40 protein-coding genes and 15 pseudogenes are annotated in these 48,341 nt (G+C 68.0%); 25 read left to right on the forward strand and 30 right to left on the reverse strand.

Going from position 1 to position 48,341, the window contains the following annotated elements; all coding sequences use genetic code 11:
* Positions 1–138: 138 nt before the first annotated feature.
* From ACFZCP_RS44200 to ACFZCP_RS44215, 4 genes and pseudogenes are all read right to left on the reverse strand, one after another.
* Complete coding sequence (locus tag ACFZCP_RS44200; protein ID WP_391442463.1) at positions 139–1,053, reverse strand: IS982 family transposase; 915 nt, start codon at positions 1,051–1,053, stop codon at positions 139–141.
* A gap of 54 nt (positions 1,054–1,107) precedes the next feature.
* Positions 1,108–1,656, reverse strand: a complete 549-nt coding sequence (locus ACFZCP_RS44205) for a GNAT family N-acetyltransferase (protein WP_391442466.1) — start codon at positions 1,654–1,656, stop codon at positions 1,108–1,110.
* Between the two features lie 28 nt (positions 1,657–1,684).
* Positions 1,685–2,923 (reverse strand): annotated as a pseudogene (locus ACFZCP_RS44210) (IS701 family transposase).
* A 342-nt stretch (positions 2,924–3,265) separates the two neighbouring features.
* Complete coding sequence (locus ACFZCP_RS44215; protein ID WP_391442468.1) at positions 3,266–4,153, reverse strand: helix-turn-helix domain-containing protein; 888 nt, start codon at positions 4,151–4,153, stop codon at positions 3,266–3,268.
* A 125-nt stretch (positions 4,154–4,278) separates the two neighbouring features.
* On the opposite strand from ACFZCP_RS44215, the gene ACFZCP_RS44220 reads away from it, so the two are divergent.
* Positions 4,279–5,664: an MFS transporter gene (locus ACFZCP_RS44220; protein WP_391442471.1), complete on the forward strand. Its 1,386-nt coding sequence runs from the start codon at positions 4,279–4,281 to the stop codon at positions 5,662–5,664.
* 975 nt (positions 5,665–6,639) lie between these two features.
* Here ACFZCP_RS44220 and ACFZCP_RS44225 read toward each other — a convergent pair.
* Both ACFZCP_RS44225 and ACFZCP_RS44230 read right to left on the reverse strand, forming a co-directional pair.
* Positions 6,640–6,963: a hypothetical protein gene (locus ACFZCP_RS44225; protein ID WP_391442557.1), complete on the reverse strand. Its 324-nt coding sequence runs from the start codon at positions 6,961–6,963 to the stop codon at positions 6,640–6,642.
* A gap of 178 nt (positions 6,964–7,141) precedes the next feature.
* A pseudogene (locus ACFZCP_RS44230) lies at positions 7,142–7,288 on the reverse strand (hypothetical protein); the annotation flags it as partial.
* A 419-nt stretch (positions 7,289–7,707) separates the two neighbouring features.
* On the opposite strand from ACFZCP_RS44230, the pseudogene ACFZCP_RS44235 reads away from it, so the two are divergent.
* Together ACFZCP_RS44235 and ACFZCP_RS44240 are read left to right on the forward strand one after the other, a co-directional pair.
* A pseudogene (locus ACFZCP_RS44235) lies at positions 7,708–7,812 on the forward strand (IS5/IS1182 family transposase); the annotation flags it as partial.
* A gap of 265 nt (positions 7,813–8,077) precedes the next feature.
* Positions 8,078–8,977: a zinc-binding dehydrogenase gene (locus ACFZCP_RS44240; protein ID WP_391442474.1), complete on the forward strand. Its 900-nt coding sequence runs from the start codon at positions 8,078–8,080 to the stop codon at positions 8,975–8,977.
* 318 nt (positions 8,978–9,295) lie between these two features.
* Here ACFZCP_RS44240 and ACFZCP_RS44245 read toward each other — a convergent pair whose 3' ends face one another.
* Both ACFZCP_RS44245 and ACFZCP_RS44250 read right to left on the reverse strand, forming a co-directional pair.
* Entirely contained in the window at positions 9,296–9,526 is a 231-nt protein-coding gene (locus ACFZCP_RS44245; protein ID WP_391442477.1) for a hypothetical protein, read from the reverse strand.
* Between the two features lie 560 nt (positions 9,527–10,086).
* Positions 10,087–10,236: a hypothetical protein gene (locus tag ACFZCP_RS44250; protein ID WP_391442479.1), complete on the reverse strand. Its 150-nt coding sequence runs from the start codon at positions 10,234–10,236 to the stop codon at positions 10,087–10,089.
* A 50-nt stretch (positions 10,237–10,286) separates the two neighbouring features.
* On the opposite strand from ACFZCP_RS44250, the gene ACFZCP_RS44255 reads away from it, so the two are divergent.
* Entirely contained in the window at positions 10,287–10,796 is a 510-nt protein-coding gene (locus ACFZCP_RS44255; protein ID WP_391442482.1) for a hypothetical protein, read from the forward strand.
* Between the two features lie 31 nt (positions 10,797–10,827).
* On the opposite strand, the gene ACFZCP_RS44260 is transcribed toward ACFZCP_RS44255, so the two are convergent.
* Complete coding sequence (locus ACFZCP_RS44260; protein ID WP_391442485.1) at positions 10,828–11,334, reverse strand: suppressor of fused domain protein; 507 nt, start codon at positions 11,332–11,334, stop codon at positions 10,828–10,830.
* Positions 11,335–12,071: 737 nt separating this feature from the next.
* Here ACFZCP_RS44260 and ACFZCP_RS44265 point away from each other — a divergent pair.
* The 3 genes from ACFZCP_RS44265 (at position 12,072) to ACFZCP_RS44275 (ending at position 14,392) form a co-directional block, all read left to right on the forward strand.
* A complete protein-coding gene (locus ACFZCP_RS44265; protein ID WP_391442487.1) occupies positions 12,072–12,908 on the forward strand; it encodes a patatin-like phospholipase family protein in 837 nt (278 codons plus the stop codon).
* Positions 12,909–13,282: 374 nt separating this feature from the next.
* Complete coding sequence (locus tag ACFZCP_RS44270; RefSeq protein WP_391442490.1) at positions 13,283–14,014, forward strand: IclR family transcriptional regulator C-terminal domain-containing protein; 732 nt, start codon at positions 13,283–13,285, stop codon at positions 14,012–14,014.
* A 48-nt stretch (positions 14,015–14,062) separates the two neighbouring features.
* The gene (locus ACFZCP_RS44275) at positions 14,063–14,392 is read left to right on the forward strand and encodes an antibiotic biosynthesis monooxygenase (RefSeq protein ID WP_391442493.1); all 330 of its coding nucleotides are present in this window, start codon (positions 14,063–14,065) and stop codon (positions 14,390–14,392) included.
* 915 nt (positions 14,393–15,307) lie between these two features.
* Here ACFZCP_RS44275 and ACFZCP_RS44280 read toward each other — a convergent pair.
* The 3 genes and pseudogenes from ACFZCP_RS44280 to ACFZCP_RS44290 all read right to left on the reverse strand — a co-directional run.
* Positions 15,308–15,777, reverse strand: a pseudogene (locus ACFZCP_RS44280) (transposase); the annotation flags it as partial.
* A 90-nt stretch (positions 15,778–15,867) separates the two neighbouring features.
* A complete protein-coding gene (locus ACFZCP_RS44285; RefSeq protein ID WP_391442495.1) occupies positions 15,868–16,848 on the reverse strand; it encodes a zinc-binding dehydrogenase in 981 nt (326 codons plus the stop codon).
* 84 nt (positions 16,849–16,932) lie between these two features.
* Complete coding sequence (locus ACFZCP_RS44290; protein WP_391442497.1) at positions 16,933–17,517, reverse strand: TetR family transcriptional regulator C-terminal domain-containing protein; 585 nt, start codon at positions 17,515–17,517, stop codon at positions 16,933–16,935.
* A gap of 186 nt (positions 17,518–17,703) precedes the next feature.
* Here ACFZCP_RS44290 and ACFZCP_RS44295 point away from each other — a divergent pair.
* Together ACFZCP_RS44295 and ACFZCP_RS44300 are read left to right on the forward strand one after the other, a co-directional pair.
* Positions 17,704–18,102: pseudogene (locus ACFZCP_RS44295) on the forward strand (transposase family protein); the annotation flags it as partial.
* 241 nt (positions 18,103–18,343) lie between these two features.
* Positions 18,344–19,480, forward strand: a complete 1,137-nt coding sequence (locus ACFZCP_RS44300) for an ISL3 family transposase (RefSeq protein ID WP_391442499.1) — start codon at positions 18,344–18,346, stop codon at positions 19,478–19,480.
* Here the strand turns inward: ACFZCP_RS44300 and ACFZCP_RS44305 are convergent.
* Complete coding sequence (locus ACFZCP_RS44305; RefSeq protein WP_391442502.1) at positions 19,467–20,138, reverse strand: DUF998 domain-containing protein; 672 nt, start codon at positions 20,136–20,138, stop codon at positions 19,467–19,469. The genes ACFZCP_RS44300 and ACFZCP_RS44305 overlap by 14 nt on opposite strands.
* A gap of 436 nt (positions 20,139–20,574) precedes the next feature.
* Positions 20,575–21,165, reverse strand: a complete 591-nt coding sequence (locus tag ACFZCP_RS44310; protein WP_391442504.1) for a TetR family transcriptional regulator — start codon at positions 21,163–21,165, stop codon at positions 20,575–20,577.
* Between the two features lie 128 nt (positions 21,166–21,293).
* Here ACFZCP_RS44310 and ACFZCP_RS44315 point away from each other — a divergent pair, with 128 nt between their 5' ends.
* From ACFZCP_RS44315 to ACFZCP_RS44325, 3 genes are all read left to right on the forward strand, one after another.
* On the forward strand, positions 21,294–22,250 hold the full coding sequence (locus tag ACFZCP_RS44315; RefSeq protein ID WP_391442553.1) for an oxidoreductase: 957 nt from the start codon (positions 21,294–21,296) through the stop codon (positions 22,248–22,250).
* Between the two features lie 70 nt (positions 22,251–22,320).
* A complete protein-coding gene (locus tag ACFZCP_RS44320; RefSeq protein WP_116153518.1) occupies positions 22,321–22,740 on the forward strand; it encodes a hypothetical protein in 420 nt (139 codons plus the stop codon).
* A 186-nt stretch (positions 22,741–22,926) separates the two neighbouring features.
* On the forward strand, positions 22,927–23,445 hold the full coding sequence (locus tag ACFZCP_RS44325) for a hypothetical protein (protein ID WP_391442507.1): 519 nt from the start codon (positions 22,927–22,929) through the stop codon (positions 23,443–23,445).
* A gap of 35 nt (positions 23,446–23,480) precedes the next feature.
* On the opposite strand, the gene ACFZCP_RS44330 is transcribed toward ACFZCP_RS44325, so the two are convergent.
* Complete coding sequence (locus ACFZCP_RS44330; RefSeq protein ID WP_391442510.1) at positions 23,481–24,365, reverse strand: IS5 family transposase; 885 nt, start codon at positions 24,363–24,365, stop codon at positions 23,481–23,483.
* 433 nt (positions 24,366–24,798) lie between these two features.
* Here ACFZCP_RS44330 and ACFZCP_RS44335 point away from each other — a divergent pair, with 433 nt between their 5' ends.
* Together ACFZCP_RS44335 and ACFZCP_RS44340 are read left to right on the forward strand one after the other, a co-directional pair.
* Complete coding sequence (locus ACFZCP_RS44335) at positions 24,799–25,002, forward strand: hypothetical protein (protein ID WP_030677427.1); 204 nt, start codon at positions 24,799–24,801, stop codon at positions 25,000–25,002.
* A gap of 64 nt (positions 25,003–25,066) precedes the next feature.
* A protein-coding gene (locus ACFZCP_RS44340) for an IS5 family transposase (protein ID WP_391442555.1) occupies positions 25,067–25,875 on the forward strand; the annotation gives its coding sequence in 2 pieces (ribosomal slippage) (positions 25,067–25,406 and positions 25,406–25,875; 810 coding nt in all).
* A 21-nt stretch (positions 25,876–25,896) separates the two neighbouring features.
* Here the strand turns inward: ACFZCP_RS44340 and ACFZCP_RS44345 are convergent.
* From ACFZCP_RS44345 to ACFZCP_RS44355, 3 pseudogenes are all read right to left on the reverse strand, one after another.
* Positions 25,897–26,022 (reverse strand): annotated as a pseudogene (locus ACFZCP_RS44345) (IS5/IS1182 family transposase); the annotation flags it as partial.
* 2 nt (positions 26,023–26,024) lie between these two features.
* Positions 26,025–26,659 (reverse strand): annotated as a pseudogene (locus tag ACFZCP_RS44350) (IS701 family transposase); the annotation flags it as partial.
* A gap of 65 nt (positions 26,660–26,724) precedes the next feature.
* Positions 26,725–28,180: pseudogene (locus tag ACFZCP_RS44355) on the reverse strand (NF041680 family putative transposase).
* A 506-nt stretch (positions 28,181–28,686) separates the two neighbouring features.
* Here ACFZCP_RS44355 and ACFZCP_RS44360 point away from each other — a divergent pair.
* Positions 28,687–29,798, forward strand: a pseudogene (locus ACFZCP_RS44360) (IS30 family transposase).
* A gap of 78 nt (positions 29,799–29,876) precedes the next feature.
* Here the strand turns inward: ACFZCP_RS44360 and ACFZCP_RS44365 are convergent.
* Positions 29,877–30,179, reverse strand: coding sequence for a hypothetical protein (locus ACFZCP_RS44365; protein ID WP_391442513.1), 303 nt, complete (start codon positions 30,177–30,179; stop codon positions 29,877–29,879).
* A gap of 672 nt (positions 30,180–30,851) precedes the next feature.
* Between ACFZCP_RS44365 and ACFZCP_RS44370 the strand changes: the two genes are divergently transcribed.
* A complete protein-coding gene (locus ACFZCP_RS44370) occupies positions 30,852–31,367 on the forward strand; it encodes a hypothetical protein (protein WP_391442516.1) in 516 nt (171 codons plus the stop codon).
* A gap of 3 nt (positions 31,368–31,370) precedes the next feature.
* Here the strand turns inward: ACFZCP_RS44370 and ACFZCP_RS44375 are convergent.
* The 3 genes from ACFZCP_RS44375 to ACFZCP_RS44385 form a co-directional block, all read right to left on the reverse strand.
* A protein-coding gene (locus ACFZCP_RS44375) for an IS5 family transposase (protein WP_391442519.1) occupies positions 31,371–32,245 on the reverse strand; the annotation gives its coding sequence in 2 pieces (ribosomal slippage) (positions 31,371–31,898 and positions 31,901–32,245; 873 coding nt in all).
* A gap of 53 nt (positions 32,246–32,298) precedes the next feature.
* Positions 32,299–32,538 carry a hypothetical protein gene (locus tag ACFZCP_RS44380; protein ID WP_391442521.1) on the reverse strand — a complete coding sequence of 80 codons (240 nt, stop codon included), beginning with the start codon at positions 32,536–32,538 and terminating at the stop codon, positions 32,299–32,301.
* A 630-nt stretch (positions 32,539–33,168) separates the two neighbouring features.
* Positions 33,169–33,765 carry a TetR/AcrR family transcriptional regulator C-terminal ligand-binding domain-containing protein gene (locus ACFZCP_RS44385; RefSeq protein ID WP_391442525.1) on the reverse strand — a complete coding sequence of 199 codons (597 nt, stop codon included), beginning with the start codon at positions 33,763–33,765 and terminating at the stop codon, positions 33,169–33,171.
* Positions 33,766–33,899: 134 nt separating this feature from the next.
* On the opposite strand from ACFZCP_RS44385, the gene ACFZCP_RS44390 reads away from it, so the two are divergent.
* Both ACFZCP_RS44390 and ACFZCP_RS44395 read left to right on the forward strand, forming a co-directional pair.
* A complete protein-coding gene (locus tag ACFZCP_RS44390; RefSeq protein WP_391442528.1) occupies positions 33,900–35,132 on the forward strand; it encodes an alpha/beta fold hydrolase in 1,233 nt (410 codons plus the stop codon).
* 114 nt (positions 35,133–35,246) lie between these two features.
* A complete protein-coding gene (locus ACFZCP_RS44395; RefSeq protein WP_391442531.1) occupies positions 35,247–35,639 on the forward strand; it encodes a nuclear transport factor 2 family protein in 393 nt (130 codons plus the stop codon).
* Between the two features lie 172 nt (positions 35,640–35,811).
* Here ACFZCP_RS44395 and ACFZCP_RS44400 read toward each other — a convergent pair.
* The 3 pseudogenes from ACFZCP_RS44400 to ACFZCP_RS44410 all read right to left on the reverse strand — a co-directional run.
* Positions 35,812–35,968, reverse strand: a pseudogene (locus ACFZCP_RS44400) (transposase family protein); the annotation flags it as partial.
* Positions 35,941–36,212 (reverse strand): annotated as a pseudogene (locus ACFZCP_RS44405) (hypothetical protein); the annotation flags it as partial. The pseudogenes ACFZCP_RS44400 and ACFZCP_RS44405, both read right to left, overlap by 28 nt.
* Before the next feature lie 242 nt (positions 36,213–36,454).
* A pseudogene (locus ACFZCP_RS44410) lies at positions 36,455–38,469 on the reverse strand (SpoIIE family protein phosphatase).
* 291 nt (positions 38,470–38,760) lie between these two features.
* On the opposite strand from ACFZCP_RS44410, the gene ACFZCP_RS44415 reads away from it, so the two are divergent.
* Positions 38,761–38,904 carry a hypothetical protein gene (locus tag ACFZCP_RS44415; RefSeq protein ID WP_391442533.1) on the forward strand — a complete coding sequence of 48 codons (144 nt, stop codon included), beginning with the start codon at positions 38,761–38,763 and terminating at the stop codon, positions 38,902–38,904.
* Between the two features lie 280 nt (positions 38,905–39,184).
* Here ACFZCP_RS44415 and ACFZCP_RS44420 read toward each other — a convergent pair whose 3' ends face one another.
* Together ACFZCP_RS44420 and ACFZCP_RS44425 are read right to left on the reverse strand one after the other, a co-directional pair.
* A complete protein-coding gene (locus ACFZCP_RS44420; RefSeq protein WP_391442535.1) occupies positions 39,185–40,801 on the reverse strand; it encodes a cation acetate symporter in 1,617 nt (538 codons plus the stop codon).
* Positions 40,798–41,199: a DUF485 domain-containing protein gene (locus ACFZCP_RS44425; protein ID WP_391442537.1), complete on the reverse strand. Its 402-nt coding sequence runs from the start codon at positions 41,197–41,199 to the stop codon at positions 40,798–40,800. Before ACFZCP_RS44425 ends, ACFZCP_RS44420 begins: the two co-directional genes overlap by 4 nt.
* Before the next feature lie 432 nt (positions 41,200–41,631).
* On the opposite strand from ACFZCP_RS44425, the gene ACFZCP_RS44430 reads away from it, so the two are divergent.
* From ACFZCP_RS44430 to ACFZCP_RS44440, 3 genes are all read left to right on the forward strand, one after another.
* A complete protein-coding gene (locus tag ACFZCP_RS44430) occupies positions 41,632–42,639 on the forward strand; it encodes a zinc-binding dehydrogenase (RefSeq protein WP_391442540.1) in 1,008 nt (335 codons plus the stop codon).
* Positions 42,636–43,439, forward strand: a complete 804-nt coding sequence (locus tag ACFZCP_RS44435; protein ID WP_391442542.1) for an SDR family NAD(P)-dependent oxidoreductase — start codon at positions 42,636–42,638, stop codon at positions 43,437–43,439. The genes ACFZCP_RS44430 and ACFZCP_RS44435 overlap by 4 nt, the downstream gene beginning before the upstream one ends.
* A gap of 107 nt (positions 43,440–43,546) precedes the next feature.
* Complete coding sequence (locus ACFZCP_RS44440) at positions 43,547–43,687, forward strand: hydrophobic protein (RefSeq protein ID WP_391442545.1); 141 nt, start codon at positions 43,547–43,549, stop codon at positions 43,685–43,687.
* Positions 43,688–44,067: 380 nt separating this feature from the next.
* Here the strand turns inward: ACFZCP_RS44440 and ACFZCP_RS44445 are convergent.
* Positions 44,068–44,310: pseudogene (locus tag ACFZCP_RS44445) on the reverse strand (transposase); the annotation flags it as partial.
* Positions 44,311–44,583: 273 nt separating this feature from the next.
* Positions 44,584–45,081, reverse strand: coding sequence for a hypothetical protein (locus ACFZCP_RS44450; RefSeq protein WP_391442547.1), 498 nt, complete (start codon positions 45,079–45,081; stop codon positions 44,584–44,586).
* A gap of 180 nt (positions 45,082–45,261) precedes the next feature.
* On the opposite strand from ACFZCP_RS44450, the pseudogene ACFZCP_RS44455 reads away from it, so the two are divergent.
* From ACFZCP_RS44455 to ACFZCP_RS44465, 3 genes and pseudogenes are all read left to right on the forward strand, one after another.
* Positions 45,262–45,333: pseudogene (locus tag ACFZCP_RS44455) on the forward strand (hypothetical protein); the annotation flags it as partial.
* A gap of 158 nt (positions 45,334–45,491) precedes the next feature.
* The gene (locus ACFZCP_RS44460; RefSeq protein WP_391442550.1) at positions 45,492–46,121 is read left to right on the forward strand and encodes a winged helix-turn-helix transcriptional regulator; all 630 of its coding nucleotides are present in this window, start codon (positions 45,492–45,494) and stop codon (positions 46,119–46,121) included.
* 207 nt (positions 46,122–46,328) lie between these two features.
* The gene (locus ACFZCP_RS44465; RefSeq protein WP_391442552.1) at positions 46,329–46,724 is read left to right on the forward strand and encodes a hypothetical protein; all 396 of its coding nucleotides are present in this window, start codon (positions 46,329–46,331) and stop codon (positions 46,722–46,724) included.
* A 535-nt stretch (positions 46,725–47,259) separates the two neighbouring features.
* Here ACFZCP_RS44465 and ACFZCP_RS44470 read toward each other — a convergent pair.
* A pseudogene (locus ACFZCP_RS44470) lies at positions 47,260–48,203 on the reverse strand (type IV secretion protein Rhs); the annotation flags it as partial.
* Positions 48,204–48,341 lie beyond the last annotated feature (138 nt).

A 48,341-nucleotide genomic window follows, 5' to 3' on the forward strand; every position in this document is an offset into this window, starting at 1 on the left:
CAAGCAGACCCACCCACTTCGGCTCATCCACCGTCACCACAGCACCCACATCAAGATCATCACACGTCTGAACAGGGCTTACGGGACACCGTTTAGTGTGATGCGCCGGAAGTTCCTAGATGATCAATTCCAGGGGGTTCAGTGGTCGTAGGCGGTGAGCGCGCGCATGGTCGGCTGGCCAGTGCGGTCGTTGTGCCAGATGGCGGCCGTGAGTGCAAGGAAGCGTTGCAGGACTCGGACGGCTACACCGTTGGGGGTGCGGCCTCGGTGCCGTTCGAGGTCGAGCTGGCCCTTGAAGGTCTCGTTGACCGACTCGATGACCTGCCGCAGTGGTTTGAACAGCTGTGATCCGGCCCGCTGGGGCTCGCCCTTGCGGGCCGGTCGCAGGAGGCGGATGTCCAGGTCGGCGAGCCGCTGTTCGAACTCGCGGCCGAAGTAGTTCTTGTCTCCGATCAGTGTCTGTCCTGGGTGTTCGGCGGCGAGGCGGGGTTCGACAGTGAGCAGGTCGAGCAGAGTCTCGCGCTCGTCTGCCTTGGCCCCGGTGAGCGCGAACGCGATCGGCAGGCCGTGAAGGGTGCAGACCAGGTGCAGCCGCAGTCCCCAGAAGTAGCGCGAGTGGCTGGCGCAGTAGCTGTATTGGGCCCATCCGGCCAGATCGGAGCGTTTGACGGTCTCTCGGGAGCGTCCGCATTCGACGGGCGTGGAGTCCGCCACCCACACGTCATCGCTCCACAGGGTAGTGTCGCGGGCCAGTGCCCGGGTGACCCGGCGGATCAGATCGGCTGCCTTGCGCAGCCGCTTGTTGTAGCCGGGCTGCTGGGGCAGGTACGGAAAGAGGTGGCGGAGGTGGGCGCCGGCATGACGCAGCCAGCGGGCCTCGGAGGTGAAACCGAGCATCGCCTGCATCATCGCCAGCGTTACCAGCTCGGCGTCGCTGAGCTGCGGAACGATGCCCACAGCCGGACGCTGCGGGGCGAATTGCGGCGAGTCCGTCAGCAGGTCGTCGGTCTTCACATAGAGTGCGGTCGCGAGGGTGTCCAGGTCGTTCGTCACAGACTGACCTTGGATGCCCTCGCGTCGTCCGCACAGTCACTGCAAGAACTTCGCTCAGCTGGGCGCGACGGGCTGTTCGAGGAGCTCGGCCGACGTGTCGAATCCGCAGCGCCGGTACAGCGCCGTACTGCGCTCGGACGGCCACACGATCAACGTATCCAGGCCCTGAGCGCGCGCATAGTCGGTCGCCTCGTCGAGCAGGGCCTTGCCCAGGCCGCGATTGCGCTGTTCAGGGACGACGTAGAAGTTCGTCACGTAGCCGAGGGTGTCGGAGCCCGGGTAGGGACTCGGGACCTTCTCCACGAGACACACGAACACGTGACCACAGGGTCGGCCGCCCGCTTCCGCGACCCAGACACGCCAAGGCCCAACCATCCGGGAACGCAGCCACTGCTCGCATTCAGCGGCGAACTCCTCCTCGTCCTGCGGGACGTCGTCTTCGCCGTCCTCCACCTTGAACCGCCAGCGCAAGGCCGCCAACGCAGGCACGTCGTCGACCTCGGCCCGACGAATAACAACATCACTCATGGCCACACTCTCGCAGGCCGATCCGCCGGAGCGAAACCTCCTACGATCGCCCAGCGACCCCTTGGAATTGATCATCTAGTACTCCAGCCGTAGATCGTGATCTTCATGGTTGTTGGGCGGTCCGCCGACGGTAGTGGCAGGCGCGGGCCCGGGCCTGGTGGCGTCGTCGCCACTCGGACCAGTGGAGCCTGTGCATGACTGAGTGGACGGTCTGGGCGACGAGCGTGGTGAACAGGTGCTGGATCTCGTTGCAGGTCATCGGGATCAGACCGTCCGGAGCCTGTTCCTGTGCACGTTCATCGGCGGTTGCCGCGGCAAGGAAGGCGTGGGCGAGCATCGCGAGGGTGACCCAGCGGTGCCAGGACGTCCAGCGCCTGACCTGGTGTTCGTCGAGTCCGGCCAGGCCTTTCCCGGACTGGAAGGTCTCCTCGACCGTCCACCTGCGTCCCGCCATTTTCACGAGGGTGGATAGCGGCACGCGGGCCGCCGAGTAGCAGCGGTAGAACGCGAGTTCGCCGGTGCGCCGGTTGCGGCGGACGAGTAGGTGGCGGTGGCCGGACCGGTCGTCGGCGATGTCGGCCAAGGCCCAGTCGTAGAAGCGGTGCCCTTTGGCTCCGGCGCCGGCGGAGAGCTTCTGCCAGGCCCGCTTCGGCAGCTTCTTGACCAGGACGTCGGCGCGGAACTTGCCTGCGCGGGTGGTGATCTGGTGGTCGCAGGCGACGGCGAGGACATAGCCGATCTGCCGTCCTTCCAGCGTGGTCCGTAGATGCGGGTTGCCACCGTAGACCTCGTCACCGGCTACCCAGGACGCGGGGACACCGGCGTCCAGCACACGGCCGATCATGCGTGCGGCGAGCGAGGGTTTCGTGGCGAAACCGACGGTGTCAGGGATCCCGGCCACACGGCAGCGGGCTGTGTCCTGGGTCCAGGAGGCGCGGAACATACAGTTCCCGGTCGATCGCCGCGTGCCCTCGCGGGGTCGAGTAGGCGAGGTAAACGGCCACCTGACTGTTCTCGACGCGTCCGGCGGTGCCGGTGTACTGACGCTGCACGCCCACCGTGGCGGTGCCCTTCTTCAGGTCGCCGGTCTCATCGACGACCAACACCACGTCGTGGTCGTGCAGCTGCTCGACGACGAAGCCGCGGGTGTCGTCGCGGACCGCGTCGGCATCCCAACTGGCCCTGGACAGCAGGTCTGCAGGCCCTCCGGGGTTGTGTCCCCGGCGTACTCGGCGAGCGTCCAGCAATTCTTGCGTGGCAAGTCCGACAGCAAACCGAGCACCATCGCCCTCGCCCGGCGCCGCGGTTCCGCCCGGGCGAACCGCCCCGCGATGCGGCTCATCAACGCCTCGAACAGATCCTGCCACGGGGCAGGATCTATGCTGTGACCTGCGGCCACCGTCTGATCTCCTGTCTTCACACACCGATGCTCAACGGTGGCCGCACCCGTTCCCGAACCAGCCCCGGAGCCTCGGCAAAGGCGCGTGATGTCTGATTCTGAGAGGACCCTGGCGTGTTCAACTCCGGGATCGAAAGCTACCGGCCTCAATGGCTCAACGGTCGCTCCGCGGTCGTGGCAGGCCACGGTCAGCGGCTGCGTTCGCTCATCGGCCGCCCGTTGACTCATGCCTGGCTGGTCTGGGACGTTCAGGACAGCGAGTGGTTCTCCGACTGCCCAGTCCTGCTAGCTGTTCTGTCTCCGAGAGGGTGAGACGGGCGCCGTCTCGCCGGATCCGACGGACGGGCCGGAGGCGAGGTCGAGGAGCGTCATCTTGTCGTGGTCCGGACTGCCCGGCGGCGCCATGTAGATGATGAGGCGCTGGCCTTGTGCGCGGTTGAGGGACAGCCCTTCGTGCGAGAGCGTCATCGTGCCGACCTCCGGGTGTCGGAGCGTCTTCTCGCCGTCGCCGATCGTGTGCACCTCGTACCGCTCCCAGAGCCGGTTGAAGTCGGGGCTCTTGACGATTAGCTCACCTACGAGTGCGGCAAGATCCGGGGCATCCGGATCGCTGCCAGCGATCGCCCGCAACTGGGCGACGCACCCCTTGGCCTTCTGTTCCCAGTCCGCCCACAGCTCGCGGGCAGCTGGGTGCAGGAAGATGTACCGTACGGTGTTCCGCTGCCGCTCCGGCCAGTCGGCGATGCCGTGGAGCAGCCGCAGCCCGCCGGGATTGGCCGCCAGCAGGTCGTTGGTGCGGCTCACGACGTACGCCGGGTTGGGCCGGAGGGTCTCCAGAAGCTGCGTGACGGTCGGACGGACCCGCCGTGACGGCAGGGGACGGGGCTCGGGTGCACGCCGCGCCGCGCGCGCCGCCAGCTCGTGCAGGAAGCCGCTCTCCTCCTGGCTGAGGCGGAGCGCGTCGGCCAGCGCCTCGACCACGGAGGGGCTCGGATGGGTCTCCTTGCCGCGTTCCAGACGTATGTAGTAGTCGATGCTCACACCGGCCAGCGCCGCCACCTCCTCCCGGCGCAGACCCGGCGTACGGCGCGTGCCGGTTCCGGCTGGCAGCCCGACGTCTGCCGGGCGTACGTCGCCACGGCGAGCCCGCAGGAACTTCCCGAACTCGGTCATGTCGTCATTCTGCCAGCGTGTGATCAGGGGTCCAGCCCGGAGCCTGGCCCTGTTGCACCCACCTCTGGCGCACCCCGGAAGATCACGGTCTGCCTCGCCCTCGCGAGCCTCACCAGCCTGAACGGATGACCACACTTGAACCAGCCCGCCCTTCACCGGATGCCCGGCAACGCACGGCCGCACCGAAGCTGATCCTGGCGACCACCTTCATGGGCATCTTTCTGCTCAACCTCAACACCATGGCGATGAACGTGGCGCTGCCCGGGATCGGGCGGAACTTCGGCGGCAGCACGGCGGGACTGCAATGGATCGTGGACGCCTACACGCTGATGTTCGCCGCACTCCTGCTTTCCGCGGGCGCGCTCTCCGACCGCATAGGGGCGAGCCGCGCGTTCGGCGCCGGCGTCGCGGTCTTCACGGTCGCCTCAGCGGCCTGCGGACTGGCGCCGGGGCTGGGCGAGCTGATCGCCGCCCGCCTGATCCAGGGGAGCGCGGCGGCGATCATGCTGCCCTCCTCGCTGGCCCTCGTCCGGCAGGCCTTCCCGGACGCGGCCGAACGGGCACGGGCCATCGCACTGTGGACCGTTGGCGGAGCCGTCGCGGTTGCCGCCGGCCCGGTGGCCGGCGGGGTGCTGTCCAGCACTCTGAGCTGGCGGGCGATCTTCGTCGTCAACCTGCCCGTCGGCATCGCCACCCTCGCGGTGTTGACCCGCGCGGAGCGCTCGCCGCGCCGCGCCGCGCCGCTCGATCCGTACGGCCAGCTCACGGCGATCGTCGCGCTCGCGGCGCTCACCTTCGCGGTGATCGACGGAGGGGAGAACGGCTTCGGCGGGCCCGTGGTGCTGGGCTGCCTGGGGCTCGCCGCAGTGGCGGCGGCCGCGTTCATCATGATCGAGGCACGTACCGCCGCGCCGTTGGTCCCGCTCGACCTCTTCCGTTCGCGCACGGTGACGGTTTCGGTCGCGATCGGCTTCGTCGTCAATGCCGTGTTCTACGGGCTGGTGTTCGTGCTGAGTCTGTTCTTTCAGGACGTTCTGAACCTGTCCGTCATGGCCGCGGGGCTGATGTTCCTACCGATGATGGCCGTGATCGCCGGAGCCAACCTAGCCTCGGCCAGGGCTGCGGCCCGCTTTGGGCCGCGGATGCCGATCGCCATGGGACAAGCGATCTTCGCGCTGGCGATGTTCGGCCTGCTCTGGATCGACGAGGGCACCAGCAGACCAGTGATCGCGGCGATGCTCATCCCGGTCGGCCTCGGCCTAGGTTTCTTCGTACCTTCCCTGACCGCCATCCTGCTGAACGACATCGCCGCAGATCGGGCCGGAATGGCCGCCGGGATCCTGAACTCGTTCCGGCAGACGGGCGGCGCGCTCGCCGTGGCCGTCTTCGGAGCCTTGGTCGCGGACCGGGGTGAGTTCATTGTGGGTCTGCGGGTCGCCTTGTGCGTCGCGGCTGTGATGCTGATAGCCACCACGGCCGCGGCCCTCATGCTGCCGCGCGGCCGTAGCTGACGGGACGGTGACGGGGATGTCTGGCGCGGGGCCCGGTAATGAACTCAGCCTGAGGGAGCCGGGCGGCGCACGGCTAGGCGGTCAGCGGCGGGCGACGGGGCGCGTGAGCAGCATCAGGTAACGATCTACGGCTGGAGTACTAGTCCATGAGGCTCAGTACGGAATCCACCGATACACGCGCCACGAAGGCAAGTTTCGCCCATTCCATCGCCGTGCGGAGCCCATCTCGCGGACCTCTCCCCCAGCATGGATGGCAACCACTTCGCCCCTTCAGGGAGAAACCATGATCCGCCGTACCATGTCCCTGACGGCCGCAGCGGGAACCGCTGCGGCCGTCGTCGCGATGGCCGGACCCGCCTCGGCAGCACCCACCGCAGGAGCGCCGGGCCCCATCGGATATGCCGTAGTCCCGGCGCCAGGCTGCCAGATCCTCCAGGAGATCCAGGTGCAGGCAGGCGGGCACGAATACATGAGATGGGAGACCAACCCCAGTTCCCCAGCCTGCTCCGTCTCCTTGAGCGACAACGGTGTCACAAAGGCCAATTGGACCATACCGGACAGCCGACACTACGTAAGCATCTGGTACTACGACGGACCAGGCCACTCTGAGCAAATCTGCGCAACCTCGATAGCACGCACCAAACCCGTTACCGGCTGCGGCCCGCTCAACTGAAACACACGCCCGTCAGAGATCCGACACTGATTCGCGGCTCATGCCGCCCCCTCAGAACAGGGCCGCCGCGCGGCAAGAGAAATCCCAGGTCAACCGTGACCTGTGGCACCGCGTCCTGATGTGAACGCGGGGCAGCAGGCCGTCTGCCTACGACACCCCGTCGGTGCGGAAAATCCATCACCCCATGACCTGCTTTTCGTCGCTGCCCCCTCAGACGCGGAACGAATCTGGCTGCCGATCCTCCACCAAGGGTTCGGACGGCTTTCCCGTCCGGACCCTTGCCGGCACCCACCTCAGCGCCACTACGGACGTAGACAGAGCCCGTGCCCCGCCGCCGAGCGTCTGACCTGTGCTTCGGATTGCCCGCTCTCGTGAACATCGTCCCCACCGACCAGCGGGACGACGTTGGTCGGCACGGCCGGGATGCCCAGCTGGTCAGCGAGGGTGAGGGTGCGGGCGGCCAGGCGTAGTGAGGCGGCGCCTGTGCCGGCTAGGCCGAGCCAGCAGGTTTCCAGGCACAGCCGGATGCCGGGCAGCTGCTGCCAGGGGGCGAGGAGGTGTTCGGTGAGGTCGCCGCGGCCGGTAGCCAGGGCGCGGACCGGCTCGGAGGCGAGGCCGAGCAGCATGGTCAACCCCCTCCGCAGCGTGCTGGCGCAGGTCGTTCCAGGCCAGAACGGGCGGGCCGTCTCCGTGCGCGTGGGCGCGGAGGGCAGCCGGCGCAGCCGGCCCAGCCGACGCGAGTCTGGCGAGTAGGACGACCCGGTGGGGCGGCTCGTGCACATGGGCGCCGCCGCGGACCGGGGTGCGATGCCGCTGGGTTGGGGCAGGGACGAGCGGGGCGACGGCCAGGTTGATGCCGAAGATCGGCCGGATGCCGTATTCGAGGGCGGCCTGGGAGAACCGGACGGCGCCGGTGACAGCGTAGCGGTCGGTCCGGGCCAGCGCGGTCATGCCGCGTTCGGCGGCGCGCTCAACAAGTTGCCCGGGTGAGCGGCGCCGCAGCGGGTGGAGAACCCGGAGACGGCGTTGAGGTCGGTACACCCGCCCATGGCGCGCCTGCCATCTCCTGCCCCCTTCGGTCCGCTGCGTGGTGCACCAACTCCTCCACGTTCGTGTACCTGTTCGACCGTCGTAGCGCGTGACATCGTAGACCACCAGCGGGGCGGGCGGACGCTGTCCGCGAGGGGGTACGCACACCTGCTCTCTCCCGCGAGTGCGGAGACCTGGCCTGCCGAAGCGAGCGGAGGGGCCACTTGCATCCGGCAGCGACTCCGGGCGGGTGATTTTTGCCCCGCATACGCGGGCGCTGCTCTAACAGCGGCTAACACAATGCGGTGGATAGGCTCTGATCGCCGCGTCCGAGGCGGGAGTTGAGCGTTCGGTTTGATGTGGGGACGTCGCCGTGAATGGTGTCGGATGAGCTGCGGGACCGCCTGGAGCCGCTGCTGCCGCAGCGTGAGCGGCGCTTTCGCTATTCGAACACGATGGCGCACGCCCCGACCCGCCCCAAGGTCCAGGTGCAGATCCATTCCATGATTGGCCCAGTTTGCCACTGTTCAAATGGACCACATGTCCGGGTCACTGGCTGCATAGGCTCGACACCAATGCGGCTGAGTCCACGAGCGACCTTTGTAGGGGAACCCAAGGTCGACGCTGGTGTCTGCTGTGGGTTTCCGGGCCGTACCTCCGGGTCGGCCGGACTGGATGAGAGGAGAAGGATCTGCTGTGAAGGCGTGCGGAGTGTCCAGTGCCGAGCAGGAAGTCGCCCTGCTGGAGTTGCCCGAACCGTCATCTCCCGGGCCCGGTCAGATCCTGGTGGCGGTTGAGGCGGCCGGGGTCGGTCCGTGGGACGAACTGCTCAACGGCGCCGGCTGGGACGTGGGGCTGCGCCCCCCGGCGGCGCTGGGAGTGGAGGGCGCGGGCAAGGTGCTGGCCGTCGGCGCGGGTGTCACCGGGTTTGCCGTAGGCGACCGGGTGCTCGCACACGAGGCCCCGTTGCCCGGGGCAAGCGGCTTCTGGGCCGAACGCGTTCTGATCAACGCGGATCACGCGGCAGCCTGCCCGCCCGGGCTGGACGCCGTGCACGCGGCGGCGCTGCCGGTCAACGGACTCACCGCTTTGCAGGCCCTGGAGAAGCTGGACCTCAGCGGAGGACAGCGGCTCCTGATCACCAACGGAGGCGGGGCCACCGGAGCCCTGGCCATCCAACTCGCCGCGGCCAAGGGCATCGAGGTGACCGCGACCGCGTCCCCTGCCGCCGCAGAGCGCCTGCTCGGTCTGGGAGCGACGGAGGTCGTCGACTACCACGACCCGAACTGGTCGGCCAAGGTACGCGGCGGGTTCGACGCCGCCCTCATCATCGCCACCGGCACGGCGGACTCCGCCCTGCCTATGGTGCGGGACGGCGGCCGACTGTGCTCCCTGACCTCGGACGCGCCTGCGGAGGAACGAGGCATCACGAGTTGGGACCTCTACGTCGAGCCCAACGCCGCGCAGCTTGTCCAGCTGGCGGAGCAGGCAGCCGCGGGAACCTTGAAACTCGCACCGGAACCCCTGCCGCTGAGCGAGGGACCGGCTGCGTTCGCCCGGGTGGTTACCGGACGGGCCGGCGGTAAGAAGATCGTGCTCACCCGAACATGACCCGACCGGGCACCGCCCGATCCCGATGCAGGACCACGGTGCCCGCCAGGCACGGTTGAGAAGCCGTCAAGGCCGAGGGGGGCGACGGGTGGTCATCCTCGTCCCCGGTCGGATTAGGCCACCGCACCACCAGCGCCGCCACATACGCCGCTATGCGCTCGGTCGGAGGCTCATACGGGCTGCGGTCCTCCCATCCGCCACGACGGACAAAGTGGCCGTAGAGCTCCTCAAAGGTCTGACCAGCAGCAAGGTCGCGGGACGGTCGGTCACCTTCCCAGACGGCCAGGCTTCGAGTGGCGTATTTCTGGGTGTCCTCAGTCATGACGGAACAGTGCCGCCCTGCCCTCCAGAGCAGTGATGCGCCCAGGTAAGGCGCGGGAAGCCGCACGAGGACCCGAGGCGGACCGAGATCATTCTGAAATGATCACTGAGGCGGCGTCCCGCAAAGAAGACCTGGGTCGACGAGCGCGTGCTGACCCGCTGCACGCGCGGCTTCACGACAGCGGCGGCCTCGGCCGCGGCGCGGCGCACACCGTTGCGGGTGTCCATGCAGCAGGCGTACCCCCGCTCTCGCCAATACGGTTCGGACGCCTGGTCACGGTGGCGGAGCGGCCCGGCACTTCCAAGGGGCAGACGTTCGATCCGCCAGGGCCCGGCGGGCGTGGCCCTTCCCGGAACGTCACAGGACACCGGGAGGGACGTTGCCGCCCGGCAGCTGAGGCAGCTGCCGCCGCGGGCGGTCGGCAGGCCAGGGAGCGGAGGGCAAGACCCGCGCCAGCTCGTGGCGTACGCGGTCGGCTTCACCACGAGCCTGGGCCGGCACATCACCGCGCTCTGCGACAAGGCGGTTGAAGATCGGGGTTTCCTGGAACACGCTGGGATCTGCCTTCTGGGGTAGACGCGGCACGGCAACCGCCGAGCCACGAGCCGATCATGTGACAGACCGAGTATCCAGTACCGCGAGCCGGGGCAGTGACCAGCCGCATCCCAAGCAGACAGTCCTCCCAAAGACCGCCCCGGCAGCGACCCCGTCGCCCAGGCAGGCATCTGGCCACGGCCGCCCCGGACCGACGACTGCATCCGGAACACGCGCACCTCCCAGCAGCAGTTCATCGAATCTCCTGGAGCACTTCGTACGGCCGTCGCCGACAGGCGGGCGTACTGCCGGGGGAACCCAGGTCCTCGCCGGCGGCGTCGAGCAGGACGACCAGGTGCTGATCGCGGATCCGGCCGGTGGCCCAGCTTCGCGCCTGGAACAAGGGCGGAGTGAAGTAGCCGGCGGCTTCCGCTGGGTTGGACCCCGGAACCCTTGCATCAGCATCGTCGGCTCGCCATGCTCCGGCGGGTCTTCAACGACGACTTGTTGCCTCTACGCAGCCGGGCTGCGGCGACGCTCGTCTTCCTCTATGCCCAGCCTGTCACTCGCATCGTCCACCTCACCGTCGGCGACGTCACCGACGGCACCACCATCGTCACGGTCAGGCTGGGTGATCCGCCATCATCGCTGCCGGATCCCATCGCGGACCTCATGCGCGCCTACCTTCATTGCCGCGAGCATCTGCCCTACGCCAGTAGCAGAATCTCCCGCCGGCTCTTCCCAGGACGCCAGCCCGGACAGCCGATGAATCCGGTCAGCCTCCAAGTCCATCTGCGTGAGATCGGCGTCCCAGCACAGCGCGTCAGTCCCTCCGCGATCCGCCAACTCGTCCTCCAAGCACCGGCTCCAGTCATCGCAAAAGCCCGCGGCCACCATGACCAGATCGCCACCCTCCTGGTCACCGAGGCCGGCGGAACCTGGAGCCGCTATGCCCTTCGGTGACCAGAAACGGTGACCGCCGTGGGCCGGAGACTCAGACGACCGACGCCCTGAAAGGATCGGTGGGGATGATTTCTGCCTCGTCGAAAAGCTGCTCCAACGCCTCGTGCCCGTGACGCCTGCGGAACTCGATCTCGGCTGTCGTCACGGGCAGGGTCCACAGGATGCGGGCGTGCCCCCCGGGAACGGAACAGTGTTCCAGGTCGGGTCCGTGGAGATAGGGCAGGCTGATCAACAGGTGATCACAGGTTGAACCCGGCACCCAGGGTTCACCGATCGGCATGCTGTGCTCCAGGTCGAGCTGATGCCCTCCGCAGTGGTAGTAGGCGATCATCGCCATCAGCTCAATGAACCTCTGGTCGCGGACGTGGGCAGTCATGACGAACTCAAGTCCATGACCCTCCTTGTCCATCGCGGCCCAACACCCAGCGGTCACATAGGCCCAGCCGTCACTGCGGGGACCGGGACCCACAACGCGAAATCGCAGACCGGGCGCCACCTGTCGGCGTTCCGGCCCGAGGTCGTAGTCGACGACCTCCACAGAGTGCCCCTCGAAGAACACCCGGACATGTGACTCAACAGCCTCCGCAGCCAGCACCCTCGCATCACTCACCACGAGATCATCCCAGACCGCGATCGACCGCCCCTGACAGCTCACTCACTGTCATGGGACTGCTGGCGCCTGGTGAACGCCGGGCCGCTCGGACTCAGCGGCGGCGCGGCGGCTGATACAAGTCCACTGCTGACGCCGGCGAACCAGAAGCTGTCCGAGAACGCGCCGATCGCGAATCGTGATCAACTCACCCGCCGGTCTTTCGGCGGGAACTACCGGGGCCTGCCTGTGGGCGCCTCGTACCTGCGGTCGATCTGGTGCTCGGCGAGGGCCTGGCCGTCGCGTTCGCGCACCTTGCGGTTGCGGATGCATCCGGGGCAGCCTCCGGCGGTGCGGACCGGATGAATGACTCCAAGGGGCGCCGTCGCGGTCAGCGATCGAAGTCAACCAGTGATCATTTGACGGGTTGGCCGGTCTTGCCGTCGGCCAGATCGCCGCGGTCAGTGCGAGTTTGCGCAACAGCACCCAGACGGCGGCTCCGGCAGGGCTCTTTCCGACGTGTCGTTCCAGGTCGAGCCGACCCTGGAGGGTCTGGTCGATCGACTCGGCGGTCTGCCGCAGCGGCCTGAACAGGAGCGCCCCGGCTTCATGCCCGCAGGCAGCCCCTTCGCCTCGTTCACCTCCACCCTAGAGTGGAGATCGCCACAGCAACGGTTGGGGGAACGATGCATTCACCGGACAGCGCGCTCGTGCTCGGCCCGGGAGGGTTGGTTGGTACCGCCTGGATGGCCGGACTCGCCCACGGCCTGCGCGGCCTCGGCGTCGACCTGGGCGCGGCGGATCTGATCGTCGGTACCTCGGCAGGTGCGATCGTCGGCGCCGCGCTGGCCACGGGCCAGGACCTCGCGCACTTCGCCGATCCCGCCGACAACCGCGGTGACGGTCCCCGGCCGCCGCAGGCCGACCTGCAGCGCATGGGTGAGGTCTTCGCGGTCCTCGGTGCCGGCCTGCCGCCGGTGGAGGCTCGTCGGCAGGTCGGGCGGATCGCCCTTGATGCGGCCGACCCGGAGGCCGAGCAGGCCCTGGTCGCGGTCCGGCGCCGGCTCGTCGGCACGGACATCTGGCCGCCCGAGTGCCGCCTGCTGATCCCTGCTGTGGACGCTGGAAGCGGCGAGCCGGTGGTCTGGGATCGCGACAGCGGCGTCCCGCTGGCCGCCGCCGTCGCGGCCTCCAGTGCGTTCCCGGGCGCGGCGCCTCCCGTCTCGGTCGGCGGGCGCCACTACATCGACGGCGCGCTGCGGGCAGGCGCCAACGCGGACCTCGCAGCCGGCGCGCGTAGGTTGGTCGTCGTGGAGCCGATGGAGCGTCAGGCTCCCGGGCAGGCAGCGTCGGCCACGCTGGGCGCGGAGACGGCGGTGCCGCTGTTCCCGGACGAGGCCTCGGCGGCAGCACTCGGCACGGACCCGTCAAACCCATCGGCGTGGGTGCCCGCGTTCCAGGCAGGTCAGCGGCAAGCCACTGCCGCGCGTGAGCAACTGGCCGGAGCCTGGCCGTCGGCTTGAACGAGTCGAAGGGGTTGCCTCCTGGCGTGACACAAGAGCGTCCGTGATCATTTTTTGACGAACAGCCTCACCACCCCCAGACTGTTGGTCACGCCGGGGCAACGCTCGTGGATCCCGCGGGTGAGAGCCTGGTCGCTGCCGTCACTGCCAGCGGAGACGCCGCTCGGCGGCAGGACCTCGGCTTAGGTGTCAGTGCAGGGTGTGACGCTGTCCGGCGGTAGGTCCCACTCACAGGGGTGCGCGAGGAGAGCCGTCGCTTCCGACGTCACCCGTGGCCGTCCCGGCGCAGTTCAGCGTCTTCAAGGGCGAGCGGACCGAGGGTGCGCGACAGCGTTACCCTCATGGCCCCGACGCCCGCCGAAAGGATCAACACCATGTCCGGGCCCCAGTCCGTGGACCGCGCGCTGGCCCTGCTGGACGCGGTGGCTGATGCGCCAAGACCGCTGAGCGCGAAAGCACTCGCGCGGCGTGTGGGGTGCTCGCTGTCGACCGTGTACCACCTGCTGGGACCACTGACAGCGCGCGGGTATCTGCTACGGGGACCGCAAGGGTACGCTCCCGGGCCGCGCGTTGCATCCCTGCACCGGTCCTTCCAGCGGCACCTGGGCGCCGGGACCGCGATCGACGCGCTGCTGCCGCACGTGCGGCGGACCACCGGTGCCGAGGCGTACTTCACCGCATACCGCGGCGGACACATCACCGTCATCGACACCACCGCACCCCTCACCGACACCCAGCATCCCTTCGCACCCGGTCTCGAGACCCGGGCACACGCCACCGCCCACGGCAAGGCCCTGCTCGCCTCGCTTTCCCGGACCGCGAGGCGGCGTTACCTCGCCGCCCACGGGATGGCACGCCTCACCGAGCGCACCATCACCAACGAGGAACGCTTCGAGGCAGAACTCGTAAGCGTCCGGAACCGGGGTGTCGCGGTCTCCGTCGGTGAGGCGGACCCGGCCTACACCTGTCTCGCCGTGCCACTGCCCGGCCGCCCCGACCACGCCCTGTCTGTCTCACTCCCCCTACAGGATTTCCCGCGCCGCCAGGGCGAGGTCAGTTCCCTCCTCACCCTGGCTGCGGCGGCGTTTCCGACACCGTCGGAATGAGCCTGACCTCGGCTGGCAGCAGGCTGCCGCACGCAGCATCGTGGAACCATGATTTTCATCGCCGTACGCTTTACCGTCCGTCCGGAGCACGCCGAGGAGTGGCTTTCTCTCGTGGGTCCCTTCACCGAGGCGACCCGCGCGGAACCGGGCAATCTCTTTTACGACTGGTCTCGCAGTGTCGACGACCCGACCAAGTTCACGCTGCTGGAGGCGTTCGAGGATGACGCCGCTGGAGCGGCCCACGTACAGTCCGACCACTTCGCTGCAGGGCTCGCCACAATGGCCGCCGCCATCGCCGAGACTCCCGAGATCATCAATGTGAACGCTCCCGACCAGCATGGGTGGGGTCGCATGGCCGAGCTGACCCCGCAACCGTAATCCGGTTTCTCCCGCCCTGGATCACAGCAGCAGAGGCGAGCAGACATGAGATCGGTGCAGCGGGTGAATACCCAGCGGCCGGCGGCGAGCTCAGATTCCCAGAGCGACTGGCGGCATGTGCCGCAGACAGCAGCCAGGGAGGGCGTTTCCCGACGACGGTACTCCTTTTGGTGCGGGAGTGGCTCAGGGGCGGTAGAGCGGCTCGTTTGCCGAGGTGGGGGGCCCAGGATGGTGAGCGACTTCTCGATGGGCGTCAGCTCTGGAAAGGGCGGGTCATCGGGGTCGTCAGGGTCGATGAGTCCCCAGTCGGCGGCGATGGCGCCGGGGAAGCGCCACCCACCAGCCGCCCTGCTCGATCCAGAGTTCACTCACACCGCCTCCTGCTGCCAGCGGCGGATCTCACGTCGTTCGGCTTGGGAGGTGCGCTCAGCGGAACATCCCCGCACGTGCGGGGATGCCCCCGCAGGACGGAGGCCTCCGTTCACCGTCGTCGACCGCCACGCCGACAACCCCCGCCCCCGTAGCGCCCACCTGCCCCGCCTCCACGTGGCCCGCTACCGCGTGATGTACGAGATCAGCGACCATCAGGTCCGCGTCCGTGTCGTCCGTTTCGGACGCGTGGGCAAGGCCAGAGTCCAGTCACGCCCCGGGAGGCACCCGCCTAACGTTCAGCAGCGGCCATGACCGGGCGCCACAGTCAGGCAGAGGGACCCCGCCTGGTGCCGCGCCGCTCTTCCGTTCAGCGGGATCACGGTTGGGTGGCCGTGATTCCTCTCGACGGCCTCCGATCCGCCTTGGCTGACCCCGCCGTCCGGTACGAAGGTGACGACTGGGGCGTCGGTGTCGGTTGCACCTTCACCTATGCAGGACTGGCCATCTGGCGTGGCGGCTGGAGTGGTGCCTGGAGCAGCCGCCTCAACATGCACTGACGGCCACTGAAAGGACACGCCCGGGGCTGTCACGCCGTGTCCGCCTGGGGACCCTCGGCCTATGGCCGCGTTCGAAGCCGGTTCCTGCACGGACGAGAGCGACGAGATGGAGTGCGTTCACCGCCCGCCATCGCTGCTGGGCGGACTCGATGAGCTTGAAGACCATGGCCAGGGCAGCGGTGTGGGAGCCGAACCCGCGTGTGACCTTGGTCCGCACCCGGACGCTGGAGAACGTCGGCTCGATCGGATTCGTGGTCCGCAGATGGGTCCAGTGCCAGGCCAGGAAGGCGGTGATCATCCTGACCGTGTGGGGAACTTCGTGCCACAGGGCTTGACGAACGTCTTGACCGCCACCTCTGCGTGGTCGCAGTCCTCGGCGTTGCAGATGTCCTCGATGGCCTTCTTCGCGCCGGGCCGCGCGAACTTCGGCATGGCATCGAGTACATGTGCGCTCCTTGTCTGCGCCACAAGGCGCAGGCGGGTTGGTCTGGCCATGCCAGCTGGTCGGCCAGCCGGCTCTGGGAAGGGAGGGCGGGTGTCTCAGTCTCAGTCGACGATGACGGCCATCTTGCCCAGCGCCTCACCTGCTTCCATGACCCGGTGCGCTTCGACGATCTCGTCGAAACGGAAGATCCGTGCCGGCCTTGCCGGCAGGACTCCTGACTCGACCTTGGCGTAGATCGCGTCCAATGGGACGTCAGCGAGCGGAAAATCGGGGCTGCCCAGGACGAAGGCGCTGCCGAAGAAGCTGAGCTGCACGCCGGTGGGGAGATCGGTGATCGGGTTGAAGTCGCGTACCGGCTCGAAGCCCCCGAGGAAACCTAGTTGACAGACCCGGCCTCCGGCGCGGACCGTGGCCAGGGAGTCGCGCAGGACGCTGTTGCCGACGAGATCGAACACCGCGTCAACGGTGCGGTTGCCTCTGTTGACCTGGGCGGCCAGGTCACCGTCGTCGACGAGGACGTCCTCGGCGCCGAGTTCCTTCAGCAGCGGCGCGTGCGCGGGGTTGCGGGTGGTCGCGAGTACTCTCGCGGCATGCTCGACGGCGAGGTTGACGGCTGCCTGGCCGAGGGAGGATGTCGCTCCGCGCACCAGGACCCGCTGGCCGGGGCGCAGACCGAGGTTGCCGAACAGGCCGTTCCACGCTGTCGCGTAGACCTCGGGCACTGCCGCCAGTTCGGCCCATCCCAGTGACGAGTTCACCGCCACCACGTTGGTGGCCGGTACGGTGACCAGCTCGGCGTAGCTGCCGTTTCGGGTGCGGCCCATGCCGCCGAGGATCGCCACGACTCGAGTTCCGGGGGCGAGTCGGCCCGAGGGGTCGGCCTCGACCAGTCCGGCGCACTCGATCCCCGGGACGGCCGCGACATCACCCCAGGTGCCCGCGCGCATGTATGCCTCGGCGTGGTTGAGGCCGAATGCCTTGACCCGGATCAGCACCTCTCCGAATGCGGGCACGGGGTCGGGCAGGTCGGCGATGTGCAGAACCTCGGGGCCGCCGTAGGCGGAGATGACGATGGCCTTCATTGATCAGACTCTATTCTTGAATAGGTGTTCAACTATTGGGTCCGAAAAAAGAGCCACCGCTTGCGGTGGCCCGGGGTGGAGCCGTCAGGTGAGGGTTGCGAAGGCGTTGTCGACGATGGCGCGCAGTACCGTCTCGTCGGGATTGGCCTTCCCCACGACCATCAGCCCCTGGCACGTCGCGACAAGCAGCTTCGCACTGCCGACCGGATCCACCGAGGCGCGCACCTCGCCGGCCTCGCGGGCGTTGCGAAGAGCCGTGGTCATGCACTGCTCCAGGCGGGCCAGATGGCCGCGCACGACGGCTGCCGCCTCGTCGTCCTCGGCCGCGTTCTCGATCGCGGTGTTCACCAGCAGGCACCCCTGCCGCCCCTCCGGACTGAGCAGGTCGCTCACCAGTCCGTCGAAGTAGCCACGCAGCGCGGCCAGTGAGGCGCCGGGCGCCGCCAGCTCGCCCAGCTTCTGAGGAACGACCAACCTGGAATAGCGCTCGAGCGACTTCAGGAACAGTGTGCGCTTGCCGCCGGGGAACGCGCTGTAGAGACTACCGGGCTTCACTCCGGTCGCTCTCACGAGATCCTCGATGGAGGTGGCCCGATAGCCCTGCCACCAGAACCGCAGCATGGCCTGGTCCAGTACGGCATCGGGCTCGAACTCTCGCGGTCGGGGCATGACACGAAAATACATGAGTAACCATTCAAGAACAAGCCCGGCACCCCCGCCTCCTGCCGACTGCTGTCCCTTCCGATCGCCCACCACCTCGGCTCACCCCGGATTCGGCACGTCGGCCCGCCCAGGCGAAGCCGTTCGGAGCGCGCCGCTCATCGCACAGCAGCGCCGCAGGCGGCCCTGACAGCAATGGCCGACTGGTCCGAGGACGGCCGCCCCTACTCCAACTTGGGCGGTCAATTGCCTGAGGAACGACGAGCAGCCCTGGCCGATTTCACGGTTCTGGCCGCCGTTCCGCGAATCCCCAGGTCAGGGGCAGGAACGCGGGATCGTTTCGGTAGCGTACTTCCTACCGTGGTGAGCGAGACGGTTGAGGATGTGCTGTTTCCCGGGATCGATGTGCGGGTGGAGGGGGTGAGCAACTCCTTGGACGTCCTGGTGGTGGAGGCGGTGTCGACGGCCCGCCCAGGCCGGTGCCCGAACTGCCGCAAGCGGACCCGCCGCCTGCACAGCACGTATCAACGCACCTTGGACGAACGGCCGTTGGGCTCGCGCCGGGTCATCGTCCGGCTGCGGGTGCGCCGGTACTTCTGCGACCGCGGGAGCTGTTCCCGCACGACGTTCGTCGAGCAGGTACCGGGTCTGTCCGCGCGCTGCCGCCGTTCGAGCACCGGGCTGGCGTGCCGGCTGCGGTCGATCGCGATCGAGCTCGGCGGCCGTCCCGCCGCACGGCTGTGCCGCCGACTGCGGCTGACCGCGGGCCGGACGCGGTTACCCAGCCTGCTGACGGCGCCGTCAGGTACCGGACCGTGCCCCGCGGGTGCTGGGGGTGGACGAGTTCGCCTTCCGCAAGGGCTGCACCTACGGCACCGTGCTGGTCGACGTCGAGGCCGGCCGGGTCGTGGACGTGCTGCCCGACCGCACCTCCGAGACCTTCGCGGCCTGGCTCACGGACCATCCCGACGCGGAGATCATCTGCCGGGACCGGGCGACCGCCTACACGAAGGCGGTCAGGGAAGCCCGCGATGCCCTCGAAGTCGCTGATCGCTGGCACCTGTTACAGAACCTGTCCGCCGCGGTGGAGACGACCTGCCACCAGCACCGCGACTGCCTGCGCAAACGCGCTGAGGAGGAGTCGGCGACCGAAGTGGCCGAAGTGCCTGAGGGGCCTGAGGTGCCCCCGATGCTGTTACCGCCCGCGGAACTGCCCCGCACCCAGATCATCGAGCGCACCCGCCACCGCTACCAGGACATCCACCGCCTGCTGGAGAAACGCTGGACGATCAGCGTGATCGCCCGTCGGCTGAACCTCGACGGCAAGACCGTCCGCCGTTTCCGCGACACCGACCTCGACCAGCTGCTTGCCTCGGCCCGCGAACGCCGCCCCAACGGCGTCCTTGAGCCGTTCAAGGCGTATCTCAATGCCCGCTTCACCGAGGCACAAGGCCAGGTTGGCGGCACCCGGCTGTTCCTGGAGATCCAGGCCCGCGGCCACCGGGGCAGCCGCCAGGTTGTGCGCAAGCACCTTGCCGCCCTACGGGCTGGCACGGCCGACCCGGTGCGGGCCGACACTCCCAGCCCCTGCAAGATCACCTCCTGGATCATGCGGCCCCGCGAGACCCTCGCCGACAGCGAGACCGAGTGCCTCCTTCAAGTCCGGCTCGCCTGCCCGGACATCACCCGGGCCTGCGACCTCGCCCGCGCCTTCGCCGACCTGGTCCGCCACCAGCGCGGATACCTCCTCCTGGAGTGGATCCGGCAGGCCGAACAGGACGCACCGAAGCCGATGAAGGGCTTCGCCGGCTTTCTCCGCCAGGATCTCGATGCCGTCACCGCCGGACTCACGTTGTCGTCGAGCTCGGGAGTGGTCGAAGGCCATGTGAACCGGGTGAAAACGCTCAGGCGAGCGATGTATGGCCGCGCCTCGTTCGAACTCCTCCGGACCCGCATCCTCACTCAGCCATGAGCGTCACGGAACTTCCCGCGTCGTGCCTACGGGTTGCCTGATGGAAAAGGCCACGGGTGCCGACAGCCAGCGTCCACACCAGGAGCGGAAACGCCGCGACCCGCTCCATGCCTCCCATACCCAGTCCCAGGTAGTGGTGGGAAAGGAAGAGCCCCAGGGCCATGACCGCCGTGATTCCCAGCAGACTGGTGGCCCAGCGCAGTGGACCCGGAACACGGATCGACAGGCCGACTCCCGCCAGCAGAAGGCCGATGTTGCCCGTTCCCATGATGAGCAAGGCACCCAGGACGTGCTGGTTCTCGTGGACGTCCGCAGGCGCCAGCCCGGCGAGTGCAAAACCCAGACCAGCACCGGCCAGTAGAAACCGAGCGATGGCGGCGGTCGCGCCTCGGCGCCACATGGGACCAGTCAGGGCAGCGCCGACAACGAGCAGTGCTCCCAGGGCTATGAACGAGATGTTCATCAGGACGTGTTCAGGCGAACAGATATACCGAGGCTCGGGTTCCTGCTGCATGCCACAGTGAGCGTTGCCTAAGTCACTGATATTGTTCCGCGCCCAACTGTACGGTCTCGCCCAGGCTGACTCTACGATGCAGTGGATCGCAAAAAACTGCACCACACCTGCGATCCATGCGAAATACCCGATCCGAGCCTTCACTCGTCCACCTTCTGTCGCACGTTTTCCGTACGAGCTAGCGGATCACGCCCCTCCGGCCCCAGGCACTACGGTGAGCCCCCGAAACGGGGGTAGGGCAGTCCCTACGAACGGGCGCGTTCACGGAACTGCGGACAGAGCCGTGAAATCGGCCAGAGCCGCTCCTCCCTCCATTTCGTTGGGTCTTGAAGGAAGTGGGGAGGGCGGGGAGCGTTGTGCGAGGGCCCGGCGGCCGCCGGCCGCCGGGCCCTGATGATCGGTAACGGTGCGACGGGATCGTTCAGGGAGTCCGTCTAGGGCCTGTCCGATGGGTCCGAAACCGATTCAGTGCCTGTTTCGCATTTCCTGACCCGCGTCAGTGGCTCGCGCTCCGCAACGCGGTCGGGGCTGCTGGACCGCTGACGTCACAAAGCCGGCGAGGATTGCGGCCAAAGCCGGGTCACGAGCTGGACGCCGATCCGTCCGCTCCGTACCGGAGGCCGTCGAGGAGCAGGTCGAGGAGGCGTCCGGCCCGTTCGCGCTGGTCGGGAGCGCTGGTGATCAGCCCGATGCCGGCCAGGCTGAAGCCGACATCGAACGGGTCGATGCCCGGGCGCAGGAGACCGGCGTCGGCGCCGGCGTGCAGCAGGGTGCCCAGCGCGGTGGCGAGCTTGTCGAGGGTTTCGGCGAAGGGGTCCGCACCGGATGCGGCCGCGGCCCGCAGTGCGTCCGCCATGCCCTGCTTGGCAGTGAGGTAGTCGATGAAGTCGTCCATCCACAGGCGGATCGCCCGGTCCGGCGCATGGTTGGCGAGGAGGTTCGGGGCGCTGTCGCAGACACGGGCCAGCTCGTTGCGGTAGGCCGCCTCGATGAGTGCCTCGCGTGTGGGGAAGTGGCGGTAGAGCGTGGCCGAGCCGACGCCCGCGGCTTTGGCGATGGTGTCGATCGCGACGTCCGGGCCTTTCTCGGAGAAGGCGCGTACGGCCGCTTCGAGGATGCGCTCGCGGTTGCGGCGGGCATCGGCGCGCAACACGCTCGGCTTGGTGGTCAAGGCTGCTCCCTTCGTCAGGGGATCAGTCTATCTGGACAACCGGGGAGTTCCCCGGTTAGCGTCATGACTAACCGGGGAACTCCCCGGTTACGGCGTTGACCGTGACGCTTCACGCGCAAGGAATGGCGATCATGACAGCACAGCAGCCCATCGGTTCCGGCTTCGGGGCCCGCAGCACCACGGCCGACGTCCTGGCCGGCCTCGACCTCACCGGAAAGCTCGCAGTCGTGACCGGCGGTAGTTCCGGACTGGGGCTGGAGACCACACGCGCCCTGCGGGGCGCCGGCGCGACTGTCGTCGCAGCCGTCCGCCGCCCGGAAGCGGCCGCGGAAGCCTTCACCGAATTGGACGGGGTCGAGGTGCGCCGTCTCGACCTGGGCAACCAGGCCAGCGTGCACACCTTCGCGGACGAGTTCCTGGCAAGCGGCCGCAGCATCGACATCCTCATCAACAACGCCGGCGTGATGGCCCTGCCCGAGACCCGCCTCGGACCCGGCTGGGAGGCGCAGTTCGCCACCAACCACCTGGGCCACTACACACTCACGAACCGGCTGTGGCCCGCCCTGGCGGCCGACGGCGGCGCGCGCGTGGTCGCGCTCAGCTCTGCCGGACACCGCTATTCGCCGATCCGCTGGGACGACGTCATGTTCGCAAACGACTATGACAAGGCCGTCGCCTACGGACAGTCCAAAACCGCGATCGCGCTGTTCGCCGTCCACCTCGACGCGCTCGGCCGCGAGCACCAGGTCCGGGCCTTCGCCGTCGCCCCCGGTGCCGTCATGACCCCGCTCCAGCGGCACATGACCCGCGAGGAGATGATCGCCTTCGGCTGGATCGACGACCAGGGCAACACGGCCCCCAGTTTCAAGACCCCCGAACAGGGTGCCGCTACCCAGGTCTGGGCGGCCACCTCCCCGCAGCTGGCCCACACCGGCGGCGTCTACCTGAACGACTGCGACATCGCCCCTCTCTCCCAGGACGACGCACCCGGAGTACGGCCCTACGCGGTCGACCCCGAACAGGCCGCACGCCTGTGGACCCTGTCCGCCCAGCTGACCGGCACCAACGCGTTCGCGAACCGGTGACACGACGGCATAGCGCACTCCCCTCCAAGAAGCCTGCACCTGAAATCTCTGCAAGAAGGGTCACGAAATCATGACGCACACCGATCTGGCCGCCGTCGCGAACGAAGCACAGGCATGGTTCGACAGCTACGTCGAGACGTTCATCGGACTGGCAGCAAAGGGGAGCACCGATCCCGCGCCGCTCCTCGACTACTTCTCGGTGCCGATCAGCATGACCACGGGCACGGCCCACACCGCTCTCACCTCCACCGAGGCGCTCTCCCAGGGACTCGCACACGAGCTGCGCGCACTGCGCGACGCCGACTACGGCGGCAGCAAGGCCCTCGACCCGGTGGTACGCGTGCTCAACGAGCGGGCCGCGCAAATCGAGGTGACCTGGGCGCGCCAGGACAGCCAGGGGCGGGAGTTCCAGCGTGTCCGTGTGCTCTACCTGGCCGCCCGTACCGACGCGGGATGGCGGACGGTCGCCTCCGTGATCCTGGCCAGCTGACGAAGCACATTGCCCGCGCGGTCGCCCGCGCTGCGCTCGCCAGTCAGCGAGGCGACAGGACCCCGCCACAAGATCGCCAACGCGACAGTACGTGCTGATCGATGTCACGTCGATGCTCGTCCCCACGGCTTAGGGGCTATCCGGTGGGTCGGCGGGGTCCCCTTGCCTGCCTTCTAGGCTGGCGCCATGGACAACGGGCTCGCTCACGAGGGAAGCGCCTTCATCAATTTTCGACACTACGTCCCGGATCCGAAGGAGCACGGGTTTCGGTGGGTCGATATCAAGCGGCTCCGCTTCTCCGCGGGGGCCCTGGACGATAGAGGGCTGCTTGCCGCACTGATTGGGCATGAGCAGTTCCGGGACGACTATGCAGGTGGTGGAGTGCTGCCGGGCGGGCCCAGGCATGGTCCGTATTGGCTGCGGTTGATCACTCCCGACCTCTACGGGCCCATCAGCCAGGAGAAGGCCGTGCAGATCCTGCGGGAGCGGGTGGATCCGCTGTGGGACGTGCCCACCGAGCTGGAGGCAGATCTGCAGCGGGAGGTGTTCGACCGCCTGGCTGCAGCCGATGGCATCTACTACCTCAGCGAGCTCGGTGATGAGGCGATTCACGACTGGGGACGTGTGCACGACTACTTCCACGAGTTCGTGCTCATCGACCGCTCGGCTGGGCAGATCACCCTCGTCGTCGCGGCCGACGACTGAGCCAACTACCGGGGCATCCGCTGCAGTGGCTGATATCAGTAGCGGAGCCACAGCCGAATCGCGGCAAGAGTGACCGTGCCGTGGAAGACGTAGGCCCTCTTGTCGTAGCGGGTCACCACTGCTCTGGAGCCCTTGAACGCATTGAAGCAACGCTCGACTTCGTTCCTCCTTTTGTAGGTAGTGCTGTCGAAGCCGGTCGGCCGCCCGCCGTGGCTACCGCGCCGCTGGCGGTTGACCTTCTGATTCTTCGGCTCGGGGAAGGTGTGCTTGATCTGGCGTCGCCGCAGATAGCGGCGGTTCCGGCGGGAGCTGTACGCCTTATCGCCACACACGCGGTCCGGTCGCGTCCGCGGGTGACCGCCAGTGGGGCGCCGGACACGAACGCGATCGAGAACCTTGATCAACTGTGGCGCGTCACCCCACTGACCGGGGGTGATCAGCACGGCCAATGGGCGGCAGCTGCCGTCACTCGCCAGGTGAATCTTCGTCGTGAGGCCACCCCGTGAACGGCCGAGCGCCTCATCGGGGCGATGTTCGGCGGGACGGCGCCAGCGCCCCAGCACCCGGGGCAAGCGGTGATGAGCCCCGGCCGCATGCTGATGGGCGCGGCAGACCGTCGAATCCACGCTCACCACACTCCAGTCGATCCGCCCCTCGACATCGGCGTCGGCCTGGACCGTCCGCAGGAGACTACTCTCCCACGTGCCATCCGCGGACCACCTGCGATGCCGGTCATAGACCGTCTTCCACTTCCCGAAGCGGGTCGGAAGATCACGCCACGGCAGGCCAGTGCGCTGCCGGAACAGAATCCCGTTGATCACGCGCCGGTGACACTGCCAACGTCCGCCCCGTCCAAGGTTCTTGGGCAGATGCGGTTCGAGTCGAGCCCACTCGTCGTCCGATAGATCACCCCGCCCCACATCAGCCGGAACGAGCCACCGCCAGGCGAGTCACTCGACTCGTCGGACAGGCCCTAAGCGGGACGACGTCGGGGCCGGTGGGCATCGATGGGCGTGCGGCCTCGGGGGTGGCCGGCAGGGCGACGATGGTTACTGAGGCTTTTCAGTGTGGCCTCTGATCGGGTGACGACGTAGACGTACGCAACGGACAAGGCTCCCGTGCCGTTGAGGGAGGTGTTCGACGGTCTCAACTCACTGGCACAGGAGCCCTGTTGGTTTCCGATCCTGACGACACCCACCTGGCGAGGAACCTACTAAGAGCTCGTTACAGAATGAGCCGTTCGCGACCGGCCGGTTTTCCGGCCCCGTCCCTCTTTCCCAGGTCCAGCAACCTACCCATCGCCGACCGTTAGCCGCTTGGATAGGCTCCGCGGGGAACCCTTCAGGAGGTGTCATGGCGAAGGTCACCATCAGCCTGGACAGCGATCTGGCCATCGAGGTCATGCTGCTGGCCGGTACCAGGAGCCCGCAGGACGCCGTCGAGTTGATCGTCCGCGACTACCTGGCACGGGGGCACCGCACCGAGGCTCGCGCCGGCAACGCCGCCGACCAGGATCGCCTCGCCGACCGGCGGTCAGCGCCGGAAGAGGGCCGATGAGCACTTCAGGTGAGATCGGCGTGTCGGCTGGTGGGTGAAGGTCCTTCTGGGCAGGGTCCGGCTGGTGTCTATCGATCTTGTCTCCGACGACCTGTGGGAGCGAATAGCTCCACTCCTGCCAGAGCGGCCGCCCCGACGCCACCGTCATCCCGGACGGCTGCCTGTGCCGGACCGGGTTGCGCTGGCGGGCATCGTGTACGTGCTACGCAAGGGTGTGGCCTGGTGCGACGTCCCAGTCCAGGTCGTCGGCTGCTCGGGGGTAACCTCCTGGCGTCGGCTGCGGGACTGGACCGAGGCTGGCGTCTGGCCTCGCCTTCATGAGGCACTCCTAGCCGAGCTGCGGGCAACCGGCCTGCTGGACATGGACGATACGGCCATCGACGGCTCCCACATCAGGGCCCTCAAAGGGGGGCTCACGTCGGTCCTTCGCCCGTCGACCGCGGTCGCCCCGGCTCCAAGCACCATCTGATCGTCGACCGCCACGGCACGCCCCTGGCCGTCTCCCTGACCGGTGGGAACCGGCACGACATCACCCAGTTGATCCCCCTGCTGGACGCGATACCCCGCATCCGAGGGGTGCGCGGACCTCCCCGCAACCGACCCAGACGGCTCTTCGCCGACCGGGGCTACGACTACGACAAGTACCGCCACCTGCTGCGGAAACGCGGCATCAGACCCCTGATCGCCCGACGCGGCGTTGCCCACGGCTCCGGCCTTGGCGGCACCCGCTGGGTCGTCGAGCGGACCTTCGCCTGGCTCCATCAGTTCAAACGACTCCGTGTCCGCTACGAGCAACGAGCCGACCTCCACCAGGGACTACTCGAACTCGCCTGCAGCATCATCTGCCTTCGACGGCTCCGCAAATCATTCTGAAATGATCAGTAAGAGGCCATCTCATTTGGTGAGTCTGCGGTAGCAGATGAGGGTGCAGGCGATGCTGGTGAAGGCCAGGAAGTGTTCAGCTTTGCGTTCGTAGCGGCGGTGGAGGCGGCGGCATCCGGCGAGCCAGGACATGGTGCGTTGCGCCAGCTCTTGGACAAACCGTAGGCCGCGTCCGCGGTCACCCACCTGAACGGGACTTTCTCCGCGATGGCCCGGCGGACCATCGCCCTGGCGGTGGCGACCTTGGTCTCGAAGACGACCGTGTCGTCGATGCCCGCCGCCTGCACCGGTCCCGGTCCTCGGTCCAGGACGCCGGCAGGTAGAGACGTCGGTCGATCAGGGTGCGGCCACGGCCGGCCGCATAGGCGAGGAAGACTCCGACTTGGCAGTTCTCCGTCCGACCGGCCCTGCCGGAGTACTGCCGCTGGACACCGGCCGACCGGTCGCCCTTCTTCAAGAACCCAGTGTCGTCCACGATCAGCACCGCATCCGGATCGCGGAGGTTCTCGACCACGTACTCCCGCACGTCGTCGAGAACCTCATCCGCGTCCCAGTCGATCCGGTTCAGCAGCCGGTGGATCCGGTCCGGTGCCGCGTACCCGGCCTCCTCCGCCAGCGTCCAGCCGTTCTTCCGTTCCAGCGGAGCGATCAGCCCCTGCATATAGGCAAGCGCCGTCTCACGCGGCTCCGATCCGGAGAAACGATGCACAAACCGCTCGTGCAGAGCCTTCAGTTCACCAGCCCACGACTGGGCCTCAGCAACTTCCCCACCCACGACCAGCCCAACGACCCACCTGCCCCACCGTCACGGCAAAGACCGTTGCAGTACTAGCTTGATCTCTAACCTGTGCGGCGGGGCTTTGGGGTGGTTGACCTCTTCTTTTGTCGTTCTGCTGGCTGTGTCTTCTTGGGTGTGTGCACGTCGTGGCGGGGTGCGGGGCGGGTGTTCTTTCGGCCCGCTGGTCGTCCGGGTCCGGGGCGGGTGGGTTTCGGTGCTCTGGCCGGGCGGGCGGTCTGTGGGCGGATGTGCCGGAAGTCGCGGCGGACACGCGCGGGAGTGAGCCTGTCTGGAGAGCTGGGTTGCTCCCAGGGGCGGCGCCGGTCGGCTGCGAGGAGGCGGGCGAGGCGGAGTTGGGTGTAGGCGGCGAGGATGAGCCAGGTCCAGCGGTCGGCGGCCTCGGGCGTGCGGATCTTTGGGGAGGTCCAGCCGAGGGTCTGTTTGAACAGGCGGAAGGTGTGCTCGATGTCGAAGCGCCGCAGGTAGGCCTGCCAGAGACGGTCGGCGACTGCCGGGGTGGCGTCGGTGCCTGACCACCACAGCCAGACCGGCTTCGGTGTTGCTCCGCTGGGCAGGTGGCCGATGTCCAGGCGGATCAACGTGCCTTCGACGACCGGGAGGGTGCCGTCGGCGGTGGCCCAGGAGGAGCGGTGGGTGAGCCTGGGGTGCAGCCGGTCCCAGGAGCGGGCCCTGGCGGTGCCGTAAAGACGTGTGTCGGTGACCGTTTCGGTGTCCGGGACGCCCCAGGTGTCGGGCTGCCCGAAGACGAATTCGCCGCCGTGCCGAGGTGGGCGGCCCATCGTGTGGGGCTGGCGGGGCGGGACAGCCCGGCGCAGGACCCGGTCTGAGCGCATCCGGGCGAGCACCTGGACCGGCAGGTCTTCGAGCAGGAACGCAAGACGGGGTGCGTCGTATCCGGCGTCCGCGATGACGAGGACGTCGGGGTCGCCCTCCTGCCACTGCCCGGCGGTGATCAGCCGGCGGAGCAGGTCACGCAGCTGTCGGGCGGTGACAGTGGCCGTGTCGTCCCCGGGGGCCAGGCGAAGCGCGTCCAAAGGTGCGGTCCAGGAACTGCGACCTGGCTCGAGCGCGCAGATGATCGAGTACGGCCAGCCGGGCACAGGGATGTGCTGGTCTTTGCCACGGCCGTAGGTGTGACACAGGATCCGCTGCGGTGAGGTGTGGGCATCGGGGCGTAGCCAGCAGGTGATGTCGATGGCCAGGACCAGCCGGCCGTCGACGGCCCGCGGCAGTGGCACCGCGGCCAGGGCCCGCCGCAGACGGCCGGTATCAACCCTGCCGCGGGCGAGGGCGGTGTAGAGCGCCATGACCACGGCGGTGTTCGCCCACCAGAGACAGTTCGGCCAGCGACCTCACCGGCCCGTCACCGCACAGAAGGGCGTCGGCCAGCTCGAACACCGCATCCGAACGAGCGGTGAGACAGGAGTAGAACTCGCCCCGGAAGCATGACAGGTCCGCCAACGGCTCTTGCCGGGCATCGTGATGCAACAGACTCATCTTCACGGCCTTCGTGCTGGACGTGTGTGTTCCTTGGTCGGAGCACATGTTCAGACGAAGGCCGCTTTGGCGTACGGCGGTTACCGCACCGAGTGATCAAGTTCGAGGCACTATTCGACGTCGGCCGTTAAAGATCAAGCTAGTAGGGCCGGGGCGGACTTCGGTACCGGGCGGGTGAAGTGACGGGCGTCCGCCTCCTCCAGAGCGTCCCCCACGCTGGCCATTGGCCTGCCCCCGGGTTCCCGGACTTGCGATCAAGGAACGCGGGAGAGGGTTCTGCGGTCACGGGCCGGCGGGGGGGCATTTCAGTTGAGGGGCTCCCTACCCGGAGCGCCCCCTCAGCGCAAAGGCCCCCGCGCCGGCCAGAGCTTAGGTTCTAGCGATCGTCGCAACACCCCAGCTCAAGGGGTGCGATGTTCGAGATCCGCAGGACACGGGCGGTGGCTCAGGGCCGCAGGAAGCTGACTCGTGAGCGGGAGGAATACTTCCGGCTCGTGCAGCAAGGCGTGAGTTACACGGAGGCGGCCAGGGTCGTCGGCGTCAACCTCCGCACGGGAAAGCGATGGCGTAACGGCCGGAACCCCTCTGGTCGGCAGAAGGCGGCACCACCGGCCAGACCGGTGGTGCCGCCTTCTGGTGTGTCCCGGTACCTGCGTGAAGCCGACCGGATCTACATCGCCGACCGACTCCTGGAGAAGCCGACGGTCCGCGCGATCGTCGCCGAACTGGGCCGCAGTCCCTCCACCGTCAGCCGGGAGATCCGCCGCAACCGGCACCCCGTCAACGGCCAGTACCGTCCCTTCGCCGCCCAGGCCCGCGCCGATGACCGCCGTCCCCGCCCCAAGCCCCGGAAGATCAGCCAGAACCCCACGCTGCGGGCCGCCGTTCAGACCGGCTTGGACGAGCGGTGGAGCCCGGAACAGATCTGCCACGCTCTGCGCAGACAGTTCCCCGACCGGCCGGAGATGCACGTGGTCCACGAAACCGTCTACCAGGCGCTCTACGTGCAAGGACGCGGAGCACTGCGCCAGGAGCTGGCCGGCGCCCTGCGCACCGGACGCGCCCGCCGCAAGCCCCACCGCCAGGCCAACTGTCGACAGCCGCGCTTCACCGATCCCATGGTCATGATCAGCGACCGCCTCGCCGAAGCGGACGACCGGGCCGTGCCCGGCCACTGGGAAGGCGACCTCATCATCGGCAAGAACAGCGGCTCGGCGATCGGCACCCTCGTCGAACGCAGCACCCACTACGTGATGCTCCTCCACCTGCCCACCGACCACACCGCCGCCAGCGTCCGAGACGCCTGGACGGAGACCGCACACAGGCTGCCACCGCACCTCAAGCGGTCCCTGACCTGGGACCAGGGTTCCGAAATGGCCGCCCACCACAGCTTCACCGTCGCCACGGACATCCAGGTCTACTTCTGCGACCCGGCAAGCCCCTGGCAGCGCGGCTCCAACGAAAACACCAACGGCCTGCTGCGGCAGTACTTCCCGACTTGTCCGTCCACAGCCGCGAGCACCTGGACGCCGTCGCCGCCCAGCTCAACGGCCGCCCACGCAAAACGCTCGGCTGGGAAACCCCAGCCGAGCGTCTGCATAGACTGCTCGCCGTCTGACACAACCGATCATGTGTTGCGACGATCCCTAGAAACCGCCGAGGGTGGGCGGGGTGGGGGCCAAGTGCTTCAAGCGCGTCAGTCGGTGTAGTAGAACCAGTCGCCGTTGGGGTTGACCGGGTCGACGTAGACCGAGTCGGAGTTGACGACGTAGTTGCCGGTGCAGTTGCTGGTGTACCAGGTCTCCACCCGAACCTGCCCCTTCCACCACCAGTTGCTGATGTAGTTGTCAGTGTTCGGCGTCTGGAAGCAGCCCGAGACGTAGTCACCGTTCTGGTTCACGCCGGTTAGGCGGATGGAGTACACCGAGCCGATACGGTCGTGGAACAGGAACTCCTGACCATTGGTCGAAGCGAACGACGTCCCAGCCGTACCCAGCACGGCAGCTGAGGCAAACGCCACGCCACATGCAGCCTTGCCGACAGCGCGCTTGAGCATCAAAACGATTCCCCCCATGAGGCACAGCAAAGCCGCTGTGCTACCAGCACCATCGAATGAGAGTGCGAATGCGTTGATGATCTTATACGGCCCCTACCGCACTGAAAAGGCCCTCCCACCCGCAAGTGGTGTGCGGGGAGGAGCGCCCGCCTCCCTCAACTCGGTCATAAGGCGGTCCGCCTCCGCACGCAGTGCCAGCGCGGTCGCCGGCCGGCCGGTCATCTCCTGGCTGGAGCGGCAGCGGTGAGAGCCGCCAACGATGGCAATGAGACCGTGCCGACTGTCGTCGTGGCGGGCCAGCCGGTCAACCCCGAGCCTGAATGGGTGCGCGAACAGCTCTCCCCTTCCGCGTGATCCGAAGCGGTGCCATATCGGAGATGCGCCCGCAGACCCCGAAAGATCGTCAGCCGGTTTGATGCGCCGTCTGAACCTCCGTCTGCGCCGTACGGCGCAGACGGAGGTTAAAAGACAAGCTAGGGCGTGTTTCAAAAGCGTCGGCCAGCCACCGATGTCATCGTCCGCTACGAGGCCATTGCATGCTCTGACGCGCCAACATGCACCAGTGCTATGTTCCGATCGCGGATCGAACGGCAGTTGCTGGGCACGGGGGCTGGGGTGGCTTTGCTGGAAGCGCTGATCACGACCGTTACTGGAGCGGCCTCGGCGACCGTGGGAGTGCTGGTGGGCGGGATCGTCACCAGACGGGGCCAGGACCATCAGTGGTCGCGGGATCAGCAGCTGGTTGCCTACCAAGAACTCCTCAGCCACTACGCCAAGTTCACGATGGTGATCAAGCGCGCACACGCCGACCGTCGCGGCTGGGACTACGACTGGGCCGAGTGGAGCGCCGTTCTGACGCGGGTCAGCTTGATCGCTCCCGCAGAGGTCGCGGGAGAGGCCGACAGCTTTGGTCAGTCGGTCGACCACTTCTTGGACCGCGTCGCGCGAGAAGTCGATCCGGTCCGTACGCCACTTGGCGAAGAAGAGTTCCGGGAGGCCAGCGCGCAGGTGGCTCAGGCGCAGATGCGACTGGTCAATGCGATGCGGCGGTCGCTGGGAGGTAGACGGAAGGCGCTGACCTTCTGGATTGGAGGGTCGCACGCTGGCCCAGAGAATCGCGGATCGTTGTAGCGATCACAGCCACTCGTTGATGACGGCGATTGTGACCCTGGCCTCGTAGCGGACGGCCTGCTTGTCGTACCTCGTGGCCACCGCCCGGTGACGCTTGAGGCGGTTGATCCCGCACTCGACTGCGTGGCGCTCGCGGTAGTCGGCCTTGTCGAACTTCGGCGGGCGACCGCCGCGGACGCCCAGCTTCTTGCGGTTGCGGATCTGATCGGACTTCTCCGGAATCGTGCAGCGGATGCCGCGTCTGCGCAGGTAGCCGCGGTTGGCTCGGGACCCGTAGGCCTTGTCGGCCCGGACCCGGTCCGGTCGGCAGCGCGGCCTGCCGACGCCCACGCGCGGTACCCGGATGCGCTCCAGGACCGGCTGGAACTGGGGACTGTCGTGCCGCTGGCCGGCGGTGACCAGGAAGGACAGCGGCTTCTGTCCGTGCTCGACCGCCAAGTGCACCTTCGTGGTCAGTCCACCGCGTGAACGTCCGAGCCCGTGGTCGGCAGGCTCGACTGCGACTCCGCCGGGTTTGTCCCGCTGCAGATCCCCCTTTTGCGGGCGCCTGCAGCATGCTGATGCGCCCGCGCGACTGTGGAGTCCACACTCACGTCCCAGGTGATCAGACCTCTCGCGTCGGCCTCGGCCTGCAGCTCGGTGAGAATCCGGCTCCAGGTGCCGTCGCGCTGCCAGCGCCGGAAGAGGCCGTAGCCGGTCTCCCACTCGCCGTAGCGTGCGGGAACGTCGCGCCAGGGCGCACCGGTCCGCGTCCGCCAGCGTATGCCGTTGATCAGCTGCCGCTTGGACCAGACCGGAGGCCGACCCGGCTTCTTGCCCACTGGCAACAACGGCTCCAGCCTGGTCCATTGCTCGCTCGTCAGATCTCGACGCCCCAAGAGTGGATCACGGCAGACCTTGATCCACTTACGAAACAGACCCTAGTCGTAGGTCAACTGAGACCAGCGGCGCGCTTCAACTCACAGTCGCTGTAGCCGAACGTGCAGTCCTCGTCCATCCCCTTCGACAGCCAGATGTCTGCCGCGTCATGCACACTTAGCGACTCGCTGCCTCCGTCGCCGTCATGGTCTTCGCCGATCATGCAACGGCAGTCTTCGCAATAGCCGCTCTCCTGCCCGTCTTCGTTGAACTCGACGAAGACAAAGCGTTGGTGCTTTGGGCCTGTGGGCATGAGACCTCCTGCCAACGAAGTGAACATTCACGGTAGCAGTGCGCACACGTCAGAGGCGCTGAGCCCACGATGCCCCGGTCCACACGTCAGGCCGGGCATCGCGGTGCGTGGCCGGTCAGGATGGGGCGGCACACCAGTGCGAACGGCGCGCATCCGCCAGCGCATCGAACCCGCCGTCGAGGAACCGGCACAGGTCGGCACGCCGGTGGCCACGTGCCGGTCGACAATCGTCGCGGCCTCGGGCGCTATCCGGCCCTGCGCGCCGACAGCCGCACGCAATCCAGCCGTATCCGCTCGCCGGTCGCCAGGGCCGGGCCCACGTGCCGCCAACTCGGCACTCAGCTCCCCGTACGTGATGGTCTGTCCCTACCGGGCCCGCTTCCGCAGGTACTTCGGGTCCCCCTCCCCCATCGCGTGGATGCTGCCGAGCCTGCGCATCGTACCGGCCCGGTACTACTACAAGCGGACGAAGGGGGCGTGCCAGAACCGTGCCAGATCGTGCAGGGAACCACGGGGAATGGCGGGAACCAAGACGCCGGCCAGCGTGGCCCTCGAGGCCGCTCCACCGCGGGCCGGCTCAGCGACCTCCTGTAGGCAATCTAGGCTTTCGTTGTGTCCGGCGGTCAGCGTTCACGCGGTTTCGGGCGCGCGCGTGCCGCTGAGCAGTCTGCCGACGAGCAGTTCGGGATAGCCGGTGGCCGGGAGGTCGATGCCGAAGATCGCCCGAAGGTAGAGCGGTGCGATGAGCTGGTCCAGGATCTCCTCCAGGGACGGAGGGGTCTCGCCGCGGGCCACCGCGCGTTCCCGGATGCTCTCGATGGAGGCGATCCGGCGCTGGAACTGCTGTGTGCGTTCCCCCTGCGCGGTGGCGCCGCCGGGCATGGACAGGGCGACGGCGCGGATGAGGAGCCGGCCCTCCGGCGTGCGGATGCTCGCCACCCCGGCTTCCGCCCAGGCGATGAGGTCCCCGCGCAGGCTGCCGGTGTCGGTCAATGGCGAGTCCCGTTCGAGACGGGTGGTGACCACGTCGGCCAGCACCGCCCCGCTGCTGCCCCAACGTCGGTAGACGCTGGTGTGGTTGACCCCCGCGCGCTCCGCGATCGCGGGGATGGAGAGGTCGGCCCCCTCCGGTTCGGAGAGCAGGTCGATGACCGCCTGGTGGACGGCCGAGCGGACCTGCTCGGGGCTCTTACGGATACGTGGTGCTGCTGGTTGCTTCGGGCTCATGCGCCCATCGTAAGCACAGATGTTTGCTTCCTGCGCCCGATGGGGCTACGGTTCCATTCAGTACAAGCACAAATCTGTGCTTGCGGAGAGATTCGATGACGCTGGCCGACGGCCGACGCTCCGAGGAGAGTGCGATGCAGCAGCTTCTGTTCCCCAACAACATCCAGTTCTGGTACGAGACCCTGCGCTCGATGAGCCACATCGCCTACGGCGGCGCGGACTTCGGCGAGGTCGTCTCCACCGCTGAGCGGATCACCGAGGGCGACTACGACAGCTGGTACATCGAGTGGGCCGCCACCGCCGACCGCGTCGCGGCAGAGGCCGAGAAGGCGCTGAAGGCCAGCCACAAGGTGAGTGCCCGGGACGGGTTCCTGCGGGCGTCGAACTACTACCGGTCGGCGGAGTTCTTCCTGCACGGCAAGCAGTGCGACCCGCGCCACGACCACGCCTACGACCGTTCCGTGGAGTGCTTCAAGACCGCCGCAGCCCTCTACACCACCCCGCGTATCGAGCCCGTCGAGATCCCCTACGAGAACACCACCCTGCCGGGCTACCTGTACCGCGTCGACGACTCGGGAACGCCCCGCCCGACCCTGATCATGCACAACGGCTTCGACGGCACCGCGGAGGAAATGCACTTCTTCGGAGCGGTGGCCGCCGTCGAGCGCGGCTACAACGTGCTCCTCTTCGACGGCCCCGGCATGCCCGGACCACGACACCACCAGGGCCTGGTCTTCCGCCCCGACTGGGAGAACGTCATCACCCCGGTCGTCGACTTCACCGAGAACATCCCCGAGATCGACAACAACCGCATAGCGCTCCTGGGCCTCAGCATGGGCGGCATCCTCGCCCCCAGGGCCGCCGCCTTCGAACACCGTCTCGCCGCGGTGATAGCCGTCGACGGCCTCTACGACCTCGGCCAGGTCTCCGTCCGCCACCTCCCCGGCACCCGCCAGGAAGCCGAACAGCTCCTGCGCGGGGAGACCGCCCCCGAACTCGACGCGGCCCTCGAACAGCTCATGGCCAAGGACCCGATCTCCCGCTGGGCCTTCAACCACGGCATGTACGTCATGGGCGTCGACACCCCCCGCGCCTTCAACGCCTCCTACCTCGACTACACCCTCGCCGACGGCATCGCCGAGAAGATCCAGTGCCCCACGCTCGTCTGCGACGCCGTGGAGGACATGTTCTTCAAGGGCCAGCCCGAACAGCTCTACGACCACCTCACCTGCCCCAAGACCCTCATGGTCTTCACCACCGAGGAAGGCGCGGGAGCCCACTGCCACCCCGGCGCCATGCGCCTGGCCACGGCCCGCATCTACGACTGGCTCGACGACACCCTCGACGTCACCGCCACCACCGCCTGACCAACAGCCCCCACACACATCGGCCCAGCGCACCAAGCCCGCACGCTCCGGACACCCGTCACCAATCACCCGCCACCCGACACCGCTGAAACCTTCCCGGAAGGAAGAACTCCCATGGCCCGCGCCGGTATCAAGGCTGCCCTCACCGACCTGCTCGTCGACGACAAGCTCAACCTGGAGGAGGCCGTGGAGCGCCACTTCACCCCCGGGTACCGCCAGCGCACCGATGGCGAGTGGGCCGATCGCGCAGAGTTCGTGGAGCACATGACCCACGTCCGGTCCCTCGTCGCGAGTGCCGAGATCGAGGTCCACGAGGAGTTGTTCGACGGCAGCAAGTACGCCGACCGCCACACCTGCCACATCACCAAGAAGGACGGCTCGACCGTCACCATGGAGGTCTACGTCTTCGCCGACATCGCCCCCGACGGCCGCTTCAGCCGCATCGAGGAGACCACCCTCATGCTCAAGGGATCCGAAGACGACCGCAACATAGGCAGCGCCCGCTGACCGCCCCCGCCGCGAAGAGACTGCACTCCGGCAGCACCAGCGTCGTCCGGTGAGTGAGCTGCCCGGGCCGGACATGTCGTGTCCGGCCCGCATGCACGGTGGCGGCGTCTCCTCTCAGCCGGCTCGCGCGTCCACCCGACCCGAGTGCGGAGTGCCGTCGCACAACGAATCCGATGCCGGCCGCGGTCAGGGTGTCGATGAGGCCGTAGGTGCGGGCGGCTTTGATGTCGTGGACCGCACCGGGCAGGGCTGGCGAGGCCCACAGAAGGCGGGCCGAAGGGGTCGGCGATGACCTGGACGTTCATGTCGTGCTTCTTATGCTTGCCTGAGCAGGTTTGTGGATGCCGGCTCGCCGTTCCCAGCGGATGCGCAGGCGTCTCGGAAGCCGTGCAGCCACGCAAGACTCCTCTGCACGACCCCCCGGCAGGCGCCCAATCCGGTACCGCGGCGTGCGATCGCCGGTACGATGCCGCGGGCGCCGACCTGGTCGCGGCGGAGGTCGTGGTCGTAGACACGGTCGGCGAACAGTGAGTCGGGCTTGCGGCGGGGACGGCCGGCCCGGCTGCGGACCGGCTCGGCACGTCACGGCGAGGCCGCGCTGCCTGAGGCCCGCACCGGTCAGGGGCCTGGCTCGCCAGAGGCTTCGGACCAGCCGGACGCGTCCTGAGCATCACCTGAACAGCATTACCGCGCGCTGGGCAGTGCCGACGTAGTGCTTCGCATTTCCCCGGCGGTGCGGTGTCCGTCTCCTAATCGTTGGCACGGACCGCCCATGAGCCGTGACTACTGTGCGCCGGGGTCCGCGGACCGGCCCCTCAGGGGATCGTCAGCCCTTGTGCCCGGGCGATAGGCAGGGCGATGTCGTCGCGGCCCGGAGAATCCCGGAGCTGCCGCAGGAGCACGTCACAGGTCTCTTCGACGGAGCGGTATGGCAATGACAGCAGGCGGAGGAGGTCGTTCAGGCGTTCGTCGATGGGGTCGTCTCGGGTTTCGACCAGTCCGTCGGTGTACAGGACCAGCTGATCGCCGGGTTGCAGGTCGAGGGTGGTGGTCTCGAACGTGATGCCGCCAACTCCCAGTGGCGTCCCGGTGGGTAGGTCTAGGAGTTCAGGTGGCCTGCCCGACCGGGCCAGGGCCGGGGGCAGATGGCCGGCGCAGGCCACGGTCAAGCGGCGGTGGTGGGGGTCGTAGACCGCGTACACGCAAGTGGCCATGCAGGGGTCCAGTCCGAGGGTGATCTTGTCGAGGTGGGTGAGGATCTGTGCGGGATCGAGATCCAGGTCGGCGAGGGTGGATGTGGCGGTGCGCAGGCGGCCCATGGTGGTGGCGGCCGGGATGCCGCTGCCCATGACATCTCCCACCGTCAGGGCGGTGCGGTCACCGCCGAGGGGGATGACGTCGTACCAGTCGCCGCCGACCTCGCTGAAAGCCTGCGCGGGGCGGTAGCGAGCGGCGACCTCGAGACCGGGGTGGCGGTGCGAGAGCTGCGGCAGCAGACTGCGCTGCAAGGTCTCGGCGGCGCTGCGGATGTGCTGGTGCAGAACGGCGTTGTCGATGCTCAGCGCGGCAGTCGAAGCGAGCTCGCAGGCCAGGGCGAGGTCGTCCTCGTCGAAGGGCAGGGGGTTGCGGGCGCGGGCCAAGCCCATGACGCCGATGATCTGTCCGCGGGCGATGAGAGGGATGGCCATGTCGGTGTGGACACCGGCCTGGGCGAGCAGGCGGGCGGCGTCGGCGTCTGCGGCGACACGGGTGAGGTCGCCGCGGTCGAGGTGGGTGATCAGGAGAGGCTGGCGGGTGCGGATGCAGTGCGCTGCGGGGTGATCGCCGTGATAAGCGGTGAGGCGGCCGGGCGGGACGATCGCTTGAGTGGCGTCGGTGGGGTAGGCCGTCTTCACCGCCAAGGCACGGAACGTCGCCGGGCCCTCTCCGCGGCCATGTCGGCAAGGTCGGGTACGACGGCGTCGGCAAGTTCCTGTGCGGTTCTTTCCACGTCCAGGGTGCTACCGATGTGGGCCGAGCCTCTTGCGATAAGGCGCAGACGCTGCTGGGCTCGGTCGGCTCTCTGGGTCGCCTGGTAGCGGTCGGTGACATCCACCACCACCTTGGCAATGCCCAAAACTTGCCCGCGGTGGTCCTCCAGCCGGTACAACGACACCATCCAGGCGTGGTCGTGCTCCGGATCCGCGGCAGTTCGGCCCACCGCCTGCCGGTCAACCACCGGGACGCCGGATTCCAGGACCTCCCGCATCGCGGCTTCCGCAGTCAGGAACGGCTCACCGGGCAGAACCTCACTGAACCTGCGGCCGACATGGTCAGCCTCAGACAGACCGTGCATACCTGCCAAAGCCGGGTTGACAGCCAGATACCGCAGGTCGGTGTCCAGGACGGACAGCCCGATCGGGGCCTGGGTGACCAGCCGGCTGGACAACGCGACGTCGCGTTCCACCTGCCGCAGCGTAGAACGGTCGGTGACCAGTCCCAAGGCGTAGTGATCACCGACGTTGTCCGTCAGCCGCATGTTGCGGAACTCGGCCAGCCGGGTACTGCCGTCCTTGTTCCGGATGGGAAACGCTCCTGCCCAGCCCCGGCCGGTAGCCATCACCTCAGCGAACAGCCGGATCGCCGCTTCCCGGTGTTCAGGATGCAGCAGCAGCGGCGCCGCGTACTGTCCCACGGCTTCGTCGCAGGTGTAGCCGAACAGCTCCTCGGCCTGAGGACTCCACATGTCGATCCGGCCGTCGACCTCCACCAGCACCGCAGCGACGCCCAGCAGATCCATCAACCCGCTCGGACGTTCCGCCTGCTCGAACCGCCGCTCCGCTGGGCTCATCACATTCATTCCTTGCACCTGCCGACCGGCCTCGCCGGCATACCCGCCACGGCAAGGAAGCGGTCTTCGAGCAGGTCAGAAACCCCGTCCACGATGCGGCACAAACCGACCACGGCCAGAGGACCCGCCGGGAAGTACGTCCAATAATCCCCATATCTCGGGCAACTCCGCACGCGATGCGGCTGGCGCACATCGACCGCAGAGGGCGATGCTCGCGCAGGGGCCCGTGGCCGCAGGGCGGAGACCTCAAGGCTTGCAGAGAGTCTGCAGGCTGGTTTGATCTTCGACATCGTGAACGTTGGCCTGGCGCTCTACCGGGGGCTGCTGAACCACCTGTCGATCGGCCCCTGCCCCGCCTCCAGCAGCGAGGCCTCCACCACCCCCGAACTCATGCGCACCAGTGGTGCGCCGGTGGAGACGAAGTCGGCCCGGTAGGGGGTGCCCGAGGGGCCCAGGAGCCGGTTCGCGGTATCGAACACTTCAATCGGTCTGGTCGTGTCCAGGGCCATCGCGCCCGCCTGCACCACCACAACAACACGGCGCTCCAATGCGGACACAGCCTGTATGGAACGTCGTGCTGGCCGGAATGACGGACGTGCGCCCTGAGACGCCGCTGGGTGAGGTAGCCCACAGAGCGTCGGTGCGGCTGTGCGCTGCACCGACGCCCTCACCCTCGGATCGCATCCGGCTCCGGGGCCTTCGCGGTCGCCGTGCGTCAGTCGGCTGCGGCAAGCAGCCGTGCCTCGCTCTCCTCATACATCCGCCGGCTCTCGTGACTGTCGGCGGCGTGGCGCCGGCGGTCCACACGGCTGCCCAGCCAGCCCGCCAGGTATCCGAACGGGACGGAGATCAGCCCCGTGGACTGCATGGGGAACCAGTCGAAGTCCGCGTTCGGGAAGACCGCGGACGGCGTGCCCGAGACGGCCTTGGAGAAGACCATCAGCACCAGCGCGCAGACCGTACCGCCGTAGAGGCTCGCGAGCAGGCCGGTGCGCGTGAAGCCTCGCCAGAACAGGGAGTACGTCAACGCGGGGGCCACGGCCGACGCCCCGATGCAGATCGCCAGCGTGGTCAGTATGGCGACGTCCCAGTTCTGGACCAGGGTGGAGAGCGTGATGGCAACGGTTCCAATGGCCACGCTCGTCCACGCCGCCACTGTCATCTCCGTACGCGGCTCCGCCTGCCCCCGCCGCACGGCGTGGGCGAACAGGTCGTGGGCGAGCGACGAGGCCGCGGCCAGGGTCATTCCCGCGACCGAGGACAACAGAGTGATGAACACCGTGCCTGCCACGGCCGCGTAGAGAACCGTAGTGCTCACGGAGCCGGCACCCCCGCCGAGTACCCGGGACAACATGAGCACCGACGTCCTTCCGTGGGGGTCGGCCGCGGTGATGAACTGCGATCCCAACAGCGCTGCCGCGCCAGTACCCATGATGATCACGAGCAGGCAGAACGTGGTGACCGTACCGACCGCCCACGACATGGAGCGACGCACGGCCGGCACGTCCCGCGCGGAGTACAGACGCATCGTGATGTGGGGCAGGCATGCGGCGCCGAGGATCACGGTGATCTGGAGACTGGCGAAGTCCAGCCGGTCGACGGCCGAGGTGCCCAGCTGCAGGCCCTGCTGGAGGAAGGCGGGGCCCGCCCCGCTGCCGCGCTGGGCGGCCCGGAGTACATTGTCGGGGCTCCAGTCGAAGCGGTTCAGGACCAGGGCGGCGACGGTGACACTGGTGCCGAGCAGGAGCACGATCTTGATCATCTGGATGAGCGCGGTCCCTCTCATACCGCCAAGCGCCGCGTAAATGATCATCAGGCTGCCGACGAGGACGATGCACGTCGTTCTGGCGCCGGCCACGTGAGGGATGCCCAGGATGAAGGTGAGCAGCGACCCGGCTCCGGAGAGTTGGACGACCAGGAAGGGGAGGGTCGCGCTGAGCGTCACCGCACAGGAGGCGATACGGACCGCCCGCCCCGGCATGTTGCGGGCCAGGACGTCGCCCATAGTGAAGCTGCCGGCGTTGCGCAGCGGTTCGGCCAGCAGGAACATCAGCAGCACCAGCGACAGGGCGGTGCTGACCGCCAGGACGTAACCGTCGTATCCGGCGAGCGCAATGATGCCGGTGGTGCTCAGCACCGTGGCCGCCGAGATGTAGTCGCCCGCGATCGCCAGACCATTCTTGAGGGGTGTGAGCGAGAGGTAGCCGGTGTAGAAGTTCGTCAGGTCGTCGCGGTCCGGTCCCGCCATCACGCACATCAGCAGGGTGAGGGTCACCAGGGTGGTGAACAGGACCAGGACGACAGCCTGGGTCCCCGTGCCGAATTCGATCATCTCGCCACCCCTGCTTCCCGGCCCGGCCGCTGGGCCGCCCGCTCTCGCACGGCCCGCGCCAGCGGGTCCACGGAGCCTGCAGCGCGGCGTCCGTACCAGAAGACCGCCGCGAAGGTGACGACGAGTTGCAGGACCCCCAGGCTCATGCCCAAGCTCACTTCACCGGTGATCTTGGCTCCCATCAGATCAGACGCGCAGCAGGACAGCACCACGTACACCACGAAGGAGCCGAGCGCGGTGAGTGTGGAGACCCGACGGAGCATCTGGTAAGCCGAGCGGAGGGCGGCGAGGTCGCCACCGTGCCGATCGGTCTCGGGGACGTACGGTTCGTGCCGGGGCGCCTGCCCGTACGGCTCGTACGAAAAGGCGTCGTATCCATACGAGTTCCCCTGAGGCACGCCACGTCCGTGCGACTCCTGCCACGGCTCGCGCCCGTGCGGCTCGCGTCGAGGGGCGTGGCCATAGGGCTCGGCCTGCGGCTGCGGCCATCCCGACAGTGCTCGTGGTGGCGGGTGCTGGTGCGGGTACGGGTTGTCGTCGGGGTGTGTCATCGCATGGCCTTCCGGGGCGGCTCGGATGCGTGGGAGGTGGGCGGTGAAGATCGGGTGCGGCGGCGCACGTTACCGACTGGTCGGAATGCCTGGTAAGGCTGGCGGGCATCACGTTTCGGGTTCGATGCGGCATCCGGTCGGCAGTGATCGCTCGGCGAGCGGCGACCTACTCGGACCGTAGGTGTGGTGATGCGTGGATGACTTGTGGGGAATGTCACGTGCACGCGCATACCCACTGGTCGGTATGGTCGCGGAGAGCCGCGAACGACAGGAGGCGCGATGTCCGCGACCAACCGCCAGGTCCGTCTTGCAGCCCGCCCGGTGGGCGAAGTGAAACCCGAAGACTGGGAGCACCGTTGCGAAACCCTTGAGGAACCGGGCCCTAACCGGTTCACGGGCCGGACACGCGTCATCTCCCTGGATCCGGCCATGCGGGGATGGCTGGACGACCGCCCCTCCTACCTGCCGCCGGTGGGCATTGGGGAGGTGATGCGCGCCGGATCGGTCATCGAAGTCACCGCATCCAACCACCCCGGCTTTCAACCAGGTGATCACGTGGTCGGCACGTTCGGGGTCGAGGAGTACGTGGTCTCCGACGGCCGGGGCGCGATAAAGATCGACACCTCACTCGCCCCGCCCGCGACGTATCTGGGAGCGCTGGGCATGCCTGGCATGACCGCCTACTTCGGCTTGCTGGACGTCGGGGCGCTGAAGGACGGCGAGACCGTCGTGGTGTCCGGCGCCGCAGGCGCCGTCGGCACCATCGCGGGTCAGATCGCGAAGGCCAAGGGCTGCCGGGTCGTGGGCATCGCCGGAGGGCCGGAGAAGTGCGCGTTGCTCACCGGCGAACTCGGATTCGACGCGGCAATCGACTACCGGGCCGACGACGTCAAGAAGGCGCTGCGCAAGCACGCCCCCGACGGCATAGACGTCTACTTCGACAACGTCGGAGGGGACATACTCGACATCGCGCTGACCCGGCTGGCGATGCACGCGCGCGTCGTGGTCTGCGGTGCGATCAGCCAGTACAACAACACCACGCCGGTCAAGGGCCCCTCGAACTACCTCTCGCTGCTGGTGCGCCGAGCCCGGATGGAGGGCTTCGTCGTCTTCGACTACGCCAAGCGCTACGCGGAGGCAGCCCAGGAGATCTCCGCCTGGATCGGCGCCGGCCACATCAAGGTGAAGGAACATGTGGTGAGGGGCACCGTGGACGACTTCCCCGAGACGTTGCAGATGCTCTTCCGCGGCGAGAATGTCGGCAAGCTCGTGCTGGAGCTGGCATGAGCGCCGCCGAGAGCGAGGTCGCCGCCCCGCGGGGAGAACGCACGGACGCCGCACTCCAGGGAAAGGTGGCGATCGTCACCGGCGCTGCCAGCGGACTGGGCCGTGCCACGGCGTTGGCACTGGCGAGGACGGGGGCGCATGTGGTCGTCGCGGACCTCAACGAACGGGACGGCCGGGAAGTGGCCGACACGGTCGGCGGCCACTTCCGCGCCTGTGACGTCTCCGACCTCGAAGCCAACCGCTCGCTGGTGGAGTTCACCCAGGAGCTGTACGGCGGTGTCGACATCGCGCTGCTCAACGCCGGGGTGGCGACCGGATGCGGCGTCGGCGAGGATTTCGCCCCCGAACGCTACCGCCGGGCGATGGGGGCCAACCTGGACGGCGTGGTCTTCGGCACCCACGCGGTGCTGCCTGCGCTGCGGGCCCGCGGCGGAGGATCAATCGTGGCGACCGCGTCCCTGGCGGGCCTGGCGGCGGTGCCGCTCGATCCGCTGTACGCGGCCAACAAGCACGCGGTCGTGGGACTGGCACGCTCCCTGGGGCCGGCTCTCGCGCCGGAGAACGTGCGCTTCAACGCGGTCTGCCCGGGGTACGCCGAATCGAGGATCATCGACCCCCTGCGTGGCATGCTCTCCGAGCAGGGTCTGCCCGTTATCCCGGCCGAGACCGTCGCCGACACGGTGCTCCGGATCCTCACCGGTGACGGCACCGGGGAGTGCTGGTTCATCCAGACCGGCCGCGAACCGGAGCCGTTCCGCTTCCGCAACGTCCCCGGCCCGGGCAAGCCCGTCGGTGTCTGAGACTGTTCCTGGGGGTGGTCTTGAGAGCCACCGGGCCCACCCCCACCGCCGTGAGGATGTGGACTGGGTACAGTCGCCCCGCTGCCCCGCAGTGACGACGAGCGCCAGTGGGCGGCACTTGCGATGCCGGCTTCGCCATCAAGACTCTCTGGTGGGCCGCCCTCGCCGTCCTGGTGCTGTGGCTTCTCGGCTTCGTCATGCGTTCCACCAGCGCGGGCGGCAGCCACGGACGTTGGTACCGATGGTGACCTGACCCGCAAGCACACTCCCTCGCACAGGGCCCGGCTGACGCAGCAGGGCCCTGCGCGCATGCCGGAAGTGCAGGCGATCACTCACGTACCGGGAGGACCGGTCAAAGGAGTCCGAAACGGAAACAGGAGCACGTGCGTTGCAGTCCGGGGCGGAACAGGCATGCGTGAAGGAACCCGCGCACCCTCTTGGCGCACCCCTGCCCCGGTCCCCACCCTGAGGCCATGGGTGGAGCCCAGGCGTCGCAGAACGCCCCCTCACGCACAATCCTTCCGCGGGGCGACGTCGTGCATCGGGGCGACCCGCGGGAGCAGGCGGCCGCCGTCGCGTCAGCCGTCTTCAGCCATCCGGTCATCACGATCGGGGGCGCCCGGAGCGATGTCCCATTGCGGCTGTTGCCCGAGCCGCGGCCCGCGGGATCGTGCCTCTCGTATCCGAGGTGGCCGGTCATCTCCGCGTCCAGAGCCCGCTCCAGCACGGCCCGGGTCACCTCGGTCAGCAGCCCGCCTTCACCCAGCAGGGCAGCACCCGAGGCGTCGGCGCGGTCCAGCAGCCGTTCGACGACCTCATCCACGAGCCTGTCCTCGACCGGTTCAACGGCCGGGATCTCGTTGTCGTTCATGTCCGTCCGTCCCGGCTGGCCAAAGACCCAGGTCAAGCCCCGACCAGCCTGTCACATCACGGACTTACACGATCTTTCAGACACGCTCGAGAAGGTCGCCTGATGCTGTGGTCGCGTCTGAGACGGTGCTCTACGCCCCGCTCAGCAGGTGCACACCGTCTGAGTCCGGCATCGGCTCACTTCCGCTTGGGCTCGGCGGCCGCCATCGTGCGTCACTGCAGGCCAGGTGCGGCATGGACGGGCCGCTTGCGGACCTCATTCTGAAATGATCGGTTAGGGCACCCAGAGCCACTTGGTGTAGTTGCCGTCGATCTGGTAGCAGCTGAGGTAGGTGTCGCCGGAGGAGTAGTGCCCGATGTATCCGGGGACGGTACCGAGGGTAGTGGGCCTGTTCGCCTTCGGAATCGTGCTCATCCCCAGGTAGTAGGTCTTGTAGTTGTTGCAGCTCGTCGTGTCGACGTCCTTAGGGAAGTCACCGCTTTCACTCTTGGGGACGGCCAGACAGATGTCCGTGTCGTGGGTGCCCCCGTAGACCTCGTGCACCTGGCCCTGGACAACGCCCCACCACTGATTGGCGTCGTTGCGGTTGCACTTCGCCATCGTGACGGCGTACGTGTAGCTGGAGCGGACGCCCCGCATGCATTTGCCCGTGGCCACGTTCTTGAGCTGGTACGCGGCGCCGGAGGCGGATGCAGGCGCGGTTCCTAGCACGATCTGGGTCGCCGCGGCAATGCCGGTGACCGCGAGCACCGCGGTCATTTTGCGCTTCATTCCGTTCCTCCATGTATTCGTTGATGCCATGTCAGGCCCGCAATCCTCGGTTGACTGCGGCGCCTTGGCGGATGACATCCATCCTTGGGGCAGGGTCACCGAGACGGGTGCCGCACGACGACGGAATGGGCGAAACTTGCCTTCATGGCGCGCGCAGCGGCGGATTCCGTACTGAGCCTCATGGACCAGCGGCTGGTGGCTGCGCTGCAGTGCGACGGCCGCCTCACCGCGGAGCACGCGGCCCAGGTGCTGGGACTCAACCCCACCACCGTGCGCCGCAGGCTGCACGCGCTCGGCGCCGACGGCACCGTACGCGTAGTGGTCTCCCCCGTCGCACGACCGCGCAACGGGGCGCGGCCGGGGCCCTGTTCCTGCGCATCCGGGTACTGCGCGGAAAGCTCGACACGATCGTGGCCGCACTCGCGGCGCGCGAGGACATCCCGGTCATCGACATCACCACCTCGGGCGACGAGATTTTCGCCCTCGCCCGCACCGAGCCAGGCTCGCGCGACCCGCTGGTCTTCCGCCAGCTGCCCTCCACCCAGGCGGTCACGTCCCTGGAATGCGCCACCATCCTGCATGTCTTGCGACTCACCTCCGAGTGGCGGCACCAGGTGCTGACCGCACCCGAACGCGCGGCCCTGACCCCGGGCAAGCCGGCGGCGGTCCCCCGGGCGGCGGCTCCCGATTCCCCGGGCCCCTACGGCGTCGACACCGATGCCCTGGAACAGTCCCTTATCAACGCGCTCACTCCCGACGCGCGGCTGACCGCCGCGGCGCTGACCGCCCGTACCGGACACCCCGAGACCACGGTGCGTCGACGCATCGCCCGGCTGCGTGCTCAGGGCCGCCTGATCACTCAGGTCCTCGTCGATCCCCGCCGGCTCGGGCTGCCCATCGAGGCCAAACTCCTGCTGCACGTGCCCTCGACCACCTCGCCGCCGCCGGGCAAGCACTGGCCGATCCCCCCGCCGTGCACGGCGCGTTCGCCACGTCGGGACCCTCGAACCTGCACGCGGCCGCGTACTTCCCAGACCTGACCGCCCTCTACGAATTCCTCTCCCACGACCTGGTGGGCCTGGGCATCAGCCACGGCGAGACAGCCATCGTCAGCCGCGCCGTCAAACGCACCCCTGCACCGCACCCCGCCCGGCACCCGCGGGGGTGCTGTCAAGTTGAGTGATGGGCGCCAGGCAGGGGAAGATCATTGTCGTCTTCGCACGTCCCCACTTCCTGAGGAACTGTCCGTGTCCCAAATACCGCCCCAGCGCGGCCCGAACGCCTCCTACACCCCGGCGCAGATACGGCGTAACCGCCTGATCTTCCTCGGCGTGGTCCTTGTCATCGCGGGCCTGGTGGCGTTCGTGGTCGTGGGCCCGCACGACACGAAGGACCAGTCCGCGACGCTCAAGGCCGGCGACTGCTTCCAGAACATCGGCACGGACAAGGCAGCGAAGGCCAAGAAGCTCGCCTGCACTGACCCGCACGCCGACTACAAGGTCCTGAAGATGGACAAGGACGGAGTCGTCGACACCTTCTCGTGCTCGGACGTTCCAGGCACGTCCGGCTCACTCACCGAGATGGGCGCGGGAGGATCGTTCGTCGTCTGCTTCAAGGAAAACGACGAGAAGGGCAAGAAATAACCTCGCACAGTCCACCCCCGCCTCTGCGCTGCCATCGACCGGCTCACTTTCGGCGGCCACATCATCGAGACCGGCACCGACTCCTAACGCCTCGCGACCACCCGCGCCCGAGACGAACAACAGTCCCTGGGCTGAGGGACCCGATCGACGAAAGAGGCGAGAAGGGTCAGGACTGCGCGGTCCGGAACGCGAGATACCGGCTGAAGGCTTCGTGGCTGTCGGGAGTGAAGCGCCACTCCCACAGGGCCGAGTGAAGCTCCGACTCGGTCAGCCAGCCATGCCTCTTCGACAGCCACAACGCGCCGGCCACGTAGCGCACCCACGTGCCGCTGCCCACGCAGCAGTCGGCCCTGCCCCGCTTCATGTGCAGGGCAGCGCCGACCGTCAGCCATGCTGGAGACGGTGGCGGTTCGGCACGGGGTGTCGTGGTTCCACGCAACCGCCCGCTGTCGAAATAGCAAGCCGTCCAGCCCGCGGCCGAGCCCTCGAAATCCCTGCAGTCGAAGATGGTTTGCGGGTTGCCGGAGTACATGGCGTCGGGAGATGTGGTGGTCTGCTCGCAGAGAACCAAGCCGGTCCCAGGCGAAGTCGACTCGCTCGGCGACGGTTTCGCCGTCGCCGGCCAGGCGGAGTTTGGCGGTGCGCCGGCCCAGCGGATCGTAGCTGTAGCGCCAGCGGGTGTCGTCCGGAGTGGACAGGGAGGTCAAGCGGTCTTCGGCGTCCCAGGTGTAGCGCCAGCTGTTTGGTTTGCGGGACAGGCGGGTCTTCTGGCGCAGGGTGATGCGGCCGAGGCCGTCGTGTTCGTAGCGGACCTGGCCGGCGCGGGTGAGGCTGGTACCCGTGTATTCGCGCTTGCCGATCGCTTCCTGGCCGGGGTGGCCTGCCGGCCAGGAGGCCGTTGTCTGGTTGCCCGCCGCATCGTAGGCGTCGGTCTCGGTCCAGTTCACCGCATGGACTGCCGTCACCCAGCCGGTCGCGTCCAGATCGAAGCGGCGTGTGCCCGAGAGTTGGTCCTCGATGCCGATCAGGTGGCCGTCGGCGCGGTATGTGTACCTGCGGTGCTGCGCCCTGCGACCGGCCGGACCCAGCACGGACTGGGACGTCAGGCGGCCGAGGGCGTCGAAGGAGTGCTCCAGGGTGATGTGGCCCAAGCGGCGGCCAAGCTCGCGGCCCGCCTCGTCGTAGACAAAGTCGATGCTCCGACCGGAGCCGGTCATGCTGGTTCGACGCCCGGCCGCGTCGTAGGACCAGGTCGTCGTGGCGCCGCTGGGGGGTGGTGCGGGCGGTGCGGCGACCGAGCTCGTCGTAGACGTAGGTCAGTGCCCGGCCGTTGACCGCTTCCGAAAGCATACGACCGTGGCGGTCGCGCAGGATGGTGAGCGTGGTGCCGTCCGGACCGGTGGCCTGCGCCAGCTGGTCGGTGAAGTCGTAGGCGTACGGCGTGACCTGCCCGGTGGCGTCCTTGCGCACTGTCTGGCCACTTGCACGTGGCCCAGCCGGCACTGAGCCGCCAGATTCAATGGGGGGATGTCAACTGGTTTGTGTGTGATGCGTGTTCTGCTCCATGGGTTCTGGTGCCTGTGGTGGTTACTGTGGGTTGATGGTGGTCAGAGGGGG

This window comes from Streptomyces sp. NPDC007971, from assembly GCF_042958635.1.
Taxonomy (GTDB): domain Bacteria; phylum Actinomycetota; class Actinomycetes; order Streptomycetales; family Streptomycetaceae; genus Streptomyces.

Bases quoted from the DNA above. Each gene is read 5' to 3' on its own strand.
- ACFZCP_RS44205 (WP_391442466.1), bottom strand. From the start codon at position 1,656: ATGATCAATTCCAAGGGGTCGCTGGGCGATCGTAGGAGGTTTCGCTCC.
- ACFZCP_RS44215 (WP_391442468.1), bottom strand. From the start codon at position 4,153: ATGACCGAGTTCGGGAAGTTCCTGCGGGCTCGCCGTGGCGACGTACGC.
- ACFZCP_RS44220 (WP_391442471.1), top strand. From the start codon at position 4,279: ATGACCACACTTGAACCAGCCCGCCCTTCACCGGATGCCCGGCAACGC.
- ACFZCP_RS44225 (WP_391442557.1), bottom strand. From the start codon at position 6,963: ATGCTGCTCGGCCTCGCCTCCGAGCCGGTCCGCGCCCTGGCTACCGGC.
- ACFZCP_RS44245 (WP_391442477.1), bottom strand. From the start codon at position 9,526: ATGGACACCCGCAACGGTGTGCGCCGCGCCGCGGCCGAGGCCGCCGCT.
- ACFZCP_RS44265 (WP_391442487.1), top strand. From the start codon at position 12,072: ATGCATTCACCGGACAGCGCGCTCGTGCTCGGCCCGGGAGGGTTGGTT.
- ACFZCP_RS44270 (WP_391442490.1), top strand. From the start codon at position 13,283: ATGTCCGGGCCCCAGTCCGTGGACCGCGCGCTGGCCCTGCTGGACGCG.
- ACFZCP_RS44275 (WP_391442493.1), top strand. From the start codon at position 14,063: ATGATTTTCATCGCCGTACGCTTTACCGTCCGTCCGGAGCACGCCGAG.
- ACFZCP_RS44285 (WP_391442495.1), bottom strand. From the start codon at position 16,848: ATGAAGGCCATCGTCATCTCCGCCTACGGCGGCCCCGAGGTTCTGCAC.
- ACFZCP_RS44290 (WP_391442497.1), bottom strand. From the start codon at position 17,517: ATGCCCCGACCGCGAGAGTTCGAGCCCGATGCCGTACTGGACCAGGCC.
- ACFZCP_RS44320 (WP_116153518.1), top strand. From the start codon at position 22,321: ATGACGCACACCGATCTGGCCGCCGTCGCGAACGAAGCACAGGCATGG.
- ACFZCP_RS44325 (WP_391442507.1), top strand. From the start codon at position 22,927: ATGGACAACGGGCTCGCTCACGAGGGAAGCGCCTTCATCAATTTTCGA.
- ACFZCP_RS44335 (WP_030677427.1), top strand. From the start codon at position 24,799: ATGGCGAAGGTCACCATCAGCCTGGACAGCGATCTGGCCATCGAGGTC.
- ACFZCP_RS44380 (WP_391442521.1), bottom strand. From the start codon at position 32,538: ATGCCCACAGGCCCAAAGCACCAACGCTTTGTCTTCGTCGAGTTCAAC.
- ACFZCP_RS44385 (WP_391442525.1), bottom strand. From the start codon at position 33,765: ATGAGCCCGAAGCAACCAGCAGCACCACGTATCCGTAAGAGCCCCGAG.
- ACFZCP_RS44390 (WP_391442528.1), top strand. From the start codon at position 33,900: ATGCAGCAGCTTCTGTTCCCCAACAACATCCAGTTCTGGTACGAGACC.
- ACFZCP_RS44395 (WP_391442531.1), top strand. From the start codon at position 35,247: ATGGCCCGCGCCGGTATCAAGGCTGCCCTCACCGACCTGCTCGTCGAC.
- ACFZCP_RS44420 (WP_391442535.1), bottom strand. From the start codon at position 40,801: ATGATCGAATTCGGCACGGGGACCCAGGCTGTCGTCCTGGTCCTGTTC.
- ACFZCP_RS44430 (WP_391442540.1), top strand. From the start codon at position 41,632: ATGTCCGCGACCAACCGCCAGGTCCGTCTTGCAGCCCGCCCGGTGGGC.
- ACFZCP_RS44435 (WP_391442542.1), top strand. From the start codon at position 42,636: ATGAGCGCCGCCGAGAGCGAGGTCGCCGCCCCGCGGGGAGAACGCACG.
- ACFZCP_RS44450 (WP_391442547.1), bottom strand. From the start codon at position 45,081: ATGAAGCGCAAAATGACCGCGGTGCTCGCGGTCACCGGCATTGCCGCG.